The following is a 48,894-nucleotide window of genomic DNA, read 5'->3' as shown; positions in this document are numbered from 1 at the left end:
CCGTTCGGCGGCGAGGCGGCCGCGTTCGGCGTCCGAAAGGCAGAGGGTCATGGCGGCGGCTCCCGCTGAAGCTTCCCGTGCGGCCTATTCGGCGGCCTGAAGGCGCCGGCGCAGGGCCGAGATCGGCCGGCTGCCCTCGCTGGCCGGCTGATACCAGGCGCTGAACTCCCGGGTCGCAGCGGTCCAGCTTGCGGCGGCGTCGGGCGCGTCGAGCTCCACCGCGTCGAAGCCGCAGCGCGTCATGAAGGCCAGCTGGTCGCGGAAGACCGCCCCTACAGCGCGCAGCTCGCCGCGGAAGCCCAGGCGCTCGCGCAGGATGCGAGCATAAGAGTAGGGCCGGCCGTCGGTGAATTTGGGGAACTCCAGCGCGACCGCCACGAAGTGCGGCAGGTCCTCGGCCAGGTCCTCGGGCGACTGGTCGCTCCTGAGGCGCAGGCCCAGCGGCGCGTTGCGCCCGGCCAGGCGGGCCCGGGCCGACTGCCAGAGCTCCGGGGTGACAAAGAGCGGGCCCTCCCGGTCCAGGTCCTCCTCGCTCTCGGCGAGGCGCCAGACGTCTTCGGTGGGCAGACCGTCCTTAAGCAGGGGCATAGAGCTTCTCCTTGAAGGGCGCCAGGCCGACCCGGCGGAAGGTTTCGACGAAGGTCTCGCGGCCGCGGCGCCGGGCCAGGTAGGTGTCGACGATGTCCTGGATCGCGCCCGGCACCTGGGCGCCGCTGAAAGCCGGGCCGACGATCTTGCCGATGGCGGCCTCCTCCGTGGAGCTGCCGCCCAGGGTGATCTGGTAGAACTCCTCGCCCTTCTTATCGACGCCCAGGATGCCGATGTTGGCGACGTGGTGGTGGCCGCAGGCGTTGATGCAGCCCGAGATGTTGAGCGAGATCGGCCCGAGGTCGTGGAGCCGGCGCAGGTTGTCGAAGCGGCGACTGATCTCCTGGGCGATTGGGATCGAGCGGGCGCTGGCCAGGTTGCAGTAGTCCAGGCCCGGGCAGGCGATGATGTCGGACAGGAGGCCGATGTTGGGCGCCGCCAGCTCGGCCGTCTTCAGGCCTTGCCAGAGCGCGTAGAGCTCGGCCTTGCGGAGGTGGGGCAGGACCAGGTTCTGCTTATGGGTGACCCGGATCTCGCCGAAGCTGTGGCGCTCCGCGAGCGCGGCCACGGCCTCCATCTGATCGGCCGTGGCGTCGCCCGGGATCCCGCCGCTCGGCTTCAGCGAGATGCTGGCAATGGCGTAGCCCGGCACCTTGTGCTCGGTCACGTTGGCGCGGACCCAGAGGTCGAAGGCGCGCTCGGCCGCCCTGCGCAGCTCGAAGTCCGGCGACCTGTCCTCCAGGGTCGCGAAGGGCGGCGGCGCGAAGTAGGCCGCGATGCGCTCGACCTCCGCCGCCGGCAGGTCGACGGTGGTCTCCCGGGTGTGGCGCCATTCCTCCTCGACCAGGCGGGTGAATTCCTGGACTCCGACGTGGTCGACCAGGATCTTGATCCGGGCCTTGTAGAGATTGTCGCGCCGGCCGAGCAGGTTATAGACCCGCAGGATCGCCTCCAGGTAGGACAGCAGGTAGGGCTCCGGCAGGAACTTGCGGATGGTCTTGCCGATCACCGGGGTGCGGCCCTGGCCGCCGCCGACCACGACCTCGAAGCCGGTCTCCCCGGCCTCGTTGCGGCGAAGGTAGAGGCCGATGTCGTGGACCTTGACCGCGGCGCGGTCCTCTGCGGCCGCGGTCACCGCGATCTTGAACTTGCGCGGCAGGAAGGAAAACTCCGGGTGCAGGCTCGACCACTGGCGGATCACCTCGGCGGTGACCCGCGAGTCGGCGATCTCGTCGGCCGCGGCGCCGGCGAAGTGGTCGGCGGTGACGTTGCGGATGCAGTTGCCGCTGGTCTGGATGGCGTGCATCTCGACCTCGGCCAGCTGCTCCAGGATCTCCGGCGTCTCCTCCAGCTTCGGCCAGTTGTACTGGATGTTCTGGCGGGTCGTGAAATGGCCGTAGCCCTTGTCGTAGCGCCGGGCGATGTGGGCCAGCTTGCGCAGCTGCCGTGCCGAGAGGGTGCCGTAGGGGATGGCGACCCGCAGCATGTAGGCGTGGAGCTGCAGGTAGAGGCCGTTCATCAGGCGCAGCGGCTTGAACTGCTCCTCGGTCAGCTCGCCCGAGAGGCGGCGGCGGACCTGGTCGCTGAACTGGGCGACCCGTTCCTGCACGAAGGCGTGGTCGAATTCGTCGTAGCGGTACATGGTCTTGGGTCCTTCAGTTCGCGCCGGCCTGCTTGCCGAGATCGAGCCGCACCGAGGGCCCGCGGGCGCGGATCGCCTCGCGGTAGCGCAGCGGTGCCACCAGGCCGTCGGCCTCGACGACCTCGATCAGATAGGGCTCGACCACCCGGGCGGCGGCGGCCTCGGCGCGGCCCCGGTCGAGGATCGCCTCGGCGCGCTCGTCGTCGCCAGCCAGGGCGGCCTCGTTCAGCCATTCCGACCAGCCGCCTTGCGGGGTCAGGTAGACCACCCGGCCGTTGTCCAGGCGGTTGGCGGTCAGGGCTTTCAGGGGCATCTCTCTTCTCCTATTCCGCGGCGGCCAGCGGCAGCGCGTCCCCGCTGCCCTGGGGCGCCGCCGCCGCAAGACGCACGACCTCGCCGATGACGATCAGCGCCGGCGCCTGGATCTTCTCGCGGGCGATCAGCGCGCCGAGGCCACGCAGGGTCCCGAAGACCTTGCGCTCCCCCGGCAGGCTGCCGCGCTCGATCACCGCGACCGGCGTCTCGGGGTCGCGGCCCTGGGCGATCAGCTCGCGCGAAAGGCCTGCGCTGCCGGCGACCCCCATGTAGACCGCCAGGGTGTGGCGGCGGCTCGCCAGGGCGGCCCAGTCCAGCTCGGGCGCGCCGTCCTTGCCCTGGCCGCTGACGAAGGTCACCGCCGAGGCGTGGTCCCGGTGGGTGAGGGGGATGCCGGCGACGGCGGCGCAGCCGGTGGCGGCGGTGATGCCGGGCACCAGCTCGACCTCGACGCCGTGGCGCAGAAGCCGCTCGAGCTCCTCGCCGCCGCGGCCGAAGACGAAGGGATCGCCGCCCTTGAGGCGGACCACTCGCTTCCCGGCCCGGGCCTCGCGCAGCAGGATCTCGTTGATCTCGGCCTGGCCGTGGCTGTGCCGGCCCGGGGCCTTGCCGACGTAGATCCGCTCGGCGTCGCGCCGGGCGTAGTCCAGGATCTCCGGGCCGACCAGCTTGTCGTAGACCACGACCTCGGCGTCCTGGAGCAGGCGCAGGGCCTTGAGGGTCAGCAGCTCCGGGTCGCCGGGCCCGGCGCCGACCAGGGCGACCCGGCCGCGCGGCGCCCGGCGCCAGCCCGGGGCGTTGATCTCGGCCAGCATGCGCGCGCCGGCTTTGGCGTCGTCGCCGGCCAGGATGTCGCGGGCGACGGGGCCGTCGAAGAAGGCCTCCCAGAAGCGCCGGCGCGCGCTCGGGTCGGTGACCGCGGCCGCCAGCGCGCCGCGGTAGCGCCGGGCGAAGGCCGCCAGCGGGCCGAGCCGGGCCGGGAGCAGGGCCTCCAGGGTCCGGCGCAGGCGCCGCGCCAGGACCGGCGCGCTGCCGTGGGTCGAGATCGCCACCACCACGTCGTCGCGGTCGACGATCGCCGGCATCAGGAAGCTCGAAAGCTCCGGCCGGTCGACCACGTTGACCGGGATCCGGCGGGCGGTGGCGGCCTCGACGGCAGCGCGGATCTCGTCATCCGAGGCAGCGGCGATGACGATCCGCGCGCCGTCGAGGTCACGCTCCTGGAAGGACCGCTCCGCCAGGGCGATCCCCTGTGCGGCGGCCCAGGACCGGAGATCCTCGTCCGGGTCCAGGGCGACGATCCGCAGCTCGGCGCCGGCGGCCTGGAGCAGCCGGGCCTTGGGCAGGGCCGCCGCAGCGCCGCCGACCAGCAGGGCCGTCCGGCCCTTCAGGTCGAGAAAGATGGGCAGGGACTTCATCGCAGCCCCTCCCGCGCGCCGGCAGGCGACAGCGCGGCGCTTCCAATGCACGCGAAAGTGGTGGTATGAAGGGGATCGAAGACCTTGAGGGATCGTCGAGTCACGACGCCTGCTCCTTGGTTCCACTTCGGGCCCACGGAGCACTCCCCGTGGCGCTTTAGCGGGTGATGACGCGGCCGCAAGCTGCCCAATCAAATTCCGCGGGTCCCTTAGGGGGACCAGTCCGGCGGCGTCTTTGAGACGCGACGACACCAAATGTCGACCGCTGTGCTGTGCAAGTCAATATAAAACTCTTCACATTTGTGTTTAGAAATAATTCTGCTGCGATTGAGTGTGAAATTTGCGGCGCGACGGGTCCTGGGAACTGGGTCGGGTTCGACCTGGACTGCGGCGCGCATCAACTCAGGGTGGAGGGGCAGGCGCTATGGAACGCCGAGCGCTGCTGAGCCGGGTCCTGGCCGGCGGCTCAGAGTGGCTTCACGAGCAGGACCCAGTCCCGGCTCGGGTTCTGCCAGGCTTCCTTGACCATGGGCCGGCGGGCGGTTTCCCGGTAGCCGCGGCGCTCGTAGAGCCGGCGCGCACCCCTGTTGGCGTCGGCGACGATGATCGAAAGGCCTCGCCTGCCGCTGGCCGCCGCGATCTTCTCGGCCTGGGCCAGCAGGGCGCTGCCGTGGCCCCGGCTGCGCTGCTTCGGATAGGCGGCCAGCACGTTGACGTGCCAGGTGCCCAAGACCAGGTTCTCCAGTTCCTGAAGGGGCACGAACATCGCCGGCAGCGCGTCGTAGTCGATCGGCGCCGGCGCCTCGGGCAGCGGGAAGCCGATCAGGCAGGCCGCCACCGCGCCGTTCTGTTCCAGGACCAAGGCGTTGCGGTAGGAGAAGCGGCCCTCCTCGCGGCGGGCGCAGCGCCGGCCGACCTCCCAGACCGTTTCGCCGGGCTCGGCCGTCCTTTCCCAGGTGCAGGCCGGCAGGCCCTCGCCGGCGAAGTTGATCAGCTCGGCCAGGGCCGCCGCGTCTTCGGGCGTGGCCCAGCGGAGGGGTGGCGCGGGGTCGGTCATGAAGCCTCTCTGCCTTGCACCTGGCCTGGGTGCCGGGTGACAAGCGATATGCCGCCCGAAGCGCCGTCCTGTAAGTGACGAGGATCACAGACGGTGTCCTGCAGTCCCAGGCGGCGGGTAGAGATCGCCGGAACGGGCCAGGTTCTAGGCCGGGCCCGCTACATCTCGATGTCGTAGCTGTAGTCGAGGTAGAGGACGACCTCGGTGTCGCTCTTCTGAGACACCCGCACCGGCGTGTCGAGGCCCTTGATGTTGACGCTGCGGGTCTCGCCCAGGGTGTCCTTGACCAGGTCGAGCTGGCTGCGCAGCGACTTCAGCAGCTGCGCGCGATAGGTCTCGGGATCCTTCACGGTCAGGGAAGCGTCGCCGACCAGGATCCTTACGTCCTCCGGGCTTCGGACATTCCCGATCGCCTGATAGGCGGTCTTGGTCATCGAGAAGACGTCGCCGTCATCGGTCAGCGGGCTGAGGAGGAAGAGGTTCGCCGAAGAGCCGCCTGAGGAGGAGGATACCTTGCTGGGATAGCGGGACGTCAGGGTCACCGGCCCGACCTCGATCTCGACGCCGCGCCTGGGCGAGAACGCGGATTTCAGCGCGCGTATCGTCGCGCCGATCGCCTCCAGCCTCTCCACGGGATTCCGGATGTCGGCGATGATGGCGATCGGAACCACGACGTGGTCGGCCCGCGTCTCGATCTCGATCGCGGCCTGGACCGTGCGGTACTTGAGCGCTGATTGGCTCGCCAATGCATTGGGTGCCAGCAGCAGCGCGATGAGCAGGATGATGGTTCTCACAGCTTGTCTCCCGGGCTTTCGATGATCGCCAAAGTGGTCTTGCAGGCGCGCCGGAGCAAGGGATTGCTCGAAGCGGCGCCGAGCCAGGACCGGCACCCGTTGCGGCCAAAAAAGAGCCGGACCCTGCAGGTCCGGCCCGAGTGGGGACGGCAATCCCAGGTGAAGTCAGCGAACTTGGGATTGCCTTGGGAAAGTCCTGGCTGCGATGCCGTGCCGTCCTCCGACCGCGCGGCCGTCAGGCAGCCCGCGAGGCGGGCTGGTAGCCAAGGTTGGGCGCCAGCCAGCGCTCCATCTCTGCGAGGCTCATGGCCTTGCGGTGGGCGTAGTCCTCGACCTGGTCGCGCTGGATCCGGCCAAGGCCGAAGTAGCGGCTCTCGGGATGCGCGAAGTAGAGGCCGGAGACAGAGGAGGCCGGGGTCATGGCGCAGCTTTCGGTGAGCCGGATCCCGGCCCGGTCCTCCGCCTGCAGCAGCTCGAAGAGCGTCCACTTCTCGGTGTGGTCGGGGCAGGCCGGATAGCCCGGCGCCGGACGGATGCCCCGGTAGGCCTCGGCGATCAGCGCCTCGTTGTCCAGCGCCTCCTCGGGCGCATAGCCCCAGAACTCCTTGCGCACCCGCTCGTGCATCCGCTCGGCGAAGGCCTCGGCCAGGCGGTCGCCCAGGGCCTGGATCAGGATCGCGCCGTAGTCGTCCTGCTGGGCCTTGAAGGCGGCGGCGCGGGCCTCGACCTCCGGCCCGGCGGTGACCGCGAAGCCGCCGATGTAATCGGCGAGGCCGCTCTCCACGGGCGCGACGAAATCGGCAAGGGCCAGGTTGGGCTTTCCGGTCCCGGTCCGGTCCATCTGCTGGCGCAGGCTGTGCAGCACCGCCAGGGTCTCGGCCCGGTCCTCGCCGGCATAGAGTTCGATGTCGTCGCCCTTGGCGTTGGCCGGCCAGAAGCCGATCACCGCGCGCGGGCGCAGCCAGCGCTCCTCGACGAGGCGCGCCAGCATGGCCTGGGCATCGCGGTAGACCATGCCGGCGGCGTCGCCGACCACGGCGTCCTCCAGGATCTCGGGGAAGCGGCCGTGCAGGTCCCAGGCGGCGAAGAAGGGCCGCCAGTCGATCCGCGGGATCAGCTCTTCGAGGTCGTAGTCCTCGAAGGCCCTGAGGCCGAGGAAGGCGGGCCGCGGCGGCCGATAGCCGGACCAGTCGAGCGCCGCCTTGTTGGCGCGGGCCTCGGCGAGGCTCGGCTGGCCGCCCTGCGCCCCGCCGCCGGCGCGGCCCTCGGCGATACGCGTGTAGTCGCCGCGCACCTCGGCGGCGAAGGTCTCGCGCTGCTCGGCGGAGGCGAGGCGGCCGGCGACCCCGACGGCGCGCGAGGCGTCGGTCACGTGGACCACCGGGCCGTCGTAGTTGGGCGCGATCTTGACCGCGGTGTGGACCTTGCTGGTGGTCGCGCCGCCGATCAGCAGCGGCAGGTCGAAGCCCTCGCGGCGCATCTCGCCGGCGACGTAGCACATCTCCTCCAGGCTCGGCGTGATCAGGCCGGACAGCCCGATCATGTCGGCACCCTCGGCCCGCGCGGTCTCCAGGATCTTGGCGCAGGGCACCATGACCCCGAGGTCGATGACCTCGAAGTTGTTGCACTGCAGGACCACGCCGACGATGTTCTTGCCGATGTCGTGGACGTCGCCCTTGACCGTGGCCATGACGATCTTGCCCTTGGTCCGGCTCTCCGCGGTCTTCTCCGCCTCGATGTAGGGCAGCAGCCGGGCGACCGCCTTCTTCATCACCCGGGCGCTCTTGACCACCTGAGGCAGGAACATCTTGCCGGCGCCGAAGAGGTCGCCGACCACGTTCATGCCGTCCATCAGGGGCCCTTCGATCACGTCCAGCGGGCACGCGGCCTGCTGCCGGGCCTCCTCGGTGTCGGCCTCGATGTGATCGGTGATGCCGTGGACCAGGGCGTGCTCGAGGCGCTTGGCGACCGGCTCCTGGCGCCAGGCCGGGTCGAGGGCCTTGGCCTTTTCGCCGCCGCTGCCGCGGTAGGCCTCGGCGATCGCCAGAAGCCTCTCGGTGGCCTCGGGCCGGCGGTTGAGGATCACGTCCTCGACCGCGTCGCGCAGCTCGGCCGGGATGTCCTCGTAGACGGTGATCTGCCCGGCGTTGACGATCCCCATGTCCATGCCCGCCGCGATGGCGTGGTAGAGGAAGACCGAGTGCATGGCCTCGCGCACCGGGTTGTTGCCGCGGAAGGAGAAGGAGACGTTGGACACCCCGCCCGAGACGTGGGCCCCGGGCAGGCCGGCGCGGATCATCTGCGTCGCCTCGATGAAGGCGCGGGCATAGTCGTCGTGCTCGGCGATGCCGGTGGCGACCGCGAAGATGTTGGGGTCGAAGATGATGTCCTGGGGCGGCAGGCCGACCTTTTCGGTCAACAGGCGGTAGGCGCGTTCGCAGATCGCGAACTTGCGCTCGGCGGTCTCGGCCTGGCCCTGCTCGTCGAAGGCCATGACCACCACGGCGGCGCCGTAGCGCTTGATCAGGCGGCCCTGGGCCAGGAACTCGGCCTCGCCCTCCTTGAGGCTGATCGAGTTGACCACCGGCTTGCCCTGGACGCAGCGCAGTCCGGCCTCGATGACCGACCACTTGGAGGAATCGATCATCACCGGCACCCGGCTGATGTCGGGCTCGCCGGCCATGAGGTTGAGGAAGCGGGTCATGGCCGCTTCCGCGTCCAGCATGGCCTCGTCCATGTTGACGTCGATGATCTGGGCGCCGTTCTCGACCTGCTCGCGGGCGATCTGCAGGCCGGCCTCGAAGTCGCCCTCCAGGATCAGGCGGCGGAACTTGGCCGAGCCGGCGACGTTGGTGCGCTCGCCGATGTTGACGAAGCGGCCCTGGAGGTTCTGCTGGTCGCTCATTGGACCAGGGCGAAGGCTTCGAGGCCGGAGAGGCGCAGCAGGGGCGGCAGGACCGGCAGCTCGCGGGGCGGCAGTCCGGCGACGGCGTCGGCGATGGCCGCGATGTGCGCCGGGGTCGATCCGCAGCAGCCGCCGACCAGGTTGACCAGGCCGTCGCGCGCCCAGGCGCCGAGGTGCCCGGCCATGGCCTCCGGGGTCTCGTCGTAGCCGCCGAACTGGTTGGGCAGGCCGGCGTTGGGGTGGGCGCTGATCCGGGTGTCCGCGGTCCGCGCCAGCTCGGCGACGTGGGCGCGCAGCTCTTTCGGCCCGAGGGCGCAGTTCAGCCCGACGCTGAAGGGCCGGACGTGGCTGACCGAGGTCCAGAAGGCCTCCGGGGTCTGGCCGGAAAGCGTTCGCCCGGAGAGGTCGGTGATGGTGCCGGAGACCATAACCGGCAGGGCCGCGCCGCGGTCTTCGAAGACCTCGTCCAGAGCGTAGAGCGCCGCGCGCGCGTTCAGGGTGTCGAAGACGGTCTCGACCATCAGGATCTCGGCACCGCCATCGATCAGGCCTTCCGCGGCCCTCCGGTAGGCCGCGGCCAGCTCCGCGAAGGTCACGTTGCGAAAGCCGGGGTCGTTGACGTCGGGCGAGATCGAGGCGGTGCGCGAGGTCGGGCCCAGGACCCCGGCGACGAAGCGCTGGCGCGACGGCTCCTTGGCCTCGACCGCCTCGGCGGCCTGACGCGCCAGCACCGCGCCGGCCCGGTTGATCTCGTAGGCGGCGTCGTCCAGGCGGTATTCGGCCTGGCTGATGCTGGTGGCGTTGAAGGTGTTGGTCTCCAGGATGTCGGCGCCGGCCTCCAGGTAGGCCAGATGGATCTCGCGGATGAGCTCCGGTGCGGTCAGGTTGAGGACGTCGTTGTTGCCCTTGAGGTCTACCGGATGGCCGGCAAAGGCCGTGCCGCGGTAGTCCGCCTCGCCCAGGCCGCGTTCCTGGATCATGGTCCCCATGGCGCCGTCCAGGACCAGGATCCGCTCGGCCGCGGCCGCGTCCAGCAGCCCTGCGCGATCGACTGTCAAGGGCACGGTGCTCGGCTCCGGCAGGCTAGCCGGCCAGGGCCGGGTCCAGCGCCGCCGCACGGACGCTGGAGGGAATCTCGGCCTCGTCCGGCGAGGCCGGCCGCGCCGCCGGCAGGTAGGGCCGGAAGCCGTCCTCGGCCAGGCCGCGGAGCTGGCCGTCGAGGCAGGCGGTGTCCGCCGGCAAGTCGCCGCCGCCGACCAGGTTGACGCCGCTGTCCTCGATCGCCGCGGCGAGCAGGCCGGCGCGGGCGACCGGGCCATGGCGGTAGCGGATCACGCCGTCGGCCCGGCTCTTGGCCAGGTCTGAGAAGTCGGCGCCGGCCGGGCCGCGCTGGAGGAAGATCGGCGCCCGCGCGCCCAGGCTCTCGACGGCCCGCCGGGCGCCGCGCAGGAAGACCGGAGTCCGGCCGGCGCCGGGCAGGATGTCGAGCGTGATGCCGTCGACGCCGCCCGAGAGCAGCCCCTCGACCTGAACCGTCACCGCGGCCTCGATCTCGGCCGGGGCGACGTCCCAGCCGTCGTCCCGCACCACGCCCAGGACGAAGCGCCGCCGGCCGCGGCCGGGCAGGCTGTCCACGGCCTGGGCGGCGATCTCGGCGGCGGCGTGGTTGAGGAAGAAGGCCTCCCCGGCGAAGCCCTGGTCCGCCAGGCTCAGGGGCGAGGCGCCCAGGGTGTTGGTCCGGATCACGTCGGCACCGGCCTCCAGGTAGGCCTCGTGGGTCCGGCGGACCAGCTCGGGCCGGGTCATGTTGAGGACCGGCAGCAGGCCCTCGGCGCCGAAGAAGTCGCGCTCCCGGTCCAGGTTCTCGGCGCGCAGGCGGCGCGCGGCGGCGCCGTCGGTCAGCAGCACGCGCTGCTCCAGGGCTTCGATCAGGGTCCGCATCAGGCAGCCTCCTCCAGCTGCGGGCGCAGGCCGAGCATCCGGCAGATCGCCAGGGTCAGCTTGGCGCGGTTCAGGGTGTAGAAGTGGAAGCTCTCGACGCCTTCGCGCAGCAGGCTCTGGCAGAGCTCGCTGGCGGTGGTCGCGGCCACCAGGTCGCGGGTCTCGGGGTCGTCGTCCAGGCCCTCGAAGCGGGCCGCCAGCCAGTCCGGCACCACGGTGCCGCAGCGCTGGCTGAAGTTCCGGACCTTGCCGAAATGGAAGATCGGCAGGATGCCCGGGACGACGGGCTGGGCGATCCCGGCCGCCCGGGCCCGGTCGCGAAAGCGCAGGAAGGTCTCGGCATCGAAGAAGTACTGCGAGATGGCCCGCGCCGCCCCGGCGTCCAGCTTGCGCTTCAGGTTGTCCAGGTCGGCCCGGGGCGAGGGCGAATCGGGATGGCTCTCGGGATAGCAGCCGACCGAGATGTCGAAGTCGCCGAGCCGGCGCAGCCCGGCGACCAGGTCGGCGGCGTTCTCGTAGCCCCGCGGGTGCGGGCGGAAGGGCGCGCCCAGCTCGGGCATGTCGCCGCGCAACGCGACCAGGCGGCCGATGCCGGCCTCGGCCCAGGCGCGGACGCAGGCATCGATCTCGTCCCGGCTCGCGGCGACGCAGGTGATGTGGGCGGCCGGCTCGGCCAGGCCGCGCTCCAGGAGGCCGCCCAGGATCAGGTCGGAGCGGTCGCGGCTGGTGCCGCCGGCGCCGTAGGTCAGCGACACGAACTCGGGCTCCAGCCCGGCGAGCCTTTCGAGCGCCTGCCAGAAGCCGGCCTCGGCCTGTGGCTTGGCGGGCGGGAAGAACTCTAGAGAGATGCGGGGCAGGGCGGTCATGGCAAAGGCTCCTAGCCTGCGGCCCGGGCCGGGCCTTGCCCCGCCGCGTCGTTGGCCGGGCGCCGGGCGGTCCAGAGCACGACCGTGATCGCGCCGCCTTCCAGGCGCTTGGTCGTCTCGGCGACCAGGCCGAGGCGGGCGAAGTGGTCCTGGATGGTCTCCTCCGAGAAGCCGAGCCAGCGGTGGGCGTGCTCCTCGCGCAGCTGCAGGTGGTCGTGCGGGGCGAAGTCGATGACCACCATCTTGCCGCCGGGGCGCAGAACCCGTGCCGCCTCGGCCAGGGCGTCCTCCGGCCGCTCGGCGTAGTGCAGCGCCATGTGCAGGGTCACGGCGTCGAAGCCCTCGGCCCGGAAGGGCAGCTGCTTCATGTCAGCCTGGCGGACCTGGCAATGCCGAAGACCGTCGCGGAAAAGGTTGGCGCGCGCGACCTTCAGCATGTCCAGCGAGCGATCGACCCCGACGCCGCTGGTCAGGCGGTCGCTGAGCAGCCGCAGCACGTGCCCGGTGCCGGTGCCGATGTCCAGCAGGTCGCCGACCGCCTCGCCCGCGAAGGCCTCGCTGAGGGCGGCGTCGACCTCCGCCTCGTCGACGTGCAGGGCCCGGATCTGCGACCAGTTGGCGGCGTTCCGGCGGAAATAGGCCGCCGCCTTGACCTCGTAGGTCTGCTTGACCGCCTGCAGCCGCTCCAGGTCCAGGGCGTGGGTCGGGTCCTCGGCCGGGATGAGATCGACGATCATGCGCGCCAGCTCGCCCGCCGGGGCCGCGCCGAGGGCGGACTGGGCGAGCCGGTAGTAGGCCCAGTTGCCCTCCTGATTCCGCTCCAGCAGTCCGGCTTCCATCAGCAGCTTCAGGTGCCGGGACACCCGGGGCTGGCTCTGGCCGAGGATCTCGACCAGCTCGCTCACCGTGAGGTCGCCGTGCGCACAGAGGCCGAGAATCCGGAGGCGGGTTCCCTCGGCGGCGGCGCGCAGGCCCTGGAGCAGCTGTTCCATTGCGGTATCCGCTCAAGATCACGATATAAGGATATCTTGATATAGTGATCTCACAGGCACCGCGGCGTGTCAAGGCCGGCCCCGGACAGCTCCGGGGCCGGATCCCTGGGGGCGCGAATCATGACGCCTAAGGCTCTGTATTTTTGAGAAGAATCTCTTCGCGATCCGTCCGGGCGGCGGTCGTGGCGTGGCCTCGAGACCTCGGCCTAGGACCCTCGGCGGCCGGTCTTGCCGCGGCTGCACAGCCTGTCGCCGGATCGGGACCGCCGCCGTCGATCCGGTTGATGCCGCTGAGCCAGATCACCAGGCCGGGCAGGGCGGAGGCCAGGAACGCCGCCGTGAACAGGATCGCGATGGCGTAGGCCTGGCCGGCGTCGATACCGAGCTCGACCAGGGTCCAGATCATCACGCCTTCGCGCGGCCCCAGGCCGGCGACGGAGACCGGCACGGCCGCGACCAGAAGCGCGAGGGAAAACGCGGTGGCGGCCTGGGCCAGGCCGAGTTCCACCGCCCCGACCGCCCGGGCGGCCGAGAGCATGATCCCCATGGCCAGCAGCAGCACGACGGACGACAGGCCGGCGATCTCGACCGATCCCCTGGCGTTGCCGAGGAAGCGCCGGAACATGATTGCCAGGCGCAGCGCCTCCCGGGCCGCGCGCTGGCGCCTCATCCGCTGCTGGCGCAGCGTTGCCAGCGCCAGGTAGGGCAGGGCCGCCAGCAGAGAGATGAGGAGGAAGAGACCGAGGACGGTCGACCGGATAGCCGGTTCCTCGATCGTGGTGAAGGGCAGGGCCAGGGCGGCCAGGACCACCATCGAGATCAGGTTGACCGCGCGGTCGAGAAGGACCGCGGCCATGTTCTCTCGAATTCTGCCGAAGGCGCGGGTGCTGCGCGCGACCCGCACCACGTCGCCGCCGATTGCGGCCGGGGTGATCATGGCGAAGAACAGGCCCTCCGCGTAGGTCAGGACGGAGAAGCGCGGCGGCAGCGGCGAGGACAGCGAGGCGCTGATCCGGCTCCAGCGGAAGCCGTTGACCAGGACGATCCCGCAGCCGAGGGCGATTGCGGCGAGGACCCAGCGCCAATCCGCCGCGCCCAGGCTTTCCAGGACGAGCTCGATGTTTGCATAGACCGCGAGCAGGTAGAGGGCCGCCGCCGAGAGGCCGGCCTTGATCAGAAACCGAATGCTGGAGCGGCGGAAGCGCACTTTCTCGGACGAGCCCTGCTGCACAGCGTTGAGACCGGCCACGCCGGCCGCGATTTCAAGGACCCCTCCCGCGCCGCCGCGACACCCCGCGCGGCGCTCGGCGTTCCGGTGCCGGCCGGCCGGGCGCTCGGCGCGCCGCCTCCCGGGCCTACGATCCCTGTCCGCTACGGGGCGGGAAAGCTACACGGAGAATCCTTTCCGTGCAGTGTCTTATCTGTGACGGCTATCGGCAGCGCCGGGGTCCGCCCCGGTGCCTTGCCCGGGTCCGTCTCGGCGCGGGTGGCGGTGCAGCCCGCGAAGCGGCGCCGCTTTGCCGGGGTCTGGCGCCCTCCGCCGGCCCGGGTCGTTTCCGACCTTGCCGGCCCGCTGGAGTTCACGGTTTCGCAGGTGCTTGCGGGATGTCCCTCTTGGGCCTTGCGTAACACCTTCTTAAGGGCCAGTTTGCTGGGATACCGGGCCGTCGGCGCGCGGCCGCGGTGTCCCTCGGATCACCTCAGGCGTAGGAGCGATATGGTTAAGCCCAAGAACGGGAAGAGCGGGATCGGGGCCTGCCTGCTTCTCGCCCTGGGCGTCCTGCTGACGGGCGCGCCGGCGCGGGCCGCGGACTCGGGTCTGAGCGCGTACTTCCAGGTCTATATGGGCGGTTTCCAGGTCGCCAAGGCCGAGGTCCGGCTCGGTCTCTACAAGGACTGCTTCGATCTCCGCCTGGCGGCCGAGCCCTATGGCGTCGTCTCCTACCTGAGCTCCTTCAAGCTGGTGACCTGGGCCGACGGCTGCAGCGACGGGGCCGGCGTGGTGCCGATCAGCTACAGCGCCGACTACTTCAAGAACGGCCGGAAGAAGCGCTGGGTTCGGGTCGACTACAAGGGCGCCAGCGGTCCGCTGGTTCGGGCCGAGCCGGCCCCGGAAGACGACCACCGCAAGCCCGTGCCCTCCGGCCTGCGCGCCGGATCGCTCGACCCCCTGAACACTGTCTTCGCCATCATAGAGGCGGTGACCCGCGAGGGCCGCTGCCAGGGCGAGCGGCCGGTCTATGACGGGCGCCGGCTCTTCCGGGTGACGCTCAACCATGTCGGTTCGGTGGTCCTGCCGCCGTCCAGCTACGCCGCTTATGCCGGAGACGCGATCGAATGCCTGGTGCGGCTCGAGACGGTCGCCGGCTTCAAGAAGAACGAGATCCGTAAGAAGCACTTCCCCACGGAGGTGCAGGTCTATCTCGCCGAGGCCGTCCCCGGCGCACCCCTATTCCCGGTGCGCCTGGAGGCCGACTACCGCTTCGGGCAGATCCGGGTCCACGCCGGCCAGATCGTGCCCTGGGCGCGCACCACCGAGGAAACCCGCGCACGCTGAGCCCGCGTGCCGCCCGGCCTCAGATGAAGCGCTGAAAGTCGATCTCGTGGATGATCTTCTCGAGTTCCTGGTCGAAGTCCCGAACCGGACGCCAGCCCAGGTCGCGGATCCGCCTGTCGTCGATGGAATAGCGCACGTCCTGGCCGCTGCGGTCGGTGACCGGCATCCAGGCCTCCGCTTCGGGCACCTTCAGGATCCCGGCGATCTTGCGCAGGACCTCGATGTTGCGCAGGTGCAGGTCGCCGGAGACGTTGTAGATGGTATCGATCTCGCCGGCCTCGAGCACGGTCAGGATCGCCGCGGTGGTATCCTCGGCGTGCAGCCAGGAGCGGACGTAGCTGCCGTCGCCGTGCATCAGGGCTGGCAGGCCCCGCTTCATGCGCCAGGACGACTTGGGGATCAGCTTCTCCGGGTACTGGTGGGTGCCGTAGTTGTTCGAGGGCCGGATGATGTTGAAGGGGATGCTGTAGGTCCGGCTCCAGCTCTGCACCAGCATGTCCGCCGAGGCCTTGGTCGCGGAGTAGGGATTTGACGGCCGAAGCAGATCGTCCTCTGTGAACTTGCCGTTCAGGCAGTCGCCGTAGACCTCGTCGGAGCTGATCTGGACAAAGCGGGCCCGTTCGTGCTCCTGCTTGTTGCGCACCAGCTCCAGCAGGTGCTGCACGCCGATGATGTTGGAGCGGCAGAACTTGTAGTTGTCCGCGATGGCGTTGTCGACGTGCGACTCCGCCGCGAAGTTGACGATGATGTCGCACTCCGGAAGGTACTCCAGGTCGCAGACGTCGAGGCCCATGAAGCGGTAGTTGGATTTCTCCTTGAAGGCGCCCATCACGACCCGGTCGGCCGCATAATTGACGCGATCGACGTTGATCACGTAGTCGCCCCGCTCCAGGCAGGCCGCTACGAAGTGCTTGCCGATGAATCCCAGGCCGCCGGTCACGAGTATTAGTCGCGAAGACATGTCGGAACGCCCCCTGAATGCGCGTTATTATTTAATTGAGCCCCTCTGGCGGGGAATTAGTACTTTATTTACTCGAGACTACGCCAGGTCCGAGCGGCTGGCAATCGCCGAGATGGGGGAGGTGGAAGGCCGGCTTGGCCGGCCTCGATCCGTCCGGCGTTAACCATCGCTTCCGTGATCACCCGCCGGGTTCGGGGCGGGCGCGCCGGCCTCAGGGAAGGTTGCGTTGCGCCAGGGGGACCACGTCTTCCAGCACCGCGGCGATGACCTCGTCCTGCTGCGCCTCGGTGAGGCGCGGATAGAGCGGCAGGCTGAGGGTCCCTTCGCCCCAGTGCCGGCTGACCGGGAAGTCCTCGGGGCCGTAGCCGTAGGCCTCGCGGTAGTAGGTCAGGGTCGGCACCGCCCGGTAGTTGACGGTGACCCCGATGCCCCGGGCGTTGAGGGCCAGGATCGCCTGGTCCCGGCAGGCCGGCGGGACGTGGATGCAGAAGAGGTGACGGGCGTCGAGGCAGCCGGCCACCGGCCCGGGCAGGCGCAGCGGGCTGTCGGCGAAGGCCGCCTCGTAGCGGGCCGCCAGCGCCTCGCGCCGGTCCAGCTGCGCGCGGACCCTGGCGATCTGAGGCGGCAGCAGGGCGGCCAGCAGGTCCGGCAGGTTGGCCTTTGTGCCGAGGCAGAGCATGTCCCAGTGCTGGTAGCGGGCGTCGCGCATCCGGTCGATGGCGAGCTCGGACATGCCGTGCAGGCGGGTCCGCGCCAGGCGTGCGGCCAGCTCCGGGTCCCGGGTGATCACCGCGCCCCCTTCGCCGCAGGTCACGTTCTTGGTCGCATAGAAGGAGAAGATCGCGGCCTCGGCGTGGCGGCCGGGCGGATCGCCGTCGCGCAGCCCTTCGAAGCAATGCGCCGCGTCCTCGATGATCGCGATGTCGTCGCGCGGCGCCAGGGCCGCGCGCAGGCCGGGCAGGTCGCACATGCGCCCGTAGAGATGGACCGGGATCACCGCGCGGGTCCTCGGAGTCACGGCCGCGGCCACCGCCTCGGGCCGGACCAGCAGGGTCTCCGGATCGACGTCGACGAAGACCGGGCGGGCGCCGACCAGGCCGGCGACGTTGGCGCTGGCGATGAAGGTCATGGCCGGCACGATGACCTCGTCGCCCGGGCCGACTCCCAGCGCCAGGAGGGTGGCCACGGCGCCGTTGGTCCAGCTGTTAACCAGCAGGGCGTGTTCGATCCCGAAGAAGTCCCGCAGCCGATCCTCGACCTCGCGGCCGACCTTGCCCGAGGTCAGAAAGGGCGAAGCGATGACCTCGGCGACCGCGTCGGCGGCTTCGGGATCCAGATCGTGCAGGTAGAAGGGAACGGCCATGACACCTTAGGTATGGTCGGCGGAATCCGGGCGGCTGCCTCGGACAGGCCCCGAGGCTAGTGGACCAGGCTTAACGCGGCGTTGACCCGGCATCGGCAGCTATCCCGGCCCGGCCGGCAGCAGAGCCCGTATGCGCTCGACCACCACGCCCAGGTCGTCGGGAATCTCGGCGGGAGGCGCGGGCGGCAGCTCGCCGATCGGCGTGGCCAGGCCGCGCCGGATCAGATCGCCGTGCAGCGCCGTCAGGTCGCGGCCGTAGCCGACCAGCCCGAGGCGGTAGATCCCCTCGGTGATCCGGGTCGCCGGCGCCGCGGCCTTGGACGGCCCCAGAGCGTGGGTGATCGCACGGTGAAGCCCGCCGTCGCCGGTCGGCAGGGGATAGATCACCAGCGGCCGGCCGGCCCTCAGCGCCTCGACCATCATCGAGGTGCTGTCCGCGGTGACCACGCAGCGGTCGGCGAGCCCCAGGAGCGCCAGGTAGGGGTTGTCCCGGCGCTCCGTCTGCCAGCGAAACAGCTCGGCATTCGCGGGCAGGGCGGCCTCCAGGGTGTCGACCACCTCGGGCGGCGTGCGTCGGCTGGTCGAGAAGAACAGCGTGCCTTCCCGCCCCAGGGTTTCGGCGACCTTCGCGACCAGGTCCCGCGCGACCTCGGCGTTGAGCCGGAAGGGCTTGGTCGGGCCGCCCACCAGAACGGCGGTCAGCGGCCGGGGCAGGGCGCCAATCCGCCCCTGCCAGCGCGCCGCCTCGCTGCGGATCGCCGCCGGATCCGCCCGCATCAGTGGCAGGCCGAGGCGCACGACGTTGTCCCGGTCGGGGATCAGGTACTGCGGCGTCGAGATGATCAGGTCGAACTCTTCGGCGTGGCGCTTCGGTCGCCCGATCAGGACCAGCCGGCTGCGCCCGCCGGACTGCCGCCGGGCCCAGAGCGCGGCCATCGAAGGCCGCCGGCCGACGGTCAGGATGAGGTCCGGCCAGGGCGGCTCGAGCCGGTCCGAGGCCGTCTCCTCGAGATGGTGGAGCGAGGCCCGGAAGATCGGCTTGGCGTGCCGGTAGCGCGGCTTGAAGCGCAGCGCCTTGCGCTCGCAGGGCAGGCCCAGGGCCTCGGCGATGGCCTCGGCCTGGGCGTTGTCCCCGAGCTTGTCGCCGAGGACCAGCCAAATCCGCGGCTGCGCCGCTGGGGAGGTCTCGAGTTCCTTGGTCATCCGGGCCAGGGCGTCGCGTGAGGACATCGCGTGAGGTCTTGAGCTGCCGGTCGTCGGAGTCCGCGTCCGGCTCGGATCCGAGGCGTGGCGGGTCGGACTCGGGGGCCGGGCGGTCTTCGAAGCGCGTCGAATCTGGTGCCTAAGCGCAAGGGTCGTCAAGCCTCCCCTTCGCACCGGGACGCAAGAGCCCCTGCCGGCTGGCCGGCGCCTTGCCCGGGTCGGGGCCATCTGATATGAGCACGGAGACACACAGGTGAAGGTGAAGATCCGCCATGAAACCCACCGTCTTCATTCACACCAACCACCGCCAGAAGATCGGCGCCCTGGTCTCCCAGTACTCGCTGAAGCGAAACTCCAAGCACCCGGACGAGTTCGACGTCGAGATCATCGACGTCGCCGACCATCCCTTCATCCAGGCTCGGGAAGGGCAGGCGTTCCTGCGCGACGGCGAGAGTCGGATCTGGCGCTTCGAGGACCTGCAGTCCTTCACCCCGCTGCGCTTCATGCCGCCGGAGCTGATGGGCTATCAGGGCCAAGCCGTGGTGATCGATCCCGACGTCTTCGCGGTCGGCGACGTCTGGCCGCTTCTGACCCGGGACATGGAAGGCAAGGCCATCGTCTGCCGTCCGCGCACCGGCAACAAGGGCCTGACCGGGGCCCTGGCCAGCAGCGTCATGCTGCTGGACTGCGCCAAGCTGACCCACTGGCGCTGCGAAGAGCAGTTCGGCGAGCTCTTCGACTTCAAGCGGGACTACATGGATTGGATCACGCTGAAGCTGGAGCCCAAGGAGTCCATCGGCCTCTTCGAGGACGAATGGAACGACTTCGATCACCTGACTTCGCGCACCAAGCTGCTGCACAACACCAAGCGCCAGACCCAGCCCTGGAAGTCCGGCCTGCCGGTGGATTTCATGCCGGCCACCAAGAAGGTCAAGGCGAGCCAGCCGGGCACCTGGATCCGCCCGATCAAGAAGCTGATCAAGGGCAACCTGGCACCGACCCGCTACATGTCGCATCCGGATCCCAAGCAGGAGTCCTTCTTCTTCGGCCTGCTCCGCGAGTGCCTGGACAAGGGCTTGATCACGCGCGAGATGCTGCAGGAGGAGATGCGCCAGAACCACGTCCGCCACGACGCGCTGGAGGTCCTGGAGCGGACGCCGCCGCTCGCCGCCTGAAGCCTTACCGCCCGGTGCCCTGAGCCCGAGTCTGTTGAAGCGGCTGGGCCGGTCCGGCCTCGCCCTGCGCCTCGGGCTCGAAGAGCGCACGGACCCGGGCGACGGCCCGCGGCACGGCTTCCAGCGGCGGCGGGGTCTGCCAGTCGGCGAAGTCCTCGCCGTCCAGCCAGGCGCAGCGGCCCTCGGCGACCAGCCGGCGATGGATCAGCCGGATGTCGCGGCTCAGCCGTTGCGGCCCGTACTTCATCATCTGCCGGTACCAGAAGCCGCGGATGTTGTCGGCCTCCGGGATCAGCGGCCGGCGCACCGGCGGCGCATCAGGGCGCATGGCCAGGTGCCCTTCGCCCAGGTCGAAGATGTAGACCCGCTTCCGGGTCGCGCAGGCCTCGGTCAGCATGGACATGGAATCGCCGGTCACGATGTGGCGCTCGGCGAGATCCAGAAAGGCGAAGTAGGGGTTGTCCTCGGCGCCCTTGCGCCACTTGAAGAAGTAGTTCGGCACTTCCAGCGCCGCCTCCAGCACCGGCAGGGTCTCGGCGGCGGTCCGGGCACTGGTGGTGATCAGGAGCGAGCCGCCCAGGGCCTTGGCCATGGCGCTGGCCTGGCGGCCGAGGCGGGCGGCGGCGCGCTTGTCGTAGGAGAAGGGCCCGCTGTTGCCGCCGATGATGACCGAGATGTAGGGCTGCGGCAGATGGGCCAGCCGCTCGCGCCAGCGCGCGCCCTCCGCCTCCAGGCGGCCTTCGGTCACCCGGTGCAGCGGCGTCGCGTTGTGCAGCACCTCGGCGCGCTCCGGCAGGCGGTACTGCGGCGTCGTGATCACCAGGTCGAAGTTCAGGATCCGCGCCCAGGGCCGGCCGCAGTGGACCAGGCGGACCCGCTGGCCCAGCTTCGCCGCCTGGATCTGGATCCAGCGGCAGACCGGCTCGTTGCGCCGGCCGGCGGAGATGATCAGCTCCGGCCAGGGCGGCTCCAAGGGGCTGGACTTGCGCCGGACGATCCCGGCCAGGGTCAGGGGCAGGGTCAGGTTGGTCAGCAGCTCGGTCGGCCGGTAGACGAAGTGGCGGGTCTCGAAGGGCCAGCCCAGAGCCTCTGCGAGGGCCTGAACCTGGGAGTTGTCGCCGGCCCGATGGCCCATCATCAGCCAGGTGCGCGGGGGCGTGAAGCCTTGCGCGGCGCGGCTTTCCGGTTCTGCCATGGGACTCCGTTCCGAGGGTCTGCGCCGCGGCCCGGCCGGCACCGAATCGCCGTGGCCCCGGGCCGCCGCGGAGAGCCGGAACATGGGCCAAGCGCGGCGGCTTGGCAAGATCCCGGAGGGGTTCCACCCGGAGCCGCCGTCCCGGACTTGCCGCGTCGGCGGCGGGGTGCTAACCGCCTGCGCCGAGCGGCGCGTCGGCGGGCCGGGTCCGGCCGCGATCGGTCCTCGGCCCTGCGCCGCAGGTGGTTGAAACATAATGAAATACTATGTGTCCCCTCGATGGCCGGCTGGCCCTTGGGGGCGCTTGCTGTGCCTGGGGCAATCTGCTATGGCCTTGGTCCGGAGGCAGGCAGGGTTAATTGCATCGAGGTCCCTAAGTGAAGCCTTGCGTCTTTATCCATACGAACCACCGGCAAATGGTCGGAGCGCTGGTTTCGGAGTATTCGCTCAAGCGGAACTCGCGAAACGCCGACAAGTTCGATGTGCGGATCATCCACACCGATGACCACCCCTTCCTGAAGGCGAAGCACGGCCAGAGCTTCCTGCGCGATGGGGTCCAGCGGGTCTGGGACAGCGAGGATCTGCAGTCCTTTACGCCGCTGCGCTTCATGCCGCCCGAGCTGATGGGCTTCGAGGGGCGCGCCATCGTCATCGACCCGGACATCTTCGCCGTCGGCGACGTATGGGAGCTGCTGACCCGGGACATGGACGGCAAGGCGATCCTCTGCCGCCACCGCTCGGGGGTGAAGGGGCTGCTGCGCTTCTATGCCAGCAGCGTCATGCTGCTCGACTGCGCCAAGCTGACCCACTGGCGTGCCGAGGCGCAGTTCAACGAGCTCTTCGAGAACAAGCGCGACTACATGAAGTGGATCAGCCTGAAGCTGGAGCCGCCCGGCAGCATCGGCCTCTTCGAGCCCGAGTGGAACGACTTCGACAAGTTGACCCCGGACACCAAGCTGCTGCACAACACGCGCCGCATGACCCAGCCCTGGAAGACCGGGCTGCCGGTCGACTTCACCCTGGCCGAGCGCAGCCGGATCTTCCCGCCCCTGGGCTGGGCGATCCGGGCCAAGCGCAAGCTGATGGGCAACGGCAACCTGTTCAAGAAGTACCTCCGGCACCCGGACCGCAACCAGGAGGCCTTCTTCTTCGGCCTGCTGCGGGAATGCATGGAGAAGGGAATCGTCAGCGAGAGCATGCTCCGCGAGGAGATGCGGCAGAACCACGTGCGCCACGATGCCTTCGAGGTTCTCGACCGGATTCCGCAGCTGGCCGCCTGATCGGCGCAGACCCCGCCGCGGCGGGGCGCCGCGATGGCCTTGGATGGAAGGAACGACGACGTGATGGGAATCGGGCCCTGGGCGGGCCGGAAATACTTCCTCGACAAGATGACGTTCGGGGACCTGGTGAAGGCCTACTTCACCCACTACACGATTTTGGCCTATCTCGTGGTGACCGTGGTCGGCGCCTGGCTGGCCGCGACCTGGAGCGAGTCCGCCCTGGCGACCCTGCTCGCCGCGGCCGCGGTGGTGCCGGTCTACCCGCCGGTCGAGTACCTGCTGCACCGCTACGTGCTGCACGGCAGGTACCTCTACAAGTCGCCCCTGACCGCCAAGCTGTGGAAGCGGATCCACTACGATCACCACCAGGATCCCAACGACCTGGGCGTGCTCTTCGGCGCCCTGCACACCACGATGCCGGTCATCTTGGTTGTGGCATTGCCCCTCGGCTGGCTGATCGGTGGCCCGGGCGGGGCGGCGGCGGCCATCGCCGCGGCTTGCCTGGTCACCGCCGTCTACGAGTTCTTCCATTCGATCCATCACCTGCCGTTCCAGCCTCGCTGGGCCTGGCTGCGGCAGCTGAAGAAGCAGCACCTGGCGCATCATTTCCACAGCGAGCGCGGCAACTACGGGATCACGTCCTCGATCTGCGACCGCCTCTTCGGCAGCTACCATCCCCAGCCCAAGGAGATGGCCCGCAGCGAGACGGTCCGCAATCTCGGCTACACCGAGGCGGAGGCCGAGCGCTATCCCTGGGTCGCGGCGCTGTCTCCCGACCTTCCCAAGACACCTCGGCGGTCCGGCGGCCGGCTCGCCGCCGAATAGGCCGGAGCCTCCGGTGAGCGCGCTCGCCCAGGACGGGGAGGCGGCCGCCGAGGCGGCGCTGTCGGTCGAGGAAGTGGTGGGCCCGGCGTCCCTGCGCGGCTTTCTGGAGATGCCGGCGGCCCTCTACCGGGAGGATCCGAACTGGGTCGCGCCGCTGATCTTCGAGCGGCGCATGCACCTCGATCCGCGCAAGAACCCGTTCTTCGCCCGGGCCGAGGTCGCCTACTGGCTGGCCCGCCGCGACGGCCGCCCGGTCGGCCGGATCAGCGCCCAGGTGAACCGGGCGCACCTCGACCGGCATCGGGACGCGACCGGCCACTTCGGCTTCCTCGAGGCCGAGGATGATCCCGAGGTCTTCGGCCGGCTGCTCGCGACCGCCGAGGCTTGGCTGCGGCGCCGCGGGATGAAGCGGATCCTCGGGCCCTTCACTTTGTCGATCAACGACGAGAGTGGGCTCCTGGTGGACGGCTTCGACCGGCCGCCCTACCTGATGATGAACCACGCGCCGCCCTACTACGCGGCGCGGCTGGAAGCGCAGGGCTACCGGAAGGCCAAGGACCTGATCGCCTATCTCTGCCCCGCCGATTTCGAGTTGCCGCGCCCGGCGCGCGCCCTGCTCGCCAAGGCCGAGCATGACCCGAGCCTGCGGGTCCGTAACATCGACATGGGCCGCTTCAAGGAGGAGATCGCGACCGTGGTCGACATCTTCAACGACGCCTGGTCGGAGAACTGGGGTTTCCTGCCCTTCTCCGAGGCGGAGGTCGGCCACCTGGCGGAGAACCTGAAGCCGATCCTGACGCCGGGAGCGGTCGCCATCGCCGAGGTCGAGGGCGCGCCGGCGGCCATGGCGGTGACTCTGCCCAACGTCAACGAAGCGATCCGCGACCTCGGCGGGCGCCTGCTGCCCTTCGGCTGGCTCAAGCTCTTGTGGCGCCTCAAGGTCCGCGGGACCCGCACCATAAGGATGCCGCTGATGGGCGTCCGCCGGCGCTTCCACGGCACCCCCATCGGGGGTGCCCTGGGGCTGATGGTGATCGAGCGCGTGCGGCGGTATCATCGCCGGCGCGGCGTGACCGAGGGCGAGCTGTCCTGGATCCTGGAGGACAACCTCCCGACCCGGCACCTGATCGAGACGCTCGGCGGCCGCGCCTACAAGACCTACCGCGTCTACGAGAAGGCCCTGTGACCATGGCCGAGGCTGAGGCGGGACGCTACACGGCGCTGATCATGGCCGGCTCGCGGCCGGGCGGCGATCCCATGGCGCGCGCGGCCGGGGTCAGCCACAAGTGCCTGCTGCCGGTCGAGGGCACGCCGATGATCCGCCGCGTGGTCGCGGCCCTGCTGGCCGCGCCGCGCATCGGTCGGGTCCTGATCTCGATCGATGCGCCCGAGCTGCTCGAAGGCTTGTTCTCCGGTCCCGAGTCTGACCGGATCGGCCTGGTGCGGAGCGCCGAGACTCCCAGCCTGAGCGCCCTGGCGGCGGTCGAGGCGGCGGCTGGCGGCGCCGGGACCGCGGCGCCGATGCTGATCACCACGGCCGATCATCCGCTGCTGGAGCCTGCTTTGATCGAGCGCTTCTGCCGGGAGGCCGAGGCCAGCGGCGCCGACATCGTGGCCGGTCTGGCCCCGGAGGGCGTGATCCAGAGCGCCTTCCCGGAAAGCCGTCGGACCTACCTGCGGTTCCGCGACGGGCGCTTCAGCGGCTGCAACCTCTTCGCGCTGCTGCGGCCGGAGGGGACCAAGGCGATCCGGCTGTGGCGCCGGGTCGAGCGCGACCGCAAGCGGCCCTGGCGCATCGCCTGGGCCCTCGGCCTGCCGATGCTGCTCGGCTACCTGACGGGCCGCCTGACCCTCGACACGGCCCTGGCGCGGCTCTCGCGGCTCGCCGGGGCCAGAGCAGGGGTCGTCGTGCTGCCGGTGGCCGAGGCGGCGGTCGACGTGGACAAGCCGGAGGACCTGGTCCTGGTCGAAGCCATCCTGCGCGGGCGGGCCTGAGATGCCAGCCGGATGCTTGCAGGGATCGGCCCGCTTGCGGACGCGGAGGTAGCGGCCGCGTGTTCCAGCTCGCGCACTTCTCCGATCCGCACATCGCGCCGCTGCCGAAGGCGCGGCCCTCCGAGCTCGCCAACAAGCGGTTCCTGGGCTGGCTGTCCTGGAAGCGGCGGCGCCGGCGGGTCCACCGGCGCGAGATCCTCGATGCGCTGGCCGCCGACCTGCGGGCCCAGGGGCCGGACCACGTCGTGGTCACAGGAGACATCACGAACATCGCCCTGCCGGCGGAGTTCCGCCAGGCCGGCGACTGGCTCGAGAGCCTGGGCGCCGCGGACTGGATCTCGGTCGTGCCCGGCAACCACGACGCCTACGTGGCCCTGCCCTGGACCCAGGGCCTCGGCACCTGGGCCGCCTACATGGCCGGCGACGGCGAGGCGGCGGGTGCCGACTCGGGGTCCGGCGAGACGGAATCGGGGCGCGGCGCCTTCCCCTTCCTGCGCCGCCGCGGCCCGCTGGCCATCGTCGGCCTGTCGACCGCCCTGCCGACGCCGCCCGGCAGCGCGGCCGGAGTCCTGGGCGGCGCGCAGCTGGATCGGCTCGCCGCCAAGCTCCGGGCGCTCGGCGAGGAGGGCCGCTTCCGCTGCGTCCTGCTGCATCACCCCCCGCACGACAACGGCATCAGCCGGCGCAAGCGGCTGATCGACGCCGAAGGCTTCCGCGCCGTGCTGCGCGACGCCGGCGCCGAGCTCGTGCTGCACGGCCACGACCATTCCTTCAACGACGCCCGCCTCGACGGCCCGCGCGGGTCGATTCCGGTCTTCGGCGTGCCGTCGGCCTCGGCCAGGCTCGGCGAGCGGCGGCCCGGCGCGCACTATCAGATCTATGGCATCGAGCGTGCCGCCGCGGGCTGGCGGATCCGGATCCTGACCCGGGGCCTGGGGGCCGACGGCCACGGCTTCGTCGAGGCGGCGGCCCGCAGCGTCGAGGTCACGGCATGAACGCCCGCGCCTGTGCGGCCGGCCCGCGGCCTGGGCAAATCGGACCGGCTGCGCTAAGCATAGGCCGTCGCCCGGTGCGAATCGTCCCGGGCGGCAGCCGCGAAGCGGATCGCCACAGCCGATGAACACGCTGGACCGCTATATCCTGCGCGAGACCCTGCGTCCCTTCATGGTGACCATGGTGCTCGCCCTGCTGGTGCTTCTGATCGAGCGCATGCTGCAGGTCCTGGACCTGGTCCTCGGGTCGCAGGGACCCCTGCGGCTGCTCTTCGAGATGCTGGCCTACCTCGTGCCGCACTACATCGGGCTGGCCCTGCCCTTCGGGCTGTTCCTGGGGATCCTCCTCGGGTTCCACCGGATGAGCCGCGACAGCGAGCTCGATTCGGTCCAGGCTGCGGGCATCGGCGTCCATCGCATGCTGCGGCCGGTCATTCTGTCGGCCCTGGTGGTCGCGGCGCTCTCGGCCGTCACTTTCAGCTATCTGCAGCCCTATGGCCGATATGCCTATCGGGCGATGCTGCATTCGATCTCCAATGCCTTCGTCAGCGCGATCCTGAACGAGGGGGTCTTTGCGCAGATCGGCGACAACACCTTTCTGTCCGAGAAATCCGACGCCGAGGGCCAGCGCTTCGTGCGGGTCTTCGTCTATCGCAACGAGGGCGAGGGCGACTGGTCGGTCATGACGTCGCGAGAAGGCAAGCTGGAGCACGGCAGCCTGACGCGGCCGCCGGCGATGTGGCTCTACGACGGGGTGCAGCTTGGCGGCTCGAGCCAGGATGCCGCGCTGGGGGCCAGGCAGGATCCCTCGAGGGGCATCCTGCACTTCGAGGCCATGCGGAGCGAGCTGGACAGCAGCTCGAACGCCGGCTTTCGGGCGCGCGGCGAGGACGAACGGGAGATGACGCTCTTCGAGCTCTGGCAGCTGCGTGACAGCCCGCCGGAGGGCATCGACTCCTCCGACCTGATCGCCGAGTTCCACGGCCGGATCGTCCGGGTCCTGACGATCTTCTTGCTGCCCTTGCTCGCCGTCCCCTTGGCGCACGGCTATCGAAGGCGCACCCGGTCCTTCGGGATCGGCCTGGGGGTCGTGATCCTGATCGTCTACAAGGAGGTCGTCGACTTCGGCGAGAACCTGGTCGAGTCCCGCGACTTGACGGCCTTCACGGGTATCTGGGCGCCCTTCCTGTTCTTTGCCTTCGCGACCTCCTTGGCCTTCGTGCGCTCCCTGATGCGCCTGCCGCGGGAGTCGCTCATCGGTCTGCCGGAATGGGTCCTGCGGCTGTTGGCCGGCCTGCGGCGGCGCTTTGACCGGGGTAGCAGGGGCACGGCATGAACGCCTTGACCAGTTACCTCAATCGGCTTTTCTTCTTGCGGCTGGCGCTCCTGCTGTTTGGAATCGTGTCGGTAGTTCTCAGCTTCGATCTGCTGGAGCGCAGCGACAACGTCCTGTCGATCACCGGCGGCGGTCCCCTGATCCTGCTTCGCTACGCACTGCTGCGCGCTCCCGACGTCGCCTCGCAGATTCTGCCGGTGGCGGCGCTTCTCGCCGCCGTGCTCACCTTCGGCGAGCTGTCGCGCTATCGCGAGCTCGACGCCATGTGGGCCAGCGGGGTCTCCCCGTTCAAGATGATCAGGGCGCTGGCTCCGGCTGCCGCCGTCCTGATCACCCTTCAGTTCTCGATCGACAACTGGGGCGTTCCCGAAAGTTCCGCCGCCCTGCGGGAGGTCGGCGTGAGCCAGTTCAGGGATGTCACGCCGGAAGAGCAGGAGCATGGCGTTTGGCTGCGCAGCGGCAAGGATATTTTGCGCCTTCCCTTGGCGGCGGCCCAGGCCGGGCGGATGGAGAACCTGACGATTTTCCGGCGCGATGTCGACGGCATGCTGATCGAGCGCCTGGATGCGCGCAGGGCGCGCCCGCGGGGCGAGGACTGGGTCCTGGAGGACGTGAACCGCCGCGCCATCGAAGCGGGCGAGCGCCAGTTCGCGCCGCAGATGCTTTGGCGCGGGCGCATCAACATGGAGCATGTCGTGCGCCTCGCCCGGGAGCCGCGCGAGCTGCCGCTCGACCAGATCGTCGAGATCATCGCCAACGACGCTTACGGCCAGAGGCGCATCGAGCTCTACCAGACTTGGCTGCACGACCGCATCGTGACCGCGCTGACGCCCTTCCTGATGCTGGTCCTGGTCATCTCCCTGGTCCAGGCGATCGGCAAGTCGGTGCCCTTCGGGTGGATCTTCGTATCCGCGCTGGCCCTCAGCTTCGGGTTCTTCGTCTTCGATCGCATGACCCTGGCGATGGGTGAGGTCGGAATCCTGCCGCCCTGGCTGGCCGCCTGGGCCCCCAACTTGGTCCTGGCGAGCCTGGCGGGCACTTTCCTGGTCCGCCAGGAATCCTCGCGCAGCGTGGCCGTGCCGGCGCCGCGGCGTTGAGGGAAGATCGCGATGAAGCTGGGCCTGGTCACCAATCCGGGAAGCGAGCGCAACAAGCGCGGCCTCAAGGCGATCGACGACGCGGTCGCCGGGACGCCCGACGTCCTGCACGTCCACCTCGAGAGCGTCGCGGATCTGCCCGCCGTGCTCGCGGACTTCGCGCGCCGCGAGGTCTCGGTCCTCGGAGTCGCCTCGGGCGACGGCACGGTGCAGGCGACCCTCACGTCGCTCTTCGAGGATCGGCCTTTCGAGACGCCGCCGCCCCTGGCGGTACTGCCGCGCGGGATGACCAACCTCATCGCCGGGGATGTCGGGCTACCGGCCCGCCCGGCCCGAGCGCTCCGTAGGCTGACGAGCAGTCTGCGCGACGGTGACCTGGACCGTCATCTCAAGACCCGCAGCATCCTGCGGGTCGAGAACCTGGCGGGGGTGCCGCCGCAATGGGGCATGTACCTCGGTGCCGTCGGCATGGCGCGGGCGACCCACTTCGCCTTCGACCAGGTCCACAGCCGTGGGGTCAAGCATCAATTGGCGGTGACCGCGACGCTCTTCGGACTTCTGATGGGGTATCTCCTCGGCCGGGGAACCGGCGACGTGTTTCGCAGCAGTGAAGTCACCGTCGGCCTCGACAACACGCCCGCCGACACGCGCCAGCGCATCTTGGTCATCGTGACCACGCTTCACCGCCTGATCCTTGGTTCGCGGCCGTTCTGGAACCTCGGCCAGGGTCCGCTGCGCTACAGCGCGATCGCCGATCCGGCTCAGGGATTGCTCCGCCACGCCCTGACCCTGCTCTACGGCGGGCCCGATCGCCGACTGCCGCCGGAATCCTACGAAAGCCGCTCAGGCCATCGTCTCGAGCTCGGCACGGACGAAGAGATTGTCTTGGACGGACAGTTCTACATGCCACGTCCGGGGCAGCCTCTGGTCCTGACGGCACCTGAGACGATGCGCTTCGTGACCCTGTAGAACGGCTCAATGGTGATGGCCGCCGCCGAACCAGCGATGCTCGATCTGATCGCGCGGGAGAGCGCCGCCGATCCCTGGCCGGCGGTCGAGGCGATCGCGGAGGCCGCCCGCGAACAGCAGGGGCCCGGGATTGTTGCGGTCCTGTTCTACGGCAGCGTGCGCCGCGATCAGGACGACGAGGGCGGCATCATCGACCTGTACTTGCTGGCCGAGAGCTATGCCGGTCTCCGTGGCAGCTGGCTGCGGCGGGTCTTGAATGCGCTTCTGCCGCCCAACGTCTTCTATCTCGAGACGGCTTTCGAGGGCCGGCAGGTGCGCGCGAAGTACGCCGTCATCACTCTGAGCCAGTTCGAACGGGCTGTGGGCCCCAAGGCTCTTCTGCCCTACTTCTGGGCGCGTTTCGCGCAGCCGGTCAGCCTGATCTGGAGCCGTGACGAGGCGAGCCAAGCGCGGGTCCGGGCCGCGCTCGCGCAAGCCGTCGAGACCATGGTCCGTTCCGTCTGGCCGCTCTTCGAGGCGCCGCCGCGGTCGCCGGATTTCTGGACACGCGCTTTCACCGAGACCTATCACACCGAATTGCGGGCGGAGAAAAAGGGTCGACGGGCCCAGCAGATCTACGAGTACCACGGGGCCCGCTATGACCGCCTTCTGGGGGCCATCCCGGAAGCGCGCCGAGGTCCCAGCGGCGCGAGGGCGCGGCGGCGGGCGCAGATCACCTGGTGGCTGCGCCGGGTGCTCGGCAAGGCCTGTTCCGTCCTGCGCCTCATGAAGGCCGCCTTCACCTTTTACAACGGCGCCGACTATCTGGTCTGGAAGATCAACCGCCACTCCGGCGTCGAGATCGAGCTGACGCCCTGGCAGCGGCGCCACCCGATCCTCGCCGGCTGGACGCTCATCTGGCGGCTCTTGCTGCGCGGCGCCGTTCGCTGACGTTGCCGCCGGTCGGACGCCTTGCGCAACGGTCCGGGAGTCCTGCGGTAGAGCCCTGAAATTCCGCTGCTTTCCGGCCTCAGGCGCCGGCGGCCACCGCCGTCTTGCCGCCCTCCATGGCCGCAAGCTCCTGGGCGACCAGTTCGAAGCGCTGGCAGAAGTCCTCCACTTGCTGCGGCGTGTGGGCGGCCGAGACGCTGCAGCGCAGCAGGTAGGTGTCGGCCGGCGTGCCCGGCGGCAGCGCCAGGTTGACGTAGACGCCGTGCTCGAGCAGGCGGTTCCAGGCGAAAACCGCGCTCTGCTCGTCGGGCAGGCGGACCGCGATGATCGGGCTCATCGGTGCGCAGATCTCGAAGCCGATCTTGCTGAGCCTGTCGTAGATCGTCTGGGCGTTGCTCCAGATCCGGTCGCGGCGGCCGGGATCGCGCTCCAGCAGCTTCAGGGCCGCCAGGGCCGCAGCCACGTTGGCCGGCGAGGGCGAGGCGGTGAACATGTAGGGGCGGCTGCAGAAGCGCAGGACGTCGAAGCGCGGATGGTTCGAGGCGCCAAAGCCGCCGATCGAGCCAAGGCTCTTGCTGAAGGTGCCGACGTAGAAGTCGACCTCTTCGTCGACGCCCTCGGCCTCGGCGGCGCCGCGGCCGTTGGCGCCCATGACGCCGAGGGAATGGGCCTCGTCGACCAGCAGGTAGGCGCCGTGCTTGCGCTTGACCTCGGCGAACTCGGCGACCGGCGCGCGGTCGCCGAGCATGGAGTAGATCCCCTCGATGATGATCAGGCGGCTCTCGCCTTCGTCGCCCAGGCGGGCCAGGCGCTTGTCCAGATCGGCCGGGTCGTTGTGCCGGAAGCGCACCAGGGTGGCGCCGCTGAGCCGGCAGCCGTCGTAGATGCTGGAGTGCGAATCGGCGTCGAGCAGGATGACGTCCTTGGGTCCGGCGAGGCCGGCGATCATGCCCAGGTTGGCCTGGTATCCGGTCGAGAACACGATCGCCTTCTCGCGGCCCATGAAGCGGGCCAGGGCCTGCTCCAGCTCGCGGTGCGCGCCGTAGGTGCCGTTGGCGATGCGCGAGCCGGTCGTGCCGGTGCCGTGCTTGCGGACCGCGGCCTCCGCGGCCTCCAGGCATTCCGGCTCGAAGGTCACGCCCATGTAGTTGTTGGTCCCGGCCAGGATGGTCCGCCGGCCGTTGATCCGGGCCTCGGTGGCCGAATAGATCTCCTCGAGGCAGACCCCCAGGGGATCCGGGCCGACCTCGAGAAGCTGGTCGTGGCGCGCCGCGATGGACGCGTACTTGTCCAGGATATCGGTCATGAGCTCTGTTCCATTCGCTGGCTGACCACGGAGACCAGATCGCCGACCGTCTCGATGTCGGAGACCAGGTTGATCGGGATGTCGATCTCGAAGCTGTCCTCGATCTCCATGATCAGGTCCATGGCGGAGACCGAATCGATTTCCAGATCGGCGTTCAGCTTGGTGCCGTCGGTGAGGGCGATGCCCTTCTTGTTGTAGGGCTCGAGCAGCGCCAAGACGCGCTCGAGCGGCGAATCCCCAAGTTCGGATGCCATTGTCGTCCTCGTTCCGTGTCGGAGAGCCTGCCGAAGGCCGCTCCCGGGCTGGACCGGCACGGCCGCCCGGGCGGCGCAGGCGCCCGATCCGACGGCCGCAGGTGCGGATGTCGTCCGGCTCACAGCCAGCCCCTTTCCTTATACCAGGCCAGGGTGCGGGGAAAGCCCTGCTCGAAGGTGACATGGCCCTGCCAGCCGTTGAGCGCCGTGCCGCTCTGTCGCCGGCTGACCCAGTCCTCGTGGAACAGCTCGCGCAGCTTGCCGCGGGTCAGCATCGGTGCCCGGCCGAGCAGGGGCGAGAGGATCTCGTTGGCGGCGGCGGGCAGCCACAACAACCCCTGGGGCAGGCTCAGGGTCGCGACCGGCCTGTCGAGCCGCGCGCTGGCGATCTCGGCGAGCTCGGTCCAGGCGTAGCCCCGGGGCCGGCCGTCGTCGAGCTCGATCACCTCGCCCTGCCAGCGCGGGCGATCGAGGAGATGCAGGATGGCCTCGACCAGGTCGTCGACGAAGAGCAGCGAGACGCGCTTGTCCGCCGGCCTCGGCAGGAAGGCCTGGCCGCGCGAGAATTGCTTGAAGAGGGTCAGGGTCGCCTGGTCGCCGGGACCGTAGACCGCCGGCGGCCGAAGCGCGACCCAGTCCAGCTCGCCACCGTGCCGGGCGACCTCGGCTTCGGCCTGGCGCTTGCTCGCCGCGTAGTCGGAAAGCCCCGGCTCCCGGGCCGCCAGGGAGGACAGCAGAAGAAAGCGCGGGCGCCGAGGGGCCGCCGCCGCGCTGGCGACCAGGCTGGCCGTACCGGCCGCGTTGATCTCCTGGAACTGAGCCCGCGAGCGGGCCTTGATGGCACCGGCGCAGTGGATCACGACCTCGGCGTCGGCGACCAGGTCGCGCAGACTGTCCTCGTCGCCGAGGGCGCCGCGAACCGGCTCCACCCCGGCCGCCTCCAAGGCCGGGTCGGGCCGGCGGAGCAGGGCCTTGACCTTCCAGTCGGCGGCGATCAGGCGCGGCACCAAGGCCCGGCCGATAAAGCCGGTCGCGCCGGTCAGCGCAAGGCTACCCGTCATGTCGAAACGCGGTGGAAGTCGGTGGATTGCCGACTAGTTCGCGGCCGCCATGAGCCGCGGTTCGCTGTCCGCGAGCCCGGCGATCGGCGTATCCTCGGTGAGCGGGCGTAGTGCGCCACTGAGAAAATCCTCCCTCACGGCGGCGCGGCTCAGCTTACCCGACGAGGTGAAGGTGAGCGAGCGCGGCGGAACCAGGATCGCCTGGCAATCAACGCCCGCGGTGCGGCGGATGTTGAACAGGATATCCTGAATCAGGAGCTGCTGTTCCTGCTCCTCGGACAGCCGGGTCTCGGCAACGACCACGACCTTTTCGCTGTTCTGCTCCAGGTCGACCGAGAAAGCGGCCACGCAGCCGGGCCGGATGCCGGGCAGCTTCTCGACGGTCCATTCCAGGTCCTGCGGCCAGATGTTGCGGCCGTTGCAGATGATCAGGTCCTTGCTGCGGCCGGTGATGACCAGCTCGCCGTCGACCAGGTATCCGAGGTCGCCGGTGTCCATCCAGCCGTCGGCCAGCATGACGCCCTCGCTGGCCTCGGGATCGTCGTAGTAGCCCTGCATCACGCTGGGACCGCGCACGCAGATCCGGCCGATCCTGCGGTCCGGCAGCGCCTGTCCCAAGGTGCCCCGGACCTCGATCTCGTGTCCGGGAAGCGCCGTGCCGCAAAACACGAACGCGCGGGTCTGGTAGGCGGAGCCGCTGGACTTCTTGGGCTCGCTGGGAAGCGCCTCGGCCTGGCTCTCGTAGGCGGCCCGGTCGACGTGGTCGACGCGCACGCCGCTGCCGAGCCTGGGGAAGGTCACCGCGAGGGTGGATTCCGCCAGACCGTAGCTCGGCAGGAAGGCCTTGCCGTCGAAGCCGCTGGGCGCGAAGCAGTCGGTAAAGGCCTGCAGGACCTCGGGCCGCACCATTTCGCCGCCGATGCCGGCGATTCGCCAGCTCGAGAGGTCGTACTGGCTGGCCTGGCCGTTGGTCACGCGGCGCACGCAGAGCTCGTAGCCGAAGGTCGGGCTGAAGGCGATGCTGCTCTGGGCCTCCGAGATCAGCTTGAGCCACAGCAGGGGCCGCCGCGCGAAGGACGAGGTCGCGATATAGTCGATCGAAACCTGGGACATCATCGGCGCGATGCAGAAGCCGACCAGGCCCATGTCGTGGTAGAGCGGCAGCCAGGAGGCCGCCCGGTCTTCCGGCACCAGCTTCAGGCCGTCCCGTGCGATGCCCCGCGCGTTGTTGGTGATCGCCCGCTGGGTGACCAGGACCCCGCGCGGCAGGCTGGTGCTGCCCGAGGAGTACTGCATGTAGCAGGGCTCGTCCTTGGTCAGCGGCTCGAGCGCGCCGCCGCGGGTGCCGAGAGCGAGGAAGTCCTGGGGCGTGCCGATCATGCCGGCGACGACGCCGGTGCCGGCCTCGCGCAGCAGAGTGATCAGCTCCTCGGACGCGATCGCCGCCGAGACCTTGGCGGCGTTCAGCATGGCGCGCAGCCGCTGGACGTAGGCCTCGTGGCCGCCGAGGTTGATGCTCAGCGGCAAGGGCACCGGAACCAGGCCGGCGTACTGGCAGCCGTAGAAGAACGCCATGAAATCCGGCGTGGTCTCCGCCAGGATGGCGACCCGGGAGCCGCGCTCGAGACCGAGCGCCGAGAGCCGCAGCGCGACCTCGTGGCTGCGCGCCTGCAGTTCGGCGTAGCCGAGCACGGTTTGGAGATGGCCGCGCGGCGCGTAGAAGTTGCAGCCGGTGGTCCCGCGCGCCGCGTAGTCCAAGCCCTCGGTCAAGGTCTCGAAATCGCCGAGACGCTGTGCCAGGCTGCCGTGAGAAGTCGGTGTCGGATTCACTAATACCTGCTCCCCGATCCGAAGTGACCGGACAATGCCGCCAAGGGCGGGCCGAAGGATCTCTAGACTGAGAAGAGGGGTCTGCGCTGCAGTCCGGTGCTCAAAGTGGAATTCGTTTGTGACGCTAGAACTATCCCGTGCGGCTCCGATAGCCAAATCACTCATTGTTACGATATGTTACGGACGAACTCTCTGGCCGCCGCGCAGAGTCCTCCAGGCGCTTCGGAGCGGCGAAGCGGGGCGGCCCTGTGGGCTCGATGGACGGGCCGAAAAACCCGTGGTTTTTTTGAGGGTTTGCGGCGCCGGCAATGCCGGCACCACGTCGCATTCGGGCCAAAGCGGGAAGGCCGCGGCCCGCGGTCTTCGAACCGCGGGCCCTGTGCACAGAGTTCCCTGACCGACTGCCTGGCCTGTCGCTGCGACAACACTGGGCGGACTTACAGCAGCCTGCGTTCGAATGAACGCAGGCTGCTGTAAGTCCGCCCAGCGCCGGTCTCTTTCTCGTTCAGGCGGCCGGGTCGACCGGTGCCGCTGCGCTTCCGCCCATGGCCGCCAGGTTGTCCTGCATCAGCCCGAGACAGCCGAACATGAGCTGGACCAGTTCCGCCTGGCGTTCGACGCCGGTCTTCTCGAAGACCCGCTTCAGGTGTGTCCTGGCGGTGTGCACCGAGATGCCGAGCCGCTCGGCGATCCCGTCGAGCCTCTCGCCTTCGGCGATCAGCTTGGCGAGCCGGGCTTCGGCGGGCGTCAGGTCGTAGTAGCGCTTCAGGAAATCGACGCTGTGGCCGCAGAGCGACTGGTCCGGGTCGAAGAAGAACACCAGGTGGTAGAAGGGCTCGCCGAGCGGCAGTTCGTCCGACCTGCGGAACGGGCAGGCCAAGACCGCGTAGGGCCGGGCCCGTGACGGTCGATGCACCGCGAAGAGGGCCGGACAGGACGCGTCCGGATTCTGGCGGCACCACTCGAGGCGGCCCAGCGCGGTGCGCAGCGATCCTCGGCAGCCGTCGACGCAGACCTCGGTCTGGCCGAGATCGAAATGCAGGCCGTCGCCCAAGGCGAGCATGCTTTCCGCGGCCGTGTTGGTCGCGCAGATCTCGCCGCGCGAATCGACCATGGCGACCCCGACCGCCAGGCGGTTCAGCGCCTCCATCGCACCCCGTTCGACCACCTGGTGCTGGTCGGCCTCCCGCTTCAGGTGCAGGGCGTTGCGCAGGTGCTCGACGACCTGCTGGCAGACTTCGCGCTCGGCCTCGCAGTAAGGCGTGCCCGACGCCGGGCGCGCGACGGTCAGATGAAGCTGCTCCTGGCCAAAGGTGCCGACACAGGCGTGCAGGGTCGGACCGACGTTCTGCTGCCTCAGGAACTCGGCGAAGAGGCTCGGAGTCCCCGCCGGCTCGACGGCGACGGCCGAGTCGCCGACGGCCACCGGGCCCGCGGAGTCGCTGCCGTCGTCGCGGCCGAGCCAGGGCGTGTCCTGCGCCAGCTTGCCTTCGAAGGTGGAGATGAAGGTCGGCTCCACGCCGTGCGCCTTGTGGACGCGGCGGGTGTTCGCCTTGGCGTCGTAAAAGAACAGCAGCGCCTTGGTGCTGTCCAGCAGCGCGGTCGTCCCCGATAGCACTGCGGCCCAGAGGTCCGGGAAGAACGCCGCTTTGTAGATCTCTCCGATGAGCACCGAGCTGAGCGCACTCTCATCTCGGGTCTTCTCGGCCTTGGGCGTCGTCTTTCCGGGTCTTGAGGCGGTCTTGGCTGGTAAAGCCGGCATGGTGAGCGAGCCCCCTCCTGCTCTCTACGGCCAGCCTGCGAGGCCGGCGCCGGTTTTTCGATAGACGAGATCTCCCAGAATTAGGGTTAAGGTCTTGATCTCCATCAAATTGGAACGGCGACACTGCCTGGCTGGACCGCCTCGATCCATGCCTCCGCCCGGAGACATGCCTGCCGCTGGCCGCGTCGTCGCCCGCTTGGACGTTTCGAGAATGCCTTGGATAGGCTTGGAGTTCAAGATGTCTTTCTCGAAGAAACATGAAAACTTGGAGTCATGACTGCAGGTCGGAGGTGGCGACACTTCTAATAAACGATACTCACGGTTGTTTTTCTTCATCACGCCGTCATACCTCAAATGAGGGAGGCGTTAACCCTGGTCCAGTACCCCTGCGGCCCGCCTTCGGGCGTGGTTAAGCGCCTGCCTGCCCCAAGAGTGTCACAAAAATGCCCCACGAGTATTTGTGGCAAATGCCACAGGCTCAACTTTGTCCCAATTATGCCCTAATTGGGTGACGACGCTTTCCCGGCGCTATGGTCGACTTGCGAAGCCTTCCAAGAGGGAAGGCGCTCGCGCTTCGTCCGTGGGGACCGGTTTTTCCCGCGGCGAGGCATTCCGTAAACCTCCGATTTCACATGGTTAGGAGAGGAGGGTCCATATGCGTAGACTGCTGTTAGGTGCAGCAGCGGCGGTCGCCCTGTCGGCGACCCCCGCGATGGCTGACGTGTTCGTCTTCGCCGATATCGAGAAGGACAAGTATGTCGACGTCGACGTCGATATCGACATCTTCAAGTTCCTTATCGTCGATGCGGATGTCTTTCTCAATGGAGAGAAGGCAGCCGAGGCGGAGACCCTGGTCAACCAGACCAATACCTACAACCACGCCTGCGAAAACTGTGCCGAGAAAGACGACGTCATCGGCAACTCGGTGAACCGCAACAACGGCGTGGTCAGCGTGAACCAGGCCTCTGGCAACATGAATAACCAGGGCAACGCGGTGAGCGTCGCCGTTTCCGGAACGGCCGGCGACGGCGCCGAAGGCACCCTTGGCGCCTTGGCCCACGCGCAGTCGGTCGTCGACCAGCGTCAGGGCTTCTTCGTCGACGTGTTTCCCGACGACGACAACGGTGTCGTCACGGAAGTCCCGGATGTCGAGGGTGTTCCGGATGTTGGGGACGAAGAGCAGTCCCAGACCACCGGCCAAAGCTTGGCTGAGGTTGCCGAAGAGGCCGGCGTTAGCCTGCCGGATGACCACGGCTCCTTCGGGCTGCCGAACGTCGTGAACTCGATCAACGTGGTGTTCCGCAATGCGATCATCACGGGTTCGATCAACGACAATGTCGGTGGCGTCCACGTCAACCAGTCGGCTGGCAACATCAACAACCAGACCAACGTCTTCACCGCAGCGATCGGTCAGGACGCCGGTGTGGCTCTGTCGGATGTCGACTTGGCCCAGTCGAACTGGCTCAACCAGGTCAACGAGCGCAAGGTGGTCAAGACCGCTCAGATCACCGGCTCGATCACTGGCAACAGCGGCGTGGTCGGCGTGAACCAGTCCAGCGGCAACATGGCCAACCAGGCCAACGTCTTCACCTTGGGTGCGGCGACTGCCGGCCTGCTGGGCAATTGAGGAGGGCCGGTCATGAAAAGCATCAAGTACGGTTTGGCGACCGCCGCTTTGGCGGCAGCCTTCACCACCCCGGCCTTGGCTGATGTCGATCTCTTCGTGCTCGTCACCAAGGAGAAGGACGTCTACATCAAAGAGTACGTCGACATCGAAAAGTTCTTCGTCGTCGCAGCCTTCGTTAACGTCGACCTGGATCACGATGCCGAGGCCTTTGCCCTCGCCAACGTGACCAACGTCGGCAACTTCGTCGGCCGGGCGACGCCGAACGCGATCAATGCGGATATCGATCGGACGAACACGATCACCGCCTCGGTCAACAACAACAGCGGCGCAGCCCAGGTCAACCAGGACAGCGGCAACATGGTGAACCAAGCCAACCTGGTGTCCTATGGCCTGACCGGCGACGGTGACGCGGTGACCACCGCGGAAGCCTCCGCCGATCAGTTCAGCGTGGCCAACGTGGTCGCCTGGGGGCCCGTCGAAACCGAGCCGACCGACGACATCACGATCTCGGCGACCATCTCTGGCTCCATCCAGGGCAACACTGGCATCGTCGGGGTCAACCAGAACGCCGGCAACATGAACAACCAGACCAACGCCGTCGCGCTGGCCGTCGGTATCGGCAGCGTCGAAGACGAGGGGATGGTTGCTCTGGCGGAAGCCGATCTGGGTCAGTTCAACGCCTTGAACAGGGTCACGGAAGTGAACTCGGTGAAGACGGGGACGATCGCAGGCTCGGTGACCGGCAACAGCGGCATCACGCACGTCAGTCAGGCGGTTGGCAACAATTCCAATCAGGCCAACTTCGTCGCAGTTAGCGTGACGCTGAGGTGAGGGAGACTGTCATGAAAAGCAAAGCATTCGCTCTGACGGCAGCGCTGGTTGCCGGCACGATGGCCGCTCCCGCGTCCGCCTTCATTCAGGCTGAGTCCGAGATCCACAAGTACAAGGATATCGACGTCTTCGAGTTTGTCTTCGTCGACAAGGACATTGACGTCGACGCCTTCGTGGTTGTCAACGCGACCGGGGTTGCGGAAGCTTCGGCCTACCTGAACGTCCTCAACATCGCGAACTCGGTGAACATCGGGGTCCGAGGGCCCTGGAACACCGACCGCGATGCCCTGATCCAGAACTCGATCAATACCAACATAGGCATCACGGGCGTGAACCAAGACCTGGGCGACATGAACAACCAGGCCAACGCCGTGGCGGTTGCCTACACCGAGATCACCGGCGGTGCGGCTCACTCGCAGGCCGGCACGGATCAGGTCAACCACGTCAACAGAGTGACCCCGAACGAGGTGTTCCAGCCGACCAACCCGAACCCGCTGACCCAGTTGCTGGGCTCGGTCAACTTCAACAACGGCGTTGTCGGCGTGAACCAGAACTCTGGTCACATGAACAACCAGACCAACAGCGCTGCCGTTGCTGCGGCCGAGGATCCGATCGTCGTTCTTTCCAACGCCGATTTGGGCCAGGTCAATGCGGCGAACAGCCTGCGGGCTCTCGGCACGGTCAAGAAGAGCGAGATCATTGGGTCGGTCAGCGACAACATTGGTCTGGTCCAGGTTAACCAGTCCGGCGGCCACATGAACAACCAAGCGTCTGCGATCAGCGTTGCGGCTGGCATCGGTCCGACCAGCGTCAGCGGTGCTGTCGGCGCCGTGACGTCGTTCTAAAGGCTAAGACCGTGGGAGGGGGCAAAAGCCTCCTCCCACCCTTTTTCATCGCGTTCGATTCGTTAAGCACTTTTTGAGATCGGGCCATTGGTCCAGCGGAGGCAGTCTTGGGAGGGAAAGCCGTGACAGGACGAGGCATCAGGTTCACCGGAACCGCCTCAGGCATCGCCGCAGCGCTCGCCTTGCTCTCTCTGGGCGCCGGGGCCGCCATGGCGGACGACGACGACATCGGCGGCGGTATCGGTGACGTCGAGCAGGTGGTGGTCCTGATCGAGGGCACGGTCCCGGCCAATGGCGCGGCCTTCGCCAGCGGCTATCTGAACATGTCGATCGTCGGCAACACCGTGACCGAGCACGGGACGATCCAGACCAATTTCCTGCTCGGCTCGGTCAATGGGGGCGAGGGCATCGTCGGCATCAACCAGGACGCCGGCAATCTGAGCAACCAGGTCAACGCGGTGGCGATCTCGGTGATCGAGACGGACGCAGTCGTGGCGGGGGCGAGCCTCGAGGGTTCGATCTATCTCGGCGACAACACCTTCAACGTCAGCAACGCCTCGGGGCTCAACGTCATCGACGGCAGCTTCAACGGCTTTTCCGGCATCGCCTCGGTCAACCAGTCGGTCGGCAACATGAACCAGCAGGCCAACGCCGTGGTCATGGCGATCGGCCTGGGGGCCACGGACATCGTGTCGGTGGGCGATGTCGATCTCGGTACCGTGATCGCTGCCGACAACGTCGACAACATCGACCCGGATACGACCGACTACGACAACAGGATTAGCAACTCCTTCAACAACTTCTCGGGCATCGCCCAGGTCAACCAGGTGGCGGGCAACGGCAACATCTCGACCAAGGTGGTCGGCATCTCGGTCAATGTCTCGAGCCTGCCCCTAGGAGGCGCGCCGTGAGGACCCCGATCATCACCGCCGTGATTCTCGCAGCCTCGACCCTGATCTGTGGGACGGCGGCGGCCAATACCCTGCCCGTGGTGGGCGGCGCGCGGATCTACAACGTCAAGGTGAACAGCCTTGCCCAGATGAAGTTCAAGCGGGTCGTGCCCCAGTCCTACGATTTGAGCTGCGGGGCGGCGGCGATCGCGACGCTGTTCAAGTACTACTATGGCGAGGACGTCGACGAGCAAGCCGTCATCGATTCCGTCAAGGAGTACGGCAACGCGGAGGAGATCGAGCGGGACGGCTTCTCGATGCTCGAGCTCAAGCGCTACGGCGAGGGCCGCGGCTACCTGGCCCAGGGTTTCAAGATCAAGAACGCGGAAAAGCTCAGCAAACTCAAGGTCCCGGTTCTGACGTTGATCAACACGCGGGGATACAACCACTTCGTGGTGATCAAGGGCGTGAAGGACGGCACGGTGTTCATCGCCGATCCCGCCTTCGGCAATCGGGCCCGATCCTTGGAGGATTTTGACCAGGAGTGGAACAACGTGATCCTGGTCTTCCTGAGCGCCACCAACGGCGGACAGAGCGAGTTCACCCTGGACCCGATTCTCCGGGGGCGGAAAAGCGAAGTGCAATGGATCCTCGACGGCGGGCTGTTCAACATCCGGCCCGGGCCGACCGAGTTTTAGGCAAAGAGGTTTCTGGTCCTGCCGAGGCTGCGGGACCAAGAGGGAAGGGAGCGAAGAGCATGAGTGCGAACGGCAAGCAATTGTCGACTTTGGCAGGGGCGTCGGCCTTGGCCCTGCTCCTCATGTCGGCACCGGCGATGGCGGCGGACATGTCCGGCCATAGCCGCGACGACGGCCGGCTGCCGGATGGCTCGCCGCCGGGTGGCGGGGGCACCTTGGCTATGGCGGGCGACCTCTCCTCCTTGGGCGAGACGCTCACCGACGAGGAGATGTCGGAGATGCGGGGCGGCCTGAACGGCTTCGCCTTCAGCTTCGCCCTCGCGGCCTACAGCGACATCCAGGGCCTGACCGGCCTGACCGCGGTCGCCTTCGATTCCACCGGCCTCGGCCTCGTCTCGGCTCCCAATCTCCAGGATCTGGGCGGCGGCGTGAGCCAGGTCGAGATGACGACCAGCGTGGGCAGCTTCGGCAGTTTCAACGGCATACTCCAGACGGCGAACGTCATGGGTAACTTCAACGTCGTGAATCAGTACCTGGACATGCAGATCAACATCTTCAACCTCGGGGCCGGGGCCAACATCCAGATTCAAAACATCCCCATGCTTTCGGGCTTGTAGGGTGGCTTTGAAGTGGCGTCTGGGTTTCGACCTCTATGACGCCGCCTTCAGAGAGGGAGGCCGCCACCGGGGGGAAGGCGGCCTCCCCCAGCTCTTCTCAGCAATGATCCAAAAAGGTTCCGCTCCTTCAGCTTTCCTTAAAGTACTGGCTTTTATCTAACCTGGTGCAGGCGGAGGAATCGCTCTTCAGCGAGAGGAAAGGCACAAAAGAAAGCAGGGCCTGGCAAGGAAACGTGGTCCTGTTTATTCAGGGTAAACAGGGGCAATTCTCCTATTTGTCCACAGATGCCGGCTTTTTCTTGAAATGACTCAATATTCGCGATCATGCTACAGTTCCGAGCAGATTGGCCCAGAGCTGCGAAGCGGGGGCTTTGGCGGCTCGGCGGTGCGCATGGGGGGGATCGAATGCGCAGCTTGACTTGGAAAGCCGGCACGGCCCTGGTGGTCGTGAGCCTCTGTCTGGGTGCGGCGCAGCGGCCGGCCCTGGCGAGCACCGAGGAAGAGATCGAGCGCCTGAGGCAGATTATCCTCGAGCAGCAGAAGCGCTTCGAGGCCCAGGAGCAGCGCCTCGCCGAGCAGGAACGCAGGCTGCAGGAGCAAGCGGAGCGCCTTGCGGCTCAGGAGCGCAAGCTCGACGAGCAGCAGCGGCTGTCCCAGTCCCAAGGCTTGATCCTGAGCGAGCAGCGCGGCGATCTCAACGATCTCTACGCGCGTTTCGAGTACATCGGCGGCACCGACTATGGCTACGGAACCACCACCGGAGGTCAGGCGCCCTTCACCCTGGCGCAGGACGTTCAGCCCAAGGCGCCGACGCCGGTGCCCCCGGGGGAGCCGGCCCCGGAACCCGTCGCGCCCGAGGCGACCTCCGACGAGGAGCAGCGTCCGGAATCGGAGGCGCCCACGGACCAGCTGCTTCTCGAGGTCGGCGGCATCCTGCTGCCGCCCGGGACGCTTCAGATCGAACCGGCGGTCGAGTACACCTACATCGATTCCGACCAGGTCGGCATCAACGGCCTGTCGATCGCTCAGGCGATCGTGATCGGCGATATCAGCGTCGACTCTCTCGAACGGCACATCGTCAGGCCCTCGGTCAGCGCGCGCTTGGGCGTCTACAACCGCTTCCAGATCGATGCCTTCGTTCCCTACGTCTATCGCACGGAAACCCTGACCGACGGCGCTACGACGTCAGAAGCCCAGGACATCGATACCACGGGCGACGGCATTGGCGACGTTCAGTTCGGCGTGTCCTATCAGCCGGTGTTCTCGCAGGGAGCGATCCCCGACATCATCCTGCGGTCCAGGGCGACCTTCCCTACCGGTCGGGATCCCTTCGGGATCGATACCAAGTCCGTCAACGGACAGACGGTGCTCAAGGACGCGCCGACGGGCAGCGGGTTCTATGCGCTCGAGAACACCTTCACCTCGGTCTGGACCAGTGACCCCGTGGTGTTCTTTGCCGGCGGCGGCTACACCTTCAACTTCGAGGACGAGAAGAACGGCCAGGACATCGATCCGGGCGACTCCATCCAGTTCTTCGGTGGCATGAACATCGCGCTCAGCGAGCGCATCTCCCTGAACATGTCCTTCATCGATCAGATCACCTTCAAGACCGAAGTGGACGGCAGCAGCCAGGATGGGACCCGTCTGAACGACGGCCGCGTCGTGCTCGGCATGTCCTACGGCATCTCGCCCGATATGTCCTTGCTCGTCGGCACGGCGGTCGGAGTGACTGACGAATCGCCCGATTTCCAGTTCACGGTGAGCGTGCCGATCACGCTACAGGCCTTCTGACCTCGGAACGGGATCGCCGGTTGGGGGCCGAAGGCGCCCGGCGGGACCCGCGGGCCGCGGCGCCGCGGCCGAGGCGAGATGCCCCGGTTACTTGAGGTTTTTCGCCGCCGCTTCCGCGTACCTGTTGTCGATGTATCCCTCGAGCTTCGGCTGCACCTTGAAGACCTTGCCCGTGTTGAGGCCCCAGCCGTTGTATTCCGCGTCGAGGACGTCGGCCTCCGACCAGGTATAGCGATCGTACCTGACCATATCGACCCAGCTCCGGGTCAGCTCCTTCGAGACCTTCACCCCCTGCCGGTGGAAGTAGACCCGCAACAGGTTGGCCGCATCGTCGGGGTCGCTGCGGACGTAGTCCAGCGCCCTGACCCAGGCATTGACGAAGCGCTGAATGGTCTCGGGCTTGTGTTCCAGCGTCTTGCCGCTGACCACGAGCGGCGAGGCGCCGATCCGTCCGATCGCTTGCACGACCGCATCGTTGCTGAGCACGACGCGCGCCCGCTCGGTGCTGACCAGGGGCGAGGTGAAGTACCTCAGGGCGAAGATCGCCTGGGCGGCATTGCCGTCGAAGGCGCTGGTCAACTGAGGCGAAGGGACGATCTTGACGTTCACGTCGTTGGGCTGAAGGCCGGACTGGTTCAGCAGCCGGATCAGCACGCCGTGGGACTCCGACCCGGAGCCCACGGCAATGGTCTTGCCCTTGAGCTCGGCCAGGCTCTTGGTCGCAGTGTCGCTGGCGGGCACGATGAGCTCGATCTCGGCGCCCCAGCCGTTCTGGGAGACGACCTTCACCGGCACCTTCGCGGCCGCCATGATCAGGAGCGTCCGCTGGGGCACCGTGGCGAAGTCGGTGGAGCCACCCGCCAGGGATTCGATGATTCCCTTGGTGTTGGAGAGCGGCATGCTGCTGACCACGAGGTTCTCGTTCGCGAAGAAGCCACGTTCGATGGCGACGATCGCCGGCAGGCCGTCCCAGCCGCTGCTGAAGCTGAAGCGGACCACGCTGGGCACGTCCTGCGCGTAGCCGACTTTGACAGCCGGTAGAACAAGGAAAAGAGCCAACACCAGAGCCCGCAGCTTCATGACAACTCCCACTTTTCTTATCGGATAGGGGCCGAAGTTCTGATTTCTCAATATATCAGAGAAGCCATACTTTGGCACAGCCGAACGATTAAAATTTGTTCATGGCGCCTGCTGTGGGAATCGGCACAGATCCGCAGCAGGAAGGCCGCCAAAGTCAAGGCGGACCGGGGCGCTGCGCCGGATCGCTACCGGCGCGGTGCCTCTGCAATCTCCAATAGAAAGAGGGACGAATACAGAACTCACCGTCGCCTCGACTTGCCAGGACCGGCATTGGGCTGTCGTCGCGGCGGCCCTTCGACGGCCGAGCCGGCGGGATCGCGGATTTCGCGGCCCCGGCCGGCGCCGACGCGTCGGGAGCGCCGCCGCCGGCGGGCGCGAGCTTCCAAGACAAGGCCGGGAGAATTCTCCGTCCGGGACACAGAAAGGCCACATGGTGCCGGCGATTTCTACTTGCTTAACCCAACCTATTGATGTTTTTCTATAGCTGACCTACTAAATATTGTGGATATCTTTGGGGAAAACTTGTGGATAAGCCAAGCTCCGAGCGTGCGGCTTTCGTAAGTCCCTACCTGAACCGGCGGCTTCGCTCGGTCGAGGAGGTGATGAAGGCGCGCCAACGACAGGAGATGGTGACCGAGCAGGGAGAGCTCGAGACGCAGGGGTCAGGACAGGGCAAAGGCGAGGTACGTCTGAGGCTGGTTTATTCCCGTCAAGATGAGGCAGCGGCATTGCTGCCGGGCTGACCCGCCGACACCATCACCGTAAGACCAAGATCGGCTCGGATCCGCTTCGGTCCGAGCCGCAATCTTGTTCTGTCTGGCTTCAGGCTTTCGGAAACCCGCGGACGATGACGAACCGCGGCGCTGCGCCCGCGGCAGGTGTCTTGATCACCTCGGGGCAGCGAGGGCAAAGTGGTCTCCGCCAGCCCAAGGCTTCGATGCCGGGTCGGGATACGAGGTCGCTTTGACGTCGTGCCGCCTCGCTTTCGGGGCGCCGCTGGTCTTTTGGGGGTCGCGACAATGGATCTCAACCGCATTTCCGTGGGCCGAAATCCGCCCTGGGACGTGAACGTGATCATCGAGGTGCCGCTCGGCGGCGATCCGGTGAAGTACGAGGTCGACAAGGAGTCGGGCGCGATGTTCGTCGACCGCTTTCTCCACACCGCCATGTACTATCCCTGCAACTACGGCTTTGTCCCGCACACGCTTTCGGACGACGGGGATCCCGTCGACGTCCTCGTGGCGGGCCGGGTGCCGGTCGTCCCCGGCGCCGTGGTCCGGGCCCGGCCGGTCGGGGTCCTGGTGATGGAGGACGAGAAGGGACTGGACGAGAAGATACTCGCGGTGCCGGTCGACGACCTGCATCCCTTCTATACCAACGTCAGCTCGTATCGCGATCTGCCGGACATCCTGCGCGACCAGATCGCCCACTTCTTCAATCACTACAAGGATCTGGAGAAGGACAAGTGGGTCGAGATCAAGCGCTGGGGCGAGGCGGACGAGGCCTGCCGGATGGTCGAGGACGCGATCAAGAAGGCGAAGCAGGCCGGTTGAGCGCCCGGCGGGCGGGGACGGTGGCCGCGGGCTCTCCTTGGTAGACGCAGCCGAGGGGTGAGACGCCGAAGTCTTTCAGTTCCCGAAGCTTTCGCGTTGGCCGAGGCCCGCCCCGCGGATGGTCATGACGGGAGGCTCGTCATGAGGTCCGCGGGGCGGGCCCTTTGCGTCCGGGTCGGGCGACCTGGCCGCCGGCCTAGTAGTGGCGGTGGTGCCTGACCACCTTGCGCACGACCTTGGTCCGGCCGTCGGGATAGTGGTAGTGGTGCTTGACCACCTTCTTCACCACCTTCGGCTTGCCGTGGAAGTCGTGGTGGCGATGCTGGCCGTGCCAGCCGTGATGCCGGCGCTGGGCGCGATGCCAACGGTGCTGGGCCCGGTGCCATCGCCGCTCGGCCCGGTGCCACCGTCGCTCGGCCCGGTGCCATCGCCGCTCGGCCCGATGCCACCGCCGCTCGGCCCGGTGCCATTTGCGATGCCACTTGCGGTGATGGTGCCCGGCGTGATGCCCCTTGTGCCCGTGGCGATGGGCCTTGTGGTGGCGGTGAGCCTTGTCGTGGCGGTGCTCCTTCTGCACCTGGTGCTGGCCGCGGTGACCGCCCCGATCGGCCAAGGCCGGGCCGGAGAGCAGCAGGGCCCCGGCAAGGGCCGCGGCAAACGCGCCGGCCAGTTTCCCCGATCCTTTCATTGCATCGATCTCCGTGCTGTTGGCGTTCCACCCGCCGAGTCCGACGGCCGGCAGGCGTTGGCTTCTCTGGTGGTACGGCGTCGAGCGCCTCGGCCATCCCCTCGGGCGGCCCCGGTGACCTCACGACAGCGTGATCGAAGAAAGGACTTGCGGTGTTGCGGGCATCGCGGGTTCAATGGTTAACAACTTCGGCCAATTGCCTTGGAGACTGGATATGAAAGCTCTTGTCATCGCGGCCGCCCTGGTCGCCTTCGGCGTTGCACCGGCCCTGGCCCAAGAAGGAGGCTGCGCCTATAGCAAGGGAACCTTGCAGTCGGTCCAGACGGAGACGCCGACCCAGACCCAGACTCAGACGGCGAGCACGGAGCAGAGCACGGAGCAGAGCACGGTCCAGTCCGAGACCGCGAAGTAGCGGCGGGGCATCGCAGAGGCCCGAGCCGTCGCGGCTCGGGCAGCGGAACGTGATCCGGGGAGGCGGCGGTCGTTGTCTCCCTTTTTTCCTTTCCGGGGCTCCGGTGCCGAACGAGATCGGCTGCGCGCCTGGGCCGCCTGCCCGACATCAAGGATTGTGAAAGACCTCCCACCTATTCTCTGCCGGTTCTCCGCCCGGCTCCCGGACCTCTTTCCTAACACTTCCGACGTGCAGCGATGACCAACGACCTCGAGAAGGCCTACGGCAACCAGCGGTTCCTCAGCAGCCCGGACGGCCGACCCCTGCGCATCCTGGCGGAGTACATTGAGCCGGCGGCCCGTTTCCAGCGTTACAAGGTCGACGACACCATCGTCTTCTTCGGCTCGGCACGGGCGCCCTCGCCCGAAAGCCTCGAGAATGATGCCGCCGTGGACGAAAAGCGCCGCGAGATGGCCCGCTACTACGACGCGGCGCGAGAGCTGGCCAAGCGCCTGACCGAGTGGTCGAAGAACCTGGACGACGACGACCGCCGTTTCGTGATCTGCAGCGGCGGTGGCCCGGGAATCATGGAGGCCTCGAACCGGGGCGCCTCCGAGGCCCGCGGCATCAACGTCGGCCTCAACATCTCGATCCCGCACGAGCCCAGCGGCAATCCCCATGCGACCCGAGAACTGACCTTCGAGTTCCATTACTTCTTCATGCGGAAGTTCTGGTTCGCTTACCTGGCCAAGGCGGTGGTCGTCTTCCCCGGCGGCTTCGGCACTCTGGACGAGTTCTTCGAGCTTCTGACCCTGATTCAGACCGGCAAGATCCGTAAGCGCATGCCCATCGTGCTTTTCGGCCGCGACTACTGGCACCGGGTGATCAACTTCGACGCCCTGGTCGAGTTCGGGACCATCAGCGCCGGCGATTTGGACCTCTTCTTCGACACCGACTCGGTCGACGAGGCCTACGACCACATCACCAAGGAGCTGACCGAGTACGCCTTGCCCCATCCCGGGCTATCGCTCTAGCGCACTTCCCGATCAGACGCATTCGCGTCTGGCCGGGAGTAGTGCGCTAACACGTAGAAACGAGGGCATTACATCCGATCAGATGGATCGCAAAGCGATTCCATCTGATCGGATAATGCCCTAGTGTGGTGGTTCCTAAGTTCGTCATATCTAGGACGGCCTTGCGGGGTTCTCGGCGAGGCGCGCGGGTCGCGGTGATGCTGGCGCATCACAAGAGCCGCGCAACGACGTCCGAGGGGC

45 protein-coding genes are annotated in these 48,894 nt (G+C 68.1%); 21 read left to right on the top strand and 24 right to left on the bottom strand.

Annotated elements, in window-relative coordinates; genetic code table 11:
• Nucleotides 1–84 precede the first annotated feature (84 nt).
• The 12 genes from QNJ30_17190 to QNJ30_17135 form a co-directional block, all read right to left on the bottom strand.
• Nucleotides 85–588: a DUF934 domain-containing protein gene (locus QNJ30_17190; GenBank protein MDJ0945207.1), complete on the bottom strand. Its 504-nt coding sequence runs from the start codon at nt 586–588 to the stop codon at nt 85–87.
• A complete protein-coding gene (locus QNJ30_17185) occupies nt 575–2,230 on the bottom strand; it encodes a nitrite/sulfite reductase (protein MDJ0945206.1) in 1,656 nt (551 codons plus the stop codon). Before QNJ30_17185 ends, QNJ30_17190 begins: the two co-directional genes overlap by 14 nt.
• A gap of 13 nt (nt 2,231–2,243) precedes the next feature.
• On the bottom strand, nt 2,244–2,543 hold the full coding sequence (locus tag QNJ30_17180; GenBank protein ID MDJ0945205.1) for a DUF2849 domain-containing protein: 300 nt from the start codon (nt 2,541–2,543) through the stop codon (nt 2,244–2,246).
• 10 nt (nt 2,544–2,553) lie between these two features.
• A complete protein-coding gene (cysG, locus tag QNJ30_17175) occupies nt 2,554–3,963 on the bottom strand; it encodes a siroheme synthase CysG (GenBank protein MDJ0945204.1) in 1,410 nt (469 codons plus the stop codon).
• 466 nt (nt 3,964–4,429) lie between these two features.
• Nucleotides 4,430–5,020 carry a GNAT family N-acetyltransferase gene (locus QNJ30_17170; GenBank protein MDJ0945203.1) on the bottom strand — a complete coding sequence of 197 codons (591 nt, stop codon included), beginning with the start codon at nt 5,018–5,020 and terminating at the stop codon, nt 4,430–4,432.
• A gap of 158 nt (nt 5,021–5,178) precedes the next feature.
• Entirely contained in the window at nt 5,179–5,814 is a 636-nt protein-coding gene (locus tag QNJ30_17165) for a hypothetical protein (GenBank protein ID MDJ0945202.1), read from the bottom strand.
• A 235-nt stretch (nt 5,815–6,049) separates the two neighbouring features.
• A complete protein-coding gene (metH, locus tag QNJ30_17160; GenBank protein MDJ0945201.1) occupies nt 6,050–8,719 on the bottom strand; it encodes a methionine synthase in 2,670 nt (889 codons plus the stop codon).
• Nucleotides 8,716–9,777, bottom strand: a complete 1,062-nt coding sequence (locus QNJ30_17155; GenBank protein MDJ0945200.1) for a homocysteine S-methyltransferase family protein — start codon at nt 9,775–9,777, stop codon at nt 8,716–8,718. The genes metH and QNJ30_17155 overlap by 4 nt, the downstream gene beginning before the upstream one ends.
• A gap of 25 nt (nt 9,778–9,802) precedes the next feature.
• Nucleotides 9,803–10,660, bottom strand: coding sequence for a homocysteine S-methyltransferase family protein (locus QNJ30_17150; protein ID MDJ0945199.1), 858 nt, complete (start codon nt 10,658–10,660; stop codon nt 9,803–9,805).
• Nucleotides 10,660–11,526, bottom strand: coding sequence for a methylenetetrahydrofolate reductase (locus QNJ30_17145; GenBank protein MDJ0945198.1), 867 nt, complete (start codon nt 11,524–11,526; stop codon nt 10,660–10,662). Before QNJ30_17145 ends, QNJ30_17150 begins: the two co-directional genes overlap by 1 nt.
• An 11-nt stretch (nt 11,527–11,537) precedes the next feature.
• A complete protein-coding gene (locus tag QNJ30_17140) occupies nt 11,538–12,518 on the bottom strand; it encodes a metalloregulator ArsR/SmtB family transcription factor (GenBank protein MDJ0945197.1) in 981 nt (326 codons plus the stop codon).
• Between the two features lie 127 nt (nt 12,519–12,645).
• Nucleotides 12,646–13,767, bottom strand: coding sequence for a lysylphosphatidylglycerol synthase transmembrane domain-containing protein (locus QNJ30_17135; GenBank protein ID MDJ0945196.1), 1,122 nt, complete (start codon nt 13,765–13,767; stop codon nt 12,646–12,648).
• Between the two features lie 468 nt (nt 13,768–14,235).
• Here QNJ30_17135 and QNJ30_17130 point away from each other — a divergent pair, with 468 nt between their 5' ends.
• Complete coding sequence (locus QNJ30_17130; GenBank protein ID MDJ0945195.1) at nt 14,236–15,075, top strand: DUF3108 domain-containing protein; 840 nt, start codon at nt 14,236–14,238, stop codon at nt 15,073–15,075.
• A 19-nt stretch (nt 15,076–15,094) separates the two neighbouring features.
• On the opposite strand, the gene QNJ30_17125 is transcribed toward QNJ30_17130, so the two are convergent.
• From QNJ30_17125 to QNJ30_17115, 3 genes are all read right to left on the bottom strand, one after another.
• On the bottom strand, nt 15,095–16,036 hold the full coding sequence (locus QNJ30_17125; GenBank protein MDJ0945194.1) for a GDP-mannose 4,6-dehydratase: 942 nt from the start codon (nt 16,034–16,036) through the stop codon (nt 15,095–15,097).
• Between the two features lie 211 nt (nt 16,037–16,247).
• The gene (locus QNJ30_17120) at nt 16,248–17,399 is read right to left on the bottom strand and encodes a DegT/DnrJ/EryC1/StrS family aminotransferase (GenBank protein MDJ0945193.1); all 1,152 of its coding nucleotides are present in this window, start codon (nt 17,397–17,399) and stop codon (nt 16,248–16,250) included.
• A 99-nt stretch (nt 17,400–17,498) separates the two neighbouring features.
• Nucleotides 17,499–18,629, bottom strand: a complete 1,131-nt coding sequence (locus QNJ30_17115; GenBank protein MDJ0945192.1) for an ELM1/GtrOC1 family putative glycosyltransferase — start codon at nt 18,627–18,629, stop codon at nt 17,499–17,501.
• 245 nt (nt 18,630–18,874) lie between these two features.
• On the opposite strand from QNJ30_17115, the gene QNJ30_17110 reads away from it, so the two are divergent.
• Entirely contained in the window at nt 18,875–19,777 is a 903-nt protein-coding gene (locus QNJ30_17110) for a hypothetical protein (GenBank protein ID MDJ0945191.1), read from the top strand.
• A gap of 4 nt (nt 19,778–19,781) precedes the next feature.
• Here QNJ30_17110 and QNJ30_17105 read toward each other — a convergent pair whose 3' ends face one another.
• On the bottom strand, nt 19,782–20,972 hold the full coding sequence (locus QNJ30_17105; GenBank protein MDJ0945190.1) for an ELM1/GtrOC1 family putative glycosyltransferase: 1,191 nt from the start codon (nt 20,970–20,972) through the stop codon (nt 19,782–19,784).
• 416 nt (nt 20,973–21,388) lie between these two features.
• Between QNJ30_17105 and QNJ30_17100 the strand changes: the two genes are divergently transcribed.
• The 9 genes from QNJ30_17100 (at nt 21,389) to QNJ30_17060 (ending at nt 30,396) form a co-directional block, all read left to right on the top strand.
• Nucleotides 21,389–22,252, top strand: a complete 864-nt coding sequence (locus QNJ30_17100; protein MDJ0945189.1) for a hypothetical protein — start codon at nt 21,389–21,391, stop codon at nt 22,250–22,252.
• A 33-nt stretch (nt 22,253–22,285) separates the two neighbouring features.
• Complete coding sequence (locus QNJ30_17095; protein MDJ0945188.1) at nt 22,286–23,077, top strand: sterol desaturase family protein; 792 nt, start codon at nt 22,286–22,288, stop codon at nt 23,075–23,077.
• Between the two features lie 13 nt (nt 23,078–23,090).
• Entirely contained in the window at nt 23,091–24,263 is a 1,173-nt protein-coding gene (locus QNJ30_17090) for a dATP pyrophosphohydrolase (protein MDJ0945187.1), read from the top strand.
• Between the two features lie 2 nt (nt 24,264–24,265).
• The gene (locus tag QNJ30_17085; GenBank protein ID MDJ0945186.1) at nt 24,266–25,072 is read left to right on the top strand and encodes a nucleotidyltransferase family protein; all 807 of its coding nucleotides are present in this window, start codon (nt 24,266–24,268) and stop codon (nt 25,070–25,072) included.
• 59 nt (nt 25,073–25,131) lie between these two features.
• Nucleotides 25,132–26,067, top strand: a complete 936-nt coding sequence (locus QNJ30_17080) for a metallophosphoesterase (GenBank protein MDJ0945185.1) — start codon at nt 25,132–25,134, stop codon at nt 26,065–26,067.
• A 121-nt stretch (nt 26,068–26,188) separates the two neighbouring features.
• The gene (lptF, locus tag QNJ30_17075; protein MDJ0945184.1) at nt 26,189–27,400 is read left to right on the top strand and encodes an LPS export ABC transporter permease LptF; all 1,212 of its coding nucleotides are present in this window, start codon (nt 26,189–26,191) and stop codon (nt 27,398–27,400) included.
• Nucleotides 27,397–28,497, top strand: a complete 1,101-nt coding sequence (locus QNJ30_17070; GenBank protein ID MDJ0945183.1) for an LptF/LptG family permease — start codon at nt 27,397–27,399, stop codon at nt 28,495–28,497. Before lptF ends, QNJ30_17070 begins: the two co-directional genes overlap by 4 nt.
• A 12-nt stretch (nt 28,498–28,509) precedes the next feature.
• Nucleotides 28,510–29,466 (top strand): diacylglycerol kinase family protein, encoded by a 957-nt coding sequence (locus QNJ30_17065; protein ID MDJ0945182.1) that lies wholly within the window; start codon nt 28,510–28,512, stop codon nt 29,464–29,466.
• Nucleotides 29,467–29,502: 36 nt separating this feature from the next.
• Nucleotides 29,503–30,396 carry a hypothetical protein gene (locus tag QNJ30_17060; protein MDJ0945181.1) on the top strand — a complete coding sequence of 298 codons (894 nt, stop codon included), beginning with the start codon at nt 29,503–29,505 and terminating at the stop codon, nt 30,394–30,396.
• Nucleotides 30,397–30,475: 79 nt separating this feature from the next.
• Here the strand turns inward: QNJ30_17060 and QNJ30_17055 are convergent, their stop codons facing one another.
• The 6 genes from QNJ30_17055 to QNJ30_17030 all read right to left on the bottom strand — a co-directional run bounded on the left by QNJ30_17055 (nt 30,476) and on the right by QNJ30_17030 (nt 36,945).
• Complete coding sequence (locus tag QNJ30_17055; GenBank protein ID MDJ0945180.1) at nt 30,476–31,702, bottom strand: aminotransferase class I/II-fold pyridoxal phosphate-dependent enzyme; 1,227 nt, start codon at nt 31,700–31,702, stop codon at nt 30,476–30,478.
• Nucleotides 31,699–31,956, bottom strand: a complete 258-nt coding sequence (locus tag QNJ30_17050) for a phosphopantetheine-binding protein (protein ID MDJ0945179.1) — start codon at nt 31,954–31,956, stop codon at nt 31,699–31,701. Before QNJ30_17050 ends, QNJ30_17055 begins: the two co-directional genes overlap by 4 nt.
• A 119-nt stretch (nt 31,957–32,075) precedes the next feature.
• Nucleotides 32,076–33,017 (bottom strand): NAD(P)-dependent oxidoreductase, encoded by a 942-nt coding sequence (locus QNJ30_17045; protein MDJ0945178.1) that lies wholly within the window; start codon nt 33,015–33,017, stop codon nt 32,076–32,078.
• A gap of 33 nt (nt 33,018–33,050) precedes the next feature.
• Complete coding sequence (locus QNJ30_17040; GenBank protein ID MDJ0945177.1) at nt 33,051–34,847, bottom strand: fatty acyl-AMP ligase; 1,797 nt, start codon at nt 34,845–34,847, stop codon at nt 33,051–33,053.
• 505 nt (nt 34,848–35,352) lie between these two features.
• Nucleotides 35,353–36,609, bottom strand: coding sequence for a helix-turn-helix transcriptional regulator (locus tag QNJ30_17035; protein MDJ0945176.1), 1,257 nt, complete (start codon nt 36,607–36,609; stop codon nt 35,353–35,355).
• 24 nt (nt 36,610–36,633) lie between these two features.
• Entirely contained in the window at nt 36,634–36,945 is a 312-nt protein-coding gene (locus QNJ30_17030) for a hypothetical protein (protein MDJ0945175.1), read from the bottom strand.
• A 319-nt stretch (nt 36,946–37,264) separates the two neighbouring features.
• Between QNJ30_17030 and QNJ30_17025 the strand changes: the two genes are divergently transcribed.
• The 7 genes from QNJ30_17025 (at nt 37,265) to QNJ30_16995 (ending at nt 43,908) form a co-directional block, all read left to right on the top strand.
• On the top strand, nt 37,265–38,236 hold the full coding sequence (locus QNJ30_17025) for a hypothetical protein (GenBank protein ID MDJ0945174.1): 972 nt from the start codon (nt 37,265–37,267) through the stop codon (nt 38,234–38,236).
• A gap of 12 nt (nt 38,237–38,248) precedes the next feature.
• The gene (locus QNJ30_17020) at nt 38,249–39,067 is read left to right on the top strand and encodes a hypothetical protein (GenBank protein ID MDJ0945173.1); all 819 of its coding nucleotides are present in this window, start codon (nt 38,249–38,251) and stop codon (nt 39,065–39,067) included.
• A gap of 11 nt (nt 39,068–39,078) precedes the next feature.
• Nucleotides 39,079–39,912: a hypothetical protein gene (locus QNJ30_17015; protein ID MDJ0945172.1), complete on the top strand. Its 834-nt coding sequence runs from the start codon at nt 39,079–39,081 to the stop codon at nt 39,910–39,912.
• A 122-nt stretch (nt 39,913–40,034) separates the two neighbouring features.
• Nucleotides 40,035–40,823 (top strand): hypothetical protein, encoded by a 789-nt coding sequence (locus tag QNJ30_17010; protein ID MDJ0945171.1) that lies wholly within the window; start codon nt 40,035–40,037, stop codon nt 40,821–40,823.
• Nucleotides 40,820–41,500, top strand: coding sequence for a C39 family peptidase (locus tag QNJ30_17005; protein MDJ0945170.1), 681 nt, complete (start codon nt 40,820–40,822; stop codon nt 41,498–41,500). Before QNJ30_17010 ends, QNJ30_17005 begins: the two co-directional genes overlap by 4 nt.
• 149 nt (nt 41,501–41,649) lie before the next feature.
• Entirely contained in the window at nt 41,650–42,117 is a 468-nt protein-coding gene (locus QNJ30_17000; GenBank protein MDJ0945169.1) for a hypothetical protein, read from the top strand.
• Nucleotides 42,118–42,522: 405 nt separating this feature from the next.
• Nucleotides 42,523–43,908, top strand: coding sequence for a transporter (locus QNJ30_16995; GenBank protein ID MDJ0945168.1), 1,386 nt, complete (start codon nt 42,523–42,525; stop codon nt 43,906–43,908).
• 87 nt (nt 43,909–43,995) lie between these two features.
• On the opposite strand, the gene QNJ30_16990 is transcribed toward QNJ30_16995, so the two are convergent.
• Nucleotides 43,996–44,988: an ABC transporter substrate-binding protein gene (locus tag QNJ30_16990; GenBank protein MDJ0945167.1), complete on the bottom strand. Its 993-nt coding sequence runs from the start codon at nt 44,986–44,988 to the stop codon at nt 43,996–43,998.
• Nucleotides 44,989–46,007: 1,019 nt separating this feature from the next.
• Here QNJ30_16990 and ppa point away from each other — a divergent pair.
• On the top strand, nt 46,008–46,541 hold the full coding sequence (gene ppa / locus QNJ30_16985; protein ID MDJ0945166.1) for an inorganic diphosphatase: 534 nt from the start codon (nt 46,008–46,010) through the stop codon (nt 46,539–46,541).
• Nucleotides 46,542–46,737: 196 nt separating this feature from the next.
• Here ppa and QNJ30_16980 read toward each other — a convergent pair whose 3' ends face one another.
• Nucleotides 46,738–47,229 carry a hypothetical protein gene (locus QNJ30_16980; GenBank protein ID MDJ0945165.1) on the bottom strand — a complete coding sequence of 164 codons (492 nt, stop codon included), beginning with the start codon at nt 47,227–47,229 and terminating at the stop codon, nt 46,738–46,740.
• 214 nt (nt 47,230–47,443) lie between these two features.
• Here QNJ30_16980 and QNJ30_16975 point away from each other — a divergent pair, with 214 nt between their 5' ends.
• Together QNJ30_16975 and QNJ30_16970 are read left to right on the top strand one after the other, a co-directional pair.
• On the top strand, nt 47,444–47,641 hold the full coding sequence (locus tag QNJ30_16975; protein MDJ0945164.1) for a hypothetical protein: 198 nt from the start codon (nt 47,444–47,446) through the stop codon (nt 47,639–47,641).
• A gap of 236 nt (nt 47,642–47,877) precedes the next feature.
• Nucleotides 47,878–48,654 (top strand): LOG family protein, encoded by a 777-nt coding sequence (locus tag QNJ30_16970; protein MDJ0945163.1) that lies wholly within the window; start codon nt 47,878–47,880, stop codon nt 48,652–48,654.
• The last annotated feature ends 240 nt before the right edge of the window (nt 48,655–48,894 follow it).

It is taken from the genome of Kiloniellales bacterium (genome assembly GCA_030066685.1).
Taxonomy (GTDB): domain Bacteria; phylum Pseudomonadota; class Alphaproteobacteria; order Kiloniellales; family JAKSBE01; genus JAKSBE01.
The sequence above is the reverse complement of the archived record's forward strand: the minus strand, read 5'-3'. Positions and strand labels throughout refer to the sequence as shown.

Excerpts from the sequence above, each read along its gene's own strand:
- QNJ30_17145 (MDJ0945198.1), bottom strand. The coding sequence starts at position 11,526 with ATGACCGCCCTGCCCCGCATCTCTCTAGAGTTCTTCCCGCCCGCCAAG.
- QNJ30_17120 (MDJ0945193.1), bottom strand. The coding sequence starts at position 17,399 with ATGGCCGTTCCCTTCTACCTGCACGATCTGGATCCCGAAGCCGCCGAC.
- QNJ30_16970 (MDJ0945163.1), top strand. The coding sequence starts at position 47,878 with ATGACCAACGACCTCGAGAAGGCCTACGGCAACCAGCGGTTCCTCAGC.
- QNJ30_17045 (MDJ0945178.1), bottom strand. The coding sequence starts at position 33,017 with ATGACGGGTAGCCTTGCGCTGACCGGCGCGACCGGCTTTATCGGCCGG.
- QNJ30_17180 (MDJ0945205.1), bottom strand. The coding sequence starts at position 2,543 with ATGCCCCTGAAAGCCCTGACCGCCAACCGCCTGGACAACGGCCGGGTG.
- QNJ30_17105 (MDJ0945190.1), bottom strand. The coding sequence starts at position 20,972 with ATGGCAGAACCGGAAAGCCGCGCCGCGCAAGGCTTCACGCCCCCGCGC.
- QNJ30_17140 (MDJ0945197.1), bottom strand. The coding sequence starts at position 12,518 with ATGGAACAGCTGCTCCAGGGCCTGCGCGCCGCCGCCGAGGGAACCCGC.
- QNJ30_17085 (MDJ0945186.1), top strand. The coding sequence starts at position 24,266 with ATGGCCGAGGCTGAGGCGGGACGCTACACGGCGCTGATCATGGCCGGC.
- QNJ30_17050 (MDJ0945179.1), bottom strand. The coding sequence starts at position 31,956 with ATGGCATCCGAACTTGGGGATTCGCCGCTCGAGCGCGTCTTGGCGCTG.
- QNJ30_17065 (MDJ0945182.1), top strand. The coding sequence starts at position 28,510 with ATGAAGCTGGGCCTGGTCACCAATCCGGGAAGCGAGCGCAACAAGCGC.
- QNJ30_17170 (MDJ0945203.1), bottom strand. The coding sequence starts at position 5,020 with ATGACCGACCCCGCGCCACCCCTCCGCTGGGCCACGCCCGAAGACGCG.
- QNJ30_17100 (MDJ0945189.1), top strand. The coding sequence starts at position 21,389 with ATGGTCGGAGCGCTGGTTTCGGAGTATTCGCTCAAGCGGAACTCGCGA.
- QNJ30_17185 (MDJ0945206.1), bottom strand. The coding sequence starts at position 2,230 with ATGTACCGCTACGACGAATTCGACCACGCCTTCGTGCAGGAACGGGTC.
- QNJ30_17110 (MDJ0945191.1), top strand. The coding sequence starts at position 18,875 with ATGAAACCCACCGTCTTCATTCACACCAACCACCGCCAGAAGATCGGC.
- QNJ30_17015 (MDJ0945172.1), top strand. The coding sequence starts at position 39,079 with ATGAAAAGCAAAGCATTCGCTCTGACGGCAGCGCTGGTTGCCGGCACG.
- lptF (MDJ0945184.1), top strand. The coding sequence starts at position 26,189 with ATGAACACGCTGGACCGCTATATCCTGCGCGAGACCCTGCGTCCCTTC.
- QNJ30_17030 (MDJ0945175.1), bottom strand. The coding sequence starts at position 36,945 with ATGAAGAAAAACAACCGTGAGTATCGTTTATTAGAAGTGTCGCCACCT.
- QNJ30_17060 (MDJ0945181.1), top strand. The coding sequence starts at position 29,503 with ATGCTCGATCTGATCGCGCGGGAGAGCGCCGCCGATCCCTGGCCGGCG.
- cysG (MDJ0945204.1), bottom strand. The coding sequence starts at position 3,963 with ATGAAGTCCCTGCCCATCTTTCTCGACCTGAAGGGCCGGACGGCCCTG.
- QNJ30_16995 (MDJ0945168.1), top strand. The coding sequence starts at position 42,523 with ATGCGCAGCTTGACTTGGAAAGCCGGCACGGCCCTGGTGGTCGTGAGC.
- QNJ30_17055 (MDJ0945180.1), bottom strand. The coding sequence starts at position 31,702 with ATGACCGATATCCTGGACAAGTACGCGTCCATCGCGGCGCGCCACGAC.
- QNJ30_16975 (MDJ0945164.1), top strand. The coding sequence starts at position 47,444 with ATGAAAGCTCTTGTCATCGCGGCCGCCCTGGTCGCCTTCGGCGTTGCA.
- QNJ30_17125 (MDJ0945194.1), bottom strand. The coding sequence starts at position 16,036 with ATGTCTTCGCGACTAATACTCGTGACCGGCGGCCTGGGATTCATCGGC.
- QNJ30_16990 (MDJ0945167.1), bottom strand. The coding sequence starts at position 44,988 with ATGAAGCTGCGGGCTCTGGTGTTGGCTCTTTTCCTTGTTCTACCGGCT.
- QNJ30_17070 (MDJ0945183.1), top strand. The coding sequence starts at position 27,397 with ATGAACGCCTTGACCAGTTACCTCAATCGGCTTTTCTTCTTGCGGCTG.
- QNJ30_17150 (MDJ0945199.1), bottom strand. The coding sequence starts at position 10,660 with ATGCGGACCCTGATCGAAGCCCTGGAGCAGCGCGTGCTGCTGACCGAC.
- QNJ30_17035 (MDJ0945176.1), bottom strand. The coding sequence starts at position 36,609 with ATGCCGGCTTTACCAGCCAAGACCGCCTCAAGACCCGGAAAGACGACG.
- QNJ30_17095 (MDJ0945188.1), top strand. The coding sequence starts at position 22,286 with ATGGCCTTGGATGGAAGGAACGACGACGTGATGGGAATCGGGCCCTGG.
- QNJ30_17130 (MDJ0945195.1), top strand. The coding sequence starts at position 14,236 with ATGGTTAAGCCCAAGAACGGGAAGAGCGGGATCGGGGCCTGCCTGCTT.
- QNJ30_17025 (MDJ0945174.1), top strand. The coding sequence starts at position 37,265 with ATGCGTAGACTGCTGTTAGGTGCAGCAGCGGCGGTCGCCCTGTCGGCG.
- metH (MDJ0945201.1), bottom strand. The coding sequence starts at position 8,719 with ATGAGCGACCAGCAGAACCTCCAGGGCCGCTTCGTCAACATCGGCGAG.
- QNJ30_17000 (MDJ0945169.1), top strand. The coding sequence starts at position 41,650 with ATGTCCGGCCATAGCCGCGACGACGGCCGGCTGCCGGATGGCTCGCCG.
- QNJ30_17115 (MDJ0945192.1), bottom strand. The coding sequence starts at position 18,629 with ATGTCCTCACGCGACGCCCTGGCCCGGATGACCAAGGAACTCGAGACC.
- ppa (MDJ0945166.1), top strand. The coding sequence starts at position 46,008 with ATGGATCTCAACCGCATTTCCGTGGGCCGAAATCCGCCCTGGGACGTG.
- QNJ30_16980 (MDJ0945165.1), bottom strand. The coding sequence starts at position 47,229 with ATGAAAGGATCGGGGAAACTGGCCGGCGCGTTTGCCGCGGCCCTTGCC.
- QNJ30_17020 (MDJ0945173.1), top strand. The coding sequence starts at position 38,249 with ATGAAAAGCATCAAGTACGGTTTGGCGACCGCCGCTTTGGCGGCAGCC.
- QNJ30_17190 (MDJ0945207.1), bottom strand. The coding sequence starts at position 588 with ATGCCCCTGCTTAAGGACGGTCTGCCCACCGAAGACGTCTGGCGCCTC.